Source organism: Oceanicaulis sp. (genome assembly GCF_965249665.1).
GTDB lineage: Bacteria > Pseudomonadota > Alphaproteobacteria > Caulobacterales > Maricaulaceae > Oceanicaulis.
Genome location: NZ_OZ252247.1, coordinates 2157061 through 2214254, shown reverse-complemented (window position 1 = coordinate 2214254; position 57194 = coordinate 2157061). Strand labels below are relative to the sequence as shown.

Sequence of the window (57194 nt, the reverse complement as noted above, 5' to 3'; positions counted from 1 at the left end):
CGCGCTCCGGCGCTAATCCGTCGCTGTAAAAGGAGTTAATCGCACCAAACTGCAAGGAAAGCCGGTCTGCGATGGGTGCAGTCACAGATATGTGAACCCGGTGACTTTCATAATCCGAGCCGCCGCTACGCTCTCCCCAGGCTGAATATGTCTGCGCCATCACCAGCCAGCGCTGCGCAGGACGAACGCCGAAGGTGAGATCCATACGCTGCTCTGCTCCGCCCTCAATGGAGCGGTTGCGATGCGCCAGTTGGGCGTCCGCAAACATGTTTCCGCCGAGGCTGCGCCCGACCAGAATGCGCACGTCAGATCCCCAGACCGGACGAGCGCGCAAACCGTTTTCAAGGTCGGCGGGTGATCGGATAGCGCTGACTTGCGTGCTCACAACCCAATCGCGATGCTCAAAAGCGCGCAGGCGCAACCCCGTTTCCAGCTCCCCCCATCCCTGACTGACGGTGTTTAAAGACAGAGTGTAGACCGAGCCCGCTTTGCTAATCTGTCGCGCTGAGCGGCGAAAGCGCGTTTCCCGCGCCACGCGTCCCACCACTGTCAGACGGTCAGTCAGCCCGTATTCGGCGTAAATGGCGGTCTCAATCTTTGAAAACGCCGTATCGGGGGTGCTGAGGGCGAAGGCATGGTGGCTGGCCGTGGTGATCGTCAGGCCGCTTCCTGCCGGACGCACCCAGGCGCCGGCTGAAGCGGGCGCAGCGGTCAACGCCCATAAACCGATCACGCCTCCGCACAACCACAGCGCAGCCGCTGGCATCCACTTATTTGCCTGGCCACCGCCGCCCATCGCCCAGCCCCTTTACAGGAAGCCAAACTCAGGCGCGGCGACTTGTCCAGAAAATTCCCCTCAAGCGGGAAATTTATACGTCATATCCCGGGCTTTCACGATCCACGCGGCCACGAAGGGCGTGCCAGGCGATCTCAAGGAAGAGCTCATTTGTGACCCCTTCTTCGCCTTGCTTGAAGACCCGGGTCTGCATGGCGTCATCCCATTCAATCAACTCTGCGCCCGCGCCCTGAGCGAGGGTCTGGATCGAACAGGCGCGCTCCAGCAAATACATGCGCAGATAGCAATTGAACGGGTGGTCTCCCACGGTCAGCGTGCCGTGATTACGCAAGATCATCAGATTATTCGCGCCCAGATCAGCGACCAGACGCTCCTTCTCGTCCGCATCCAGCGCGATGCCTTCATAGTCGTGATAGGTCACGTCCTTCATCACATTCATCGCCAGCTGAGAAATCGGCAGGAGGCCGCGTTTCTGAGCCGCCACCGCGACGCCCTGATCAGTGTGAAGGTGCATGGCGACCTTCACATCCGGGCGTGCATGGTGGATCGCGGAGTGAATGGTGAAACCCGCGGGATTGATGCCATAGCGCGATGGCGGCAGGACATTGCCCTCAATATCGACCTTCACCAGGTTGGACGCCGTCACATCTTCAAACAAAAGGCCGAACGGGTTGATCAGGAAATGCTCGTCGGGACCGGGAACGCGCATGGAGATATGGGTGAAAAACAGATCATCCCATTTGTGCATCCGCGCCAGACGGTAGAGCGCCGCGAGGTCGCACCGCGCTTTCCACTCGTCTTCGCTGACCTGGTCTTTCACCGAGATTTGGCTGGCGTCGTCCATAAGGCTCTCCTCCCTCTGACAGGCGTTGTCTGCGCTCTCCCGCTCTTTGGCGGTTCTGTGAACACTGTTTACCGCATTTTTATGGCTCTGCCCATGCCCGACGGGCAAGCACAGGCGCGACTAAAGGTCTTTGGCCAGGCGTAACCCGGTCATCTGCCATTGGGCGTCCGGCGGGAAGAAATTGCGATAGGTGGTCCGCGCATGGTCGGGGGCCGTCAGGCATGATCCGCCCCGCAATACGAACTGGCCGCACATGAATTTGCCATTGTACTCACCAATCGCACCCTCTGCAGGCGCAAAACCGGGATAGGCGCTATAGGCGGACCGGGTCCATTCCCAGACTTCACCGAACATGGCTTGCAGATGTGCAGCCGATGTCTGCGGCTGAGGGTGAAGCACGCTGTCGGCGCTCGCCCAGCGCCCTGTGTCCGCCCCAAATCCCTGCGCGGCGTGCTCCCATTCGCGCTCTTCCGGCAGACGGGCGCCCGCCCAGCTGGCAAAGGCGCTCGCCTCGAAATAGTCGAGATGGCTGACAGGCGCATCAGGGTGTAACGCCTGCTCGCCATGCAAGGTGAATTCAGTCCATCGACCCTCCGGGCGGCGCCAGTAAAACGGCTGAGTGCGCCCCTCATCCTGCATCCGCGCCCACCCCTCAGAGAGCCAGAATTCCGGCCGCTCATAGCCTCCATCCTCAATGAAAGCGAGATATTCAGCGTTGCTGACCGGACGAGACGCCAAAGCGAAGGGATCCAGCCATGCCTTGTGCCGCGGACCTTCATTATCAAAGGCGAACGCGTCTCCTTCATGACCGAACTCCGCAAGCCCGCCCTCAAAGCTCAGCCAGACCGGGTCCGGACGTGTTGCGATCAGATCCGGCGCCGCGTCCAGCGTCCGCGCGTAAGCCGTCTGGGGAAAGCTGTTGCGCGACAGCACATGCTTGATGTCTGTCAGGAAGAGTTCCTGATGCTGTTCTTCATGCGCAATGCCGGTCTCGATCACGGTGCGATAGCGTTCGATCGTCTCAGCGCTCGCCTGATCAAACCAGTCATTAACGGCGCGATCCACATGGGCGCGATAGCTCAGAACCTCTTCAAGGCCGGGCCGGGTCAGGAAGCCTCGCTCCGGGCGCGCATGGCGCTCGCCGATCGCTTCATAATAAGAATTGAACAGATAATTGAATCGCGGATCAAAGGGCTGATAGCCCGGTTGCGCTTCTGAGAGCAGAAACGTCTCCCAAAACCATGTCACATGAGCGAGATGCCATTTGCCCGGCGAGACATCCGGCATGGTCTGCGCGCATAAGTCTTCTGCAGAAAACACCGCAGAGAGGGACTCCGTCCGCGAGCGAACAGCGTTATAGCGGTCTCTTAGAGCACTAAAGGCAACTGCATTCATGTCTTTAGCCATCTCAAACTCCGCCGTTGATAATGATTCACTAACCAAGATTCAGTCAATTTGGGCTAATGTTTCTTTCGGTCAGGCCGATTTAGCATGAGGGGCAAATGCTGCGTTCGACCTCAGACCCTGTGACCACGTCTACGATTCCGCCTGACAAGGCGGGACGCAAAGCGCTCGCGTTAACTGATCTTTGCACGCTTCGGCCTTTGCCTGAACCGGTCCTGGATGAGATCGATGTTCATCTCACAGGTTTTTTACAAGCAGCCGAGGCGCGTGTGCGCATTCAGGCGGCGTTGAAACTCTCGCAATGTGAATGGGCGCCGCTGGAGGCGGTGCGGGTTCTGGCCTTTGACGCTTACGAAGTGTCAGCCCTCATTTTATCGCATTCGCCCTGCCTGAAAGAGCAGGACTTGCTGGCGCTCACGGCCTTGGGGGCGGACCAGAGACTGGCGCTGGCGAAGCGCCGGTGCATCAGCAAATCCCTGGCGGAGCGACTGAGCGGGTATCGCGAGCGCGACTGTCTGGCGCAGCTCTTTGCCAATCTCGGCGCCCAACTGAGCGCAGTCTGCGCTGAACAAACCGCAGATATCATCAAGGCTGACGCCTTATTGCAGAACGCCTTGTCTCAACGGGGATCGCTGGAGCTTGAGTTCGCGCAAGCGCTCTATGACGCGGCCGGAGACGCCGTCAGCGCGCTGCTGAAAGAGGTGTGTCCCGAAGCCCTTGTCCACCTAGGCGCAACTGACGCGGACCATGATGAGGACAGCCTTGATGATCTCGGCGCCAGCCTCAGCAACCAATTGCACGAAAGTGAAGCACTGAACGCTGAAGACGTCTTGCGCGCCACCCAGAACGGTCGCGCCGATATCTCCGACCACGCGGTTGCGCGCCTGACCGGTCTGGCGCCTGCGGATTGGCGGCAGGCGCTGCGCCGCTCCCCGGTCCGCGTGTCAATACTTGCGGCGCGCGCCATGGCTATGAATATTGATCACGCGCATCTCTTCTTTGAAGCCTTGTGCGACCAGGGCCGCGCGCATCATTTGCCCGCAGACGCCGCCAAAAAGGCTGTTGGGGAGTTATATCAGCAATACTCCCGAGACACCGCACGTCAGGCCTTGCACCGGATGAGCGCAGACGGTTCAATCCACTAAGCCTTTCTCTTCCCCGCCGCGCCTTCACGGCGAGCTGACAGGAGCCGTCATGCGCCTGGCCTACCACGTCTCTGATCGTGATGACGCCCAAGCGGCCAAGGCCGATCTTGTCGAACGCTATGGAGAAAGCGATCTGCTGGACGCAGATGTGCTGATTGCCTTGGGGGGCGATGGCGTGATGCTGGATGCGCTTCACTCCGTCATGGGCCGCAAAATCCCTGTGTTCGGCATGAATTTCGGGTCCGTGGGCTTTTTGATGAACGAGCCGTGCGTCGAGGATCTCATCGCCCGCCTGGAACAGGCCGAACGCGCCGAAATCCACCCCTTGCGCGCCATTGTCCGCGACACCCGCGGGCAAACCTTTGAAGCGCTCGCGATCAATGAAGTTTCATTGCTGCGCGAGACCCGGCAGACCGCTAAAATCCGCGTGAGCATTGATGGCAAAACCCGCCTGGAAGAATTAGCGGCGGATGGCGTGCTGGTGGCGACGCCAGCAGGTTCTACAGCCTATAACTTTTCCGCTCATGGGCCGATCCTGCCGCTGGACGCGACCTTGCTGGCCTTGACGCCGATCAGCGCCTTCCGACCCAGGCGATGGCGCGGGGCGCTGTTACGCCAGTCCTCCATGGTCCGCTTTGACGTGCTGGAACCGCGCAAGCGCCCGGTCGCCGTCGTTGCAGACAACAAGGAGTTCCGGGACGCCGAGACGGTTACCATCTGCCAGGCGCCCGGCCACACCCTGACCATGCTGTTTGATAAGGGGCGCGCGCTGGACGAGCGTATTCTGCTCGAGCAATTCGCCACCTAACCTCATGGCTTACCGGGCATTAAAGTCTGACTGCTACCCAAGGCCTACACTGGCAGGGAGCCCGGATTGAAACCGCAGGACGCCTATCTCGCACTGGATCGAATGACGGTGGCGATTGTCGATGACAACGCCGCCATGCGAGGCATCCTGCGCACCATCCTGAACGCGATGGGTGCTGGGCGGATTTACGAAGCCGGCGATGTGCGCGCAGCCATGGACATCTTGCAGCATGAGCATGTGGATTTGCTGATCTGCGACTGGAAGATGGAACCGGTGGACGGCATCTCATTGGTGCGCTGGGTGCGCGATCCGCGCAAAAGCCCGTGCGCAACGCTGCCGATCATCATGCTCACCTGTTATGCGGAGGTCGAGCGCGTGAAAATCGCCCGAGACGCCGGCGTCACAGAATTTATGGTCAAACCGTTCAGCCCGGAAAGCATTTACCAACACATTTCCGCGATATTCAGAAAACCGCGGCGGTTTGTCGATTCTGACAGCTTTTTTGGACCAGACCGACGCCGTAAGGTAGACTCGCCCACGGAAGAAGAACGTCGTGGTGCGTAGAGATCAAGACGAACACATGGGAAGCGGAGCCTTCTAAGCATGGCAAAACCTGACAAGTCGGTTGAGATCATCAATCCGCCGAACATGCTCAAGGCCAAGGTTGGCGGAAAACTTCCTCCAGCAGATCAAGCGGCTATCGAACGCGCTGAAATGGCTTTGGGGCAGATCAAGCACCAGTTCCAGGACTGGCTGGCTGAAGAAGTCACCAAAATGGAAGCCCTGATCGATTCTGTCAGCCAAGACGGTCTTCTGGGTGAAAGCGGCGAAATGCTGTTCACGTCCGCCCATGATCTGCGCGGTCTTGGCTCCACTTATGAGTTTCCGATCATCTCGCGCATTTCCGGCTCGCTCGCCAAACTGGTCGAGACCAAAGAGCGCCGGTCAATTGCGCCCTTGTCTCTGGTTCGCGCCCATGCCAGCTCGATCCGCGCGGCGCTCATCCAGAATATCCGTACTGAAGATGATCCTGTGGGCCGTCAGCTCGCAGAAGAGCTGGAAACGCAAGTTATCGCACTGGTCGGCGCGGATTAATCCCCGCCGACCACGCGACTTTTCAATTCAAAAAGATGTTTCGCTCGCCAGTGTCTAGCTGGCGGCGGACAGGCGCATCTGGCTCAGCTCCGCCTCATCGGCGTCGAGACGATCTAGAATGTAATCCAGCTCAGCCTGGGGCACGCCCTGGAACTGGGTGAGGATACGTTCGGCCAACAGGCGGCGGAACCTCACGATATCCGGCGTTCCATTCGGGCCAATCTCAAGCGAATGCCAGGCTGATACTGCCGAGCGCGCAACCGGCAGGATCCGCTCGGGCATGCCAGCGCGCTTGAACAGCGTCTCAAGCCCTAACGACCCCGCGTCATGAACGAGCAGCCACGCTTTTTCATGCGTGACGCCGCTCATTTCGGCCATGCAATGCTCAAAAAAGCTCATATGGCCTCTAAAGAGCGAGCGCAGGATCAAGGACGGCGTCAGACGTCCGTTCAATTGCAATTGCTGAACGAAACGGCGTGGTTCGTCAGACAGGCCAGCTTGTTCGACAAGGTCCACTGTTGCGCGTTCGCGGGCGCCTTCCGCCAATTCAACGGCCAGTTGGGCCGGCAGGGCGTGGCGGTTCACCAGGGTCTGCATCGCGCTATCAGAAATATGAGCGATCAGTTTCTCGGTGATCGCGACCGGCAGAGAGCTGCGCAACACGAACTGGTCCAGAACGTCTGCATCCCCGTCAAACCGGCTAAGCGCGGACGCATAGCCGCGCGCATCGAACCGGGCGCCATTATTGGAAGCGAGAATCTTGACCGCCTCGCGGTCGCCCACTTCCACAATTTCATGGACCACGACCTCGGACACGTCTGATCGGGCGGCGACCGCCGCCTGCCGACGCGATGGCGACGAGCGCACGATCTCCACCAGGTCCTCATCGCTGAGAACCGGCGAGCCGGCGATGACAGGCATGGCGATGGAGTCGATGTCGTGCGCCAGCTTGCGCGCCACATCCGGCGGCAGATGCGAGGAGCGTTGCAGAGTGACCGACAGCGAACGACGCACGAGCTCCGCCGCATCATCGGCGAGAAGCCGGACGACCTCCGATCCGATCTTGCGTTCGTCATCGCTCAGGTCCACGGACGCAAAGCGGGCGCAGAATTTGCGCGCAGCCAGCGCGCGGCCTTCTGCATCAGTGGCGTCTGACAAGCGCTGGATATCATCGCGGGTCAGGCGAGCACGAAGGGTCTGAACAGTCATGGCAATACGAGCCTCATAATTGGTCTGTTCGCGCCCTTAGGGTCTCAACAAGAAGTTAACGACCTGTTGCGCGAATTATCGCCGAATTTATCTTTCGGAAGACGAGCGCTCGGGAGCGCGCAGAGATGCAAGCAGTTCCACCACTGCCGGGGTCAACACGCCATCGCCCACTCGGGCCGATCCGTAAGCGCTCTGAGCATAGCGCGCCCAGGAGGCCGCCATCGCCGTCACAGGCGAGGAAGCGTCCGTCACTGAAGCGACTTCACGGGTCAGGGTCACAGCCTCTCCGGTCAGATTCTCCATGAGTTCGCTGGCCTTGAGTGGACGCCCGTTGTCATAAAATACAGGTCGGTTGGCCGCAGCGGCGTTAGGAAACAACTGATCCGCGCGCTGATTGGGATTGGCTTCAACCGCTTCGATCAGGCGGACCGCCCCGCCTGCGCCCAGGAAATGGGCCGCATAAAGCTCACCGCTCGTGGGTTTGCGTCCGATGGCGCTCTCGATCCGGTTCGCATTCTCCGCCGCCAGCTCGCCCGCCATGACAGACGCAGCCTGCGGATCAAGGCGCAGATTGAGCACTGCCTCACGCTGGGCCGGATCAGACACCCGAAACCGCCCGTCGGAATTTTGCTCGATGGACGCCGCCGCATCCCCAAGGCCGTGCTCGGCCCCATACCGCGACACCATGGCGAACCAGGTTTGCTCGATGAACTGGAACATGCCCGCCGCGCTGGACGTGGTCGCGCGCGCATTGGCGTCAAAGCCGCTTTCGCGCGCCGCAGTGCGCATCAGAAAATCAAAATCCGCGCCCGTGCTTTGCGCCGCTCGGGCGATCAGGCTCGAAGGCGACAGCGCATTTGCGCCTGAATTGCTGATTGGATCGGACATGACTGACACCACGAATCGTTATCTCTCAAGCGTGCCAGAGATGTGGTAAACATTCGTTAAGCCTTCAGCCCCGGCCGCTCAGGCGAGAACGCCTTGGCTAAGTCTGTACGAGGGTCAGCCCCAAGCGCCTGTAGCAGCAACTCCGCCATGCCTGGCGCCGTCAGAACCCCGTTGCGGTATGCGCCCAGCGCCAGATACAGCCCGGGTTCCGCCTCTCCCACAATCGGCATGGCGTCAGATGAAAACGGTCGCAGTCCGGCCCAGCTCTCCACCACCGGACGCCCCGCCAGCGCAGGCATCGCCGCGCACGCGGCCGTTTTCAAGCGCTCAAGTGTATCGGGATCCGTCTCCTGCGCCCTTTCCCCCGGTTCAGAGCTGGCGCCGGCGATCAGGCGCCCGCCCGATTTGGCCGCCAGATAGATCGACAGGCCGCGCACCACGCGCTTGGGCGCTGCAAGATCGGAGGACTCAAAGCGGATCATCTGGCCTTTGACCGGCGTCATTGTCGCGAAGGCAGGCATATCGGCGAAGCGCTCAGCGCCGGTCGCCAGGATCACAGCGTCTGCGGCCAGGCGCTCACCCGTCTCCAAAACAACGCCCCGGACCTGCCCGGCGCTCCGGTCAAGCCCCGTCACCCGGCGCTGTTGAACGACCTCCCCGCCCCGGCTTCGCACAGCGTCAGACAGAACACGCCCCAAGGCCCGGTTATCCAGTTGCCCGTCATGGGGAAACGTCAAAGCGCAGCGCGACTTAGCAAGGGCGGGTTCAAGATGAGCGAGCGCTTCACCGCTGACCCGCGTCGCCTGTATGCCGAACCTTTTGGCCAGAGCCTCGGCCTGATCAAGGCGATCCATTTCGGCGCGCGTGAAGGCCGGGGTGACAGAACCTTGACTATCATACCCTAACGCTTGCCCGCTCCGTGCCTGCAGCGTCGGCGCCCAATCGCCCCACAACCGCAAAGACCGGCCAAGAAAATCCGCATAGGACGCCGCCAGCGGGTGAGCGGGATCAAGCTCAAAGCAGGTTTCAAACCCCGCCGCCAGCATTCCCCCGGACGCCCAAAGCGCGCCCTCGCCCGCCTTGCCGGCCTCCAGAACTGTCACGCGCACGCCTTTTTCGCAAAGCGCCCAGGCGCTCGCTAGGCCGATCGCGCCTCCGCCCACGATGACGATGTGCTCGGCCAGGTTTTGGGATAGATTACGAACTGACATGGGGCGGGCGCATCCACGGGACGAAACAAGTATCGGCCCCAGTGATGTAATCTGAGACGAAAGGCATAGCCATGGGACTTGCTGCAACCGTGCTGGGCGCCGCCCTTTTCACGCCCCTTTTCTTGTCCGGCGCCGCGATGGCGCAGGCGGAATCCGTGCCTCAGGCCTCTGAGAATTCACCCTGCGTGCGTCTGGTCAATATCAACGGCTATAGCACGCTTGGTGACCAGCATTTGCTGCTGAGCGGCGGCGCGAACCGCCATTATCTCGTAACGACCCGTCGATCCTGTTACGGCTTGGGACGCGGCATGCAGATCGGCCTCAGCTTTCCTGACACAACCCGCATCTGTAATGCGCGATTTGAGTATCTCGTGGTTCCCGATGGCGGGCGCTGCCGGATACATTCCATAGAAGAGGTAGATGACGCCTCCATGGCCCGGCGGCTGATCGAAGCGCGCGCCATGCAGTCAGACGGTGAAAGCCAGTAAGTAGCCCGTGCCATCTCCAAAAGCGGCTTAAGCTCAGCCCGTCGCCTCTGCGGCGGCGATATCCAGCTCTTCACTGGAGGCGCCCTCTTCAAGGACGGACAGGCAATCACGGACAAAACGCTCGCCGTCATGCTCGGTGCCGGTGTCCATCCAGGTCCGCCCCAGCGTCAGGGTGTAGAACTCGATGATCGGGCTGCGCCAGCGATCAAGCGTCCGGGCGCGCTCTGGGGCGCCGCGCGCGCCGCGCGCCGCGCTTTCCAGCGCCAGTTCGTACACGTCTCGCAAATAGGACAAGGTCGAAGGCGCATCCGCCAGCAAGGCGAGACTGCTGGTCGCTGCGGCTTTGACCTGCCGATCCCCTTCACGCAAAGCCGCCGCATGCGCGGAATCAGCCCCGGTCTGCCCCGGCTCTCTGAGATCAGGCACCAGCTCGATCAGCTCGGTCAGAAGGCACAGACCCTTGCGCAAATCCTGACGCAGCCGGATCGTTTGGGTCGGACGGCCATTGAGCTGCATTTGATCGAGATAGACTTGCCCCGCCTCTTCCAGCACCCGCTTCAGCGAGCTGCGATGCGTTGACGCGATCTCATGGCGCGCGCAAATCCGGTCGAGTTCTGCATCCGAATAAATCGGATCACTCTCGATAATGACAAACTGTGTCGTCCCGCCTGAACTCAACCGTCCCATATCCGCCTCTTCGAGCTTAGGGATTCGCGTGAAGAATTAATGGTGTCGCAATTCGCCAGACTCGCAAGACCTCGCGTTAACGATTTAGGCGGAAGCTGTGGACCAATTGCCTTTCCGCTTTTTTAGCAGCCAGTTGGCGATCACATTTTCTCGGCTCCGGGGAATTTTTGGGGTGCGGGGCGGATGACAGCGGACGGCGGGAGGCCCTATCGTGACCCCTCTCGCGACCAGATCGGCTGGAGTCGCCTCTCATGACTGAGTCTGCAGTGTCCCGCCCCATCGCCCCGGAACAGGCGGAGCTTATCGCCTATCTGAGCACGTCGGAGGCGCATGATGGCGAAACGCCCCAGCGCATCGACACGCATTTGTCGCATGTGTTTGTCGGCCCGCAGACCGTTCTGAAACTCAAACGCGCCCTCACCCTCGACTTTGTGGATTATTCCACCCCTGAAAAGCGCCGCCGGTATTGTGAACGGGAGCTCGCCGCCAATACCGACTGGGCGCAATCCTTGTATCTGGACGTCGCGCCCGTCTGGAAAACCCCAGCGGGCTTCCAGATCGGCGGGGACCGGCCCCGCGCCGCTCCCGTGGACTGGCTGGTGCGGATGCACCGCTTTGACGATGAAGACCGGCTCGACAAGCGCCTGAAGGCTGGCAGGCTGACCATGTCGCAGGTCGAGCGCTTCGCCGACAATCTGGCCGCCAATCATGAGCGCGCACCGCAGAGCGCCCAATCAGGCGCCTCGGAAACCGTTTCAGGCCTGATTGATCAAATCGGCGGCGATCTGCAAATGGCGGAGACGGACCAAGAGGGGCGGGACCGGAGCGCACGCTGGCGTGCGCTGGCGCACTCAGCGCTCAAGACCCACGCTGGGTTGTGCGAAGACCGGGCGCGACAGGGCAAGGTGCGTCAGGTTCACGCCGACCTGCACCTGAAGAATATCTGTGTCTGGCGGGACCAGCTCATCGGCTATGACGCGCTGGAGTTTGACGATACCCTGAGCACGATCGATCTGCTTTATGACGCCGCCTTCCCGGTGATGGATTTTATGCACTTCAAGGCGGGATGGGCGTCGAACGCTTTGCTCAATCGTTATCTGGCGCGGACTCGCGATTATGACGGTCTGCCCCTGTTTGATCTCTATCTGTCGCTGCGCGCCGCCGTGCGCGCCATGGCGAACGGCCTGGCCGGTCGGCACGTAGAGGCCGAGGCCTATCTCGATCTGGCGCTTGAGTGTCTCGCCCCATCGCCGAAGCCCTTGCTGATCGCGCTGGGCGGCCGCTCGGGCACCGGTAAATCCACCCTCGCCAGCGCCATCGCGCCGACGACGCTCGGCAAGCGCCCCGGCGCGATCATTTTGCGCAGCGACGTCATTCGCAAGGTGATGGTCGGGCAGTCGCCGGAAGCCCCCTTGCCGCCCAGCGCCTACACGCCTGAAGCCTCGGCCCGTGTCTATGCGGACATGGCGCAGCAGGCGCGCGCCTGCCTCGGCGCAGGCTATGCCTGCATCCTCGACGCAACCTTCCTGTCAGAAAAGTCCGAGGCCAACCTCGCGGACATCACCCGAGAGTTCGACGGCGAGGTGAAAACGCTCTGGCTGGAGGCTCCGGCGGAGGAGCTGCGCGCCCGCGTCGCCGCGCGCCGCGGAGATGCGTCCGACGCCGGTGTGGAGGTGCTTGAAAAGCAATTCAAGGAGTCCGAACCCCAAGGCTGGACCCGCGTCGATGTGTCCGGTTCGAGAGAGAAGGCGCTTACGGCGCTCAGACGGGCGCTGGCGTAAGCCGCATCCGTGCGGTGTCGTGTGATCAAATGAATGAAAAATGGTACCGCCTTCTGGAATCGAACCAGAGACCTCTAGATCCACAATCTAGCGCTCTAACCAACTGAGCTAAGGCGGCACGCTATGCGCCCTGCCGGGGCTTGGAAGCCCGGTCGGCAGGGCGCGGAAACTAGCGCTGCGTGCGGCGGCGCGCAAGACCCGTGTCTGCGCTTTGCGCACACCCGGTTCAGTGCTCAGGCATAGCCCCGCTCGGCGATATGACGCTCGAGATTTTCAATGCGTGTGGCGTCCGAGGGGTGGGTGGACATCAACTCGATCGGACGACGCGCGTTTTGCGCGGCCTTGGTGCGCCAGAATTCCAGCGCTTCTGACGGACGGTAACCCGATCGCGCCATGTAATCGACGCCCAGAATATCCGCTTCCAGCTCATGCTGGCGCGAATAGGGCAAGAGCACGCCATAGGTGACGCCCGTCCCCAATATGCCGGCCCAGGTGTCGCTGTTCTCCACATTGGCCGCGCCGAGACCCGCGTTCACCACAGCCAGTCCCAGCCCCGCCGCGGCTTGTTGGCGGGCGCGCTGAGCAGCGTGATTGCGGCTGAGATGCGCCACTTCATGGCCCATCACCGTGGCCACCTGGTCATCATTGCTCATGGTCTCAAGGATGCCGCGATAGAAGGCGACCTTGCCGCCGGGCAGCACCCAGGCGTTTTGCTGGTCTGAGTCAAAGACTACGAATTCCCACTGGTATTGGGTCAGTCCGGACGCCGGAACAATCCGCTGGCCGACGCGGCGCACACGGTTATTGAGCGTACGATCCTGGCTGATGCGCTCTTGCTGGCGCGCCTGCTCCCAGGCGGCTTGGGAAGCCTGCATGATCTGGGCGTCAGACACCAAAGCCGCGCCAAAGCCGCCATCAGTCGCGCAGCCCGCCAGCGGAAACACCGTGCCCGCCGCCAGGCCGACCAGCAATTCACGGCGCCCCATGGTGACGCGCGGCAAGGCGTTCAGTTCGTCTTCGGTCATCATGCTCTCCCCTGTATATTCTTGCGGCCTGTTCGCCATCAAATCGCCGCTTCCAGCCCTTACCTGCTGTGGCCAGACTGAGCGATATGGTGAATCATTGTCGCTCATCGCGGGAAATCCGCAAGCGGGGGACGGGCTGCGCCCGCCCTTGAACGTACCAGTGTTGGAGCTGAGCTCATGCGCCGTCTGATTATCGCCCTGCTAGTCCTGTTCGTTCTGGTGATTGGCGTGGCTGTTCTGGCGCCCGCGCTTATCCCTACGGATCTTATTCGTGACCGCACCCAGACCGCCGCCAGCCAGACCCTGGGCCGCGAGGTGCGGTTGAGCGGCGATATCCGCCTGCAAATCCTGCCCCAGCTTCAGGTGCGCGCCCAAAACGCGGAGATCGCAAATGCGCCGGGCTTTGGCGAGGCGCCGTTCGCCGAAATGCAGGAAATGCGGGTGTCTGTGGCGTTGATCCCGCTCTTGTCGCGCCAGGTGGAGATCGAGGAGTTCGTGCTGGTCGAGCCGGTGATCCGGCTTCAGTCGAACGCGCGCGGCAACAACTGGACGTTCGGAACCGGTGCGGAGCAGACAGCCCAGACATCCTCGAGCGAGGGCTTCCGGCGTCAGCCCGGCGCCCTGCCCTTTGACGCCAGCTTTGGCGATGTGCGCATCCAGAACGGCGCCGTCTATTTTGAGGACGGATCGCAAAGCCGGCGGATCGAAGCGCTGGATCTGACTGTGGAGCTGCCCTCTGTCGACGATCCCGTGGGTTTGCGCGGATCGTTTGAGGCGGATGGCCGTCCGATGACGTTCACGATCGAGCTCGGCTCCCTGCGCGATTTCTTTGAGGGGCGGGAAACGCCGTTCTTGACCACGCTGAACGGCCCGTTGGCGGATCTGACGCTGGAGGGGCGCTTTCTGGAGAGCCCTGAACTGGCCTATGAGGGCGAGGTGGATGTGACGCTGCCCCTGCGGGCTTTGGCGCGCTATCTGGGGGCGGACCTGCCTGATGGCGACATCTTCCGCCAGTTCAGTGCGCGCTCGGACCTGTCCGGCGAACCCGGCATCGTGCGGCTGCGCGGCGCGAGGGTCCAGTTTGACGATGTGGCCGCCAATGGTGATCTGACGCTGAATTCTGCCGGCGCGCGGCCGCGCATTACGGGCAATCTGAGCACCGCCCTGCTCGATCTCACCCCTTATATACCCGCAGACAGTGCGCCACAGGCGGGACACAACGCCAATTCAGGGGTGTCGCAATGGAGCGATGAGCCGATTGATCTGGCGCCCCTGCGCACCATGGATTCCGAACTGACCATTCGCGCCGATGAGCTGAAAGCGCGCGATATCGAGATCAGCGACGTGACCGCCCTGATCACGGTGGACCAGGGCCGGATGACCGCGCGTCTGAACCGGTTCCAGCTTTATGGCGGTCTGGGCGAAGCCGTGGCAGTGATCAATGCGCGGTCCAACACGCCCAGCTTCTCTTTCAACGCCAGTCTGGACGGGCTGGAGGCCCAGCCCTTCTTGCTGGCGGCGGCGCAGTTTGACCGCCTGATCGGCGATGGCGGCATGAGCATGGACCTCACCGCCAGCGGCGCCAGCCCGGCGGCCATCATGAACTCGCTGTCTGGCACGGGGCGCTTTGATTTCACCGATGGCGCGCTGCGCGGCGTCAATCTGGCCCAGATGATCCGAACCATTCAGACCGCGCTGCAAAACCGGGCCCTGCCCACCGCCTTCGCCGATACCGAACAGACGGATTTCTCCAGCTTGGGCGGCAGTTTTACGATCACCAACGGCGTGGTGCGCAATACCGACACCACAATGCTGAGCCCGCTCTTGCGCGTGCTGGGCAATGGCGAAATCGATCTGGGCGGTCAAAGTATTGATTACCGCCTCACTACGCGGGCGGTGCAGTCCCTGGCCGGTCAGGGCGGCGAGCTCGACCTTCAGGGGCTGGAAGTGCCGGTGCGCTTACGGGGCGGTTTCAACTCGGTCTCCGCCGGGATCGACTTTGAAGCGGTCGCGCGCAATCTGCTGCGCCAGCAAGCCGGGCGTCTGATCGGCGGCCAGATCGGCGATAGCGGCGACGGTCAAGAGCCCGCCTCCCCCGAGGATGTGGTGCGCGGCCTGTTCGGTCAGCTCCTGAACAATGCCCGCAATGATGATGACGGCGCCGCAGACGAGCCGACAGACGGAGGCGATGATGACGGAGATACGCCGAACTAGGTCTTGATCCTTTGGGCGCGGGCTTATCTACTTGTTCCTAACGTGCAGGCCAGAAGCCTGCCGCACAGACGGGGAGCAAACAGATGAAAAAGATCGCCGCCGCGGGCGTCGTCGCCGCCATGGCCTTTAGTGAATTTGGAGCGTCAGCAGGCGCGCAGGACTTTTATCCCGGCGACCGGGTGAGCGGCGATCATTTCGCCACCCGCTCGCCCGTCACCGCGACGAACGGCATGGCCGCGACCGCCCACCCGCTCGCGACCCAGGTTGCGCTCGACATCTTGAAGGCTGGCGGCAATGCGGTGGACGCGGCCATCGCCGCCAATGCAGCGCTGGGTCTGATGGAGCCCACGGGCAACGGTATTGGCGGCGACATTTTTGTCATCGTCTATGACCCTGAAACGCGCCAGGTCTATGGCCTGAACGGCGCCGGTCGCTCGCCCATGGGGCTGAGCTATGACGAGGTTGTCGAGATCGTCGGCGAAGACGGCGCCATTCCCCCGCTCGGCGCCCTGCCCGTGTCCGTGCCCGGGACGGTGGATGGCTGGTACACCCTGCACGAGCGCTTTGGCGAAATGCCGATGTCGGACATCCTCGCCCCCACTATCCGCTACGCTGAAGCGGGTTTCCCTCTCACCCAGACCATCGCCTATTACTGGGATCGCAACATGACCATCCTCGAGAACCGGTTCTCACAGGACCAGTTCGAGGAGTTTGACAACGCCCGCGCCACCTATCTGACCGAAGACGGCGATGCGCCGCGTGAAGGCGAAATTTTCCGCAATCCGGATCTGGCGAACACCTTGCAGCAGATCGCTGAAGGCGGGCGAGACGCCTTTTACGAAGGCGAGATCGCCCGCACTATCGACGCCTATATGCAACGCATTGGCGGCTGGATCCGCTATGAGGATCTCGCCAATCACCGCTCGGAATGGGTGGACCCGGTCAGCGTCAATTATCGCGGCTATGATGTGTGGGAATTGCCGCCCCAGGGACAGGGCATCGCCGCTCTGCAAATGCTGCAAATCCTGGAAGACTATGACCTCGCCGGCATGGGCTATATGAGCGCTGACGCGCTGCATGTGCAGATCGAAGCCAAACGGCTCGCCTTTGAAGACCGGGCGCGCTTCTACGCCGATCCCGATTTCGCCCCGGCTCCGATCGAGGCGCTCCTGAGCGAGGCTTACGCCGATCAGCGTCGCGCCCTCATCTCCATGGAACAGGCCATGGAGAGCGTGACCCATGGCGATCCTGCCATTCTGGAAGACGGCGACACGACTTATCTGACAGTAGCGGACGGAAACGGCATGATGGTGTCGCTGATCCAGTCCAACTTCCGCGGCATGGGCACGGGTCTGGTGCCCGACGGGCTGGGCTTCATGCTGCAAGATCGCGGCGAGCTGTTCAGCCTTGATCCGAACCACCCCAATGTCTACGCGCCAGGCAAGCGGCCCTTCCACACCATCATTCCCGCCATGATCACGCAGGAAGGCGACGGCGTGATGAGTTTTGGTCTGATGGGCGGCGGCATGCAGCCCCAGGGGCATGTGCAGATCGTCTCCAACATCATCGATTTCGGGCTCAATGTTCAAGAAGCGGGCGATGCCGCGCGCTGGCGCCATGACGGCTCGACCTCTGAAACCGGCGATGCCGGTGAAACTGCAGGCGTTGGCGTTGTGCATCTGGAAAGCGGCGTGCCTGCAGAAGTCCGCGCCGCGCTGGAAGCGCGCGGCCATGTCATCGGCGACAGTGATGGCGGCTTTGGCGGTTATCAGGCCATATGGCGGGATCGCGACACCGGCGTTCTTTATGGCGCCAGCGAGATGCGCAAGGACGGAAACGCTCAAGGCTATTAAGGTCTTGAAGCGTAGATGAATGACGGGGCGAAATGGCTTTCAGTCCCGGTTCAGGTTGAGGGCTTCATAGACTGAGGCCTACTCTGATCTGGTTGTTAGGAGACTGAAATGCGTTTCGCCCCTGTAATGCTCGCCGCCTTGGCCGGACTGGTCGTCGTGGCGGACCTGGCTGAAGCCCAACGCAATGGCCGCGGAGATCGAGGCGACCGTCAGCGAGGCGCGACCATCACCCTGTATGACGCGCCGAATTATCAGGGCCGATCCGTGGTGATCGACTCTGACGCGGAAAACCTTGACTGGGTGAACTTCAACGACATGGCCAGCTCGATCCGTGTCAGCCGCGGTCAATGGGAGGTCTGCATTGACTCCGGATATCGCGGCTCCTGCCAGGTGATTGATTCCGATCTGCCGAACATGACTCAATGGGCGTTCAATGACCGCATCAGCTCAGTGCGCCCTGTCCATGACCAGGGACGACGCGGGCGCACGCGCGATAATGGCGTCACCTTGTGGTCCGGCACGAACTTCACCGGCCGCAGCGTCACTTTGATTGAACCGGTTGGAAATCTGAGCCGACTGGGCTTCAACGACGCCGCCCAGTCCATCGAGGTGCATTCGGGCGACTGGACCTTCTGCCAGCATGATGATTTTGGCGGTCGCTGCGTCCAGATTGATCGCGATGTGCGCAATCTGGGCACGTTCAACCTGAACCGCGAGATCACCTCCGCCACCAATCGGCGCGTTGTGCGTGATGATTACGATTACGGCGGTCGTCCCGGCTATGGCTCCAACCGGGTCGATGGCGGCGTGCGGGGCGTCGCGACGGTGTTCTTCGCCGAGCCCACCGTTAACGGCTATGCCGTTTCAGCGTGTGAAGGCGGCGGCTATGGCCGCTGCGGTCAAAGCGCGGCGAATGATCTGTGCCGGGTCAGCGGCATGAACCGCGCCGTCTATTACGGCACGGTGCGCGCTCGGGGGTCGGTCTGGTCGCTGGATGAACGCCGCACGGTCCAGGGTCGAGAAGCGCTGGCGGACGTGCTGTGCGTGCGCTAACCACGTATCAGGCCATCAAGAAAAACCCCGGCGCTGAGCGCCGGGGTTTTTTGTGTCCGCTCTCAGGCTGAAAGCCTCAGGCGCCCGCCCGCTGAAAGGGATAAAAGTCAGATCCCAGCCCCAGAATGCTGGTCAAAGCGTCCAGCGCCTCTCGGCTTTCCGTCACAAGCGCCGGATCGCCCAGATCCCCCGGCGCCAGTTCCTCGCGGTAATGGGTCTGCGCCCAAGCGGTCAGCGATGCATAAAGCGCATCATCCATCATTACCTTGGGATTGACCGACCTAAGCTCGGCCTCCGTCAGAACCACCCGTAAGCGCAAACAGGCAGGCCCGCCGCCATTGCGCATGGACTGGCGCACATGGGCGAACTTCACCGCGCCTATGGGGCCATTGCCCGCCACCATTCTTGCGCAATACACATTGGTGGACTCTGTCTCTTCGGTTTCGCTGGGCGCCAAAAGGACCTGACGGTCCACCCCCGGCATGATCAGAAGCTGGGAATTGAAAATATAAGAGGTGATCGCATCGCCAAGCGGCACGTCCGCATCGGGAACTTCCACAAATATCGGGTCGAACAGACCGTCCGCCGCACGGCGGATGGCGTCGAGCGCCGCGGCTTTGTCCTCAAAGGCGTGCTCGTGAAAGAACAGCACGGGGCCCGTGCCCACACACACCACGTCATTATGAAAGGCGCCGGCCTCAATGGCTTTGCGCGACTGGCGAATATGTACTGTGCGCTCAGGCTTCAGGCCATGACGGCGCTCAACGGCTTCACACGCTTGCAAGGTTTGCCGGGCCGGAAACTTGCCGTCCCAGGCTTCGAACGCATCGCGGCCATGCACAAAAATCTCGACGCCCTGCCCGCCATGCTCGGCGCACAGGCGCACATGATTGGCCGCGCCCTCATCGGCGAAGGCGGACTGATAAGGCAGCGCATCATGCACGGCGAAGCGCGAAGGGTCGGAGAAGATCGCCGACAGCGCCCGCCGGGTCTGCTCGCCCTCAATCGAGCGGTGCAACGCCGTCAGGAGGTTCGCCGGCGTGAAATGCAGACGTCCGTCTGATGTGTCAGCGCTGGGGCTGACCGTGGCCGCATTCGCCGCCCACATGGAGCTCGCCGACAACATGTTCAGCGCGAGCGCGGGCTGGGCCTTATAAGCGGCTTCCCAGATCGCGCCATCACTGGCGCCAGAAAACCCCAGCGCTTTCAGCTGGGGGATGTACGGCCGCTCCTGCGGCGGCAATACGCCCTGGACCAGGCCCGCATCGGCCAATGATTTCGCTTTTGCGAGGCCTTCCAGCACACCGGCGCGCGGCGCCGCGATAGAGCCTGAATTTTTCGCGCTGGCCAGATTGCCCGGCGCGAGCCCGCCATAATTATGGGTCGGACCAACCAGACCATCGAAATTGGCTTCCACCGCGCTCATGACTTACAGCCCTTTCACCGGCAGTTTTTCAACGGTCGACGCCGCCTGGGTCGCGACCGGATAGGCGACATAATCCGCCGCATAATACGCGCTCGGACGCAGATTGCCCGACTGGCCCGGCCCGCCGAACGGCATGGTGGACGCCGCGCCCGGCGTGGGGCGGTTGCGATTGACGATGCCGGCGCGGCTGCCCGCCCAGAACCGCTTCCACAGCGTTTCTGAATCAGACACCAGCCCCGCCGACAGGCCATAGGCGGTGTTGTTGGCTTCCGCGAGGGCCGCTTCAAAACTGTCCGCCCGGCGCACCTGCAAAAGCGGACCAAAAACTTCTTCATCCGGCGTGGTCACGCCATCCACATCCAGAAGGCCCGGGCTGACAAAGGCGTCCCCCAGCGCCATGGCTTCAGACTTGACGATGGGCCTGGCGCCGAGCGCAATCAAATCGTCTTGCGCCTTGAGCACATGGCGCGCCGCTTGCGCAGAGACCAGCGGCCCCATGAAGGGCTCAGGGTCAGCGTTCCAGACATTGACGCTCAGCTTTTTGATCATCTCCACCAGATGATCGACCACCTGATCCCCCGCCGCGCCTTCCGGAAGGATCAGGCGACGCGCGCACGAACAGCGCTGGCCGGCGGTGATATAGCTCGACAAGACAGCGATGCGTGCGGCGGCTTCCGCATCGGCAGCGTCCCACACGACGAGCGGATTATTGCCACCCATCTCCAGCGCCAGCTGGATACCGGTACGTCCGGCGAATTTCTTGTGTATGAAAGCGCCGGTATTCCAGCTGCCGGTGAACAGCACGCCATCGAGATCCGGATCGTCCAGCGCCGCCGCGCCGGTCTCCCGAGCGCCCTGCACAAGGTTCAGCACACCGGCGGGCAAACCCGCCTTTTCCCAGCACTGAACCATGAACTCGCCCACAGCCGGGGTCAGCTCGGAGGGCTTGAAGACGAGGGTGTTGCCCGCCAGGAGCGCCGGAATGATATGGCCGTTCGGCAAATGACCGGGGAAATTATACGGCCCCAACACGAACATCACGCCCAGGGGTTTATGGTCGAGCACGGCTTCACCGAATTCGGTTTCAGTGACTTTACGGCCCGCGCGTTCGTCATGGGCCTGAATTGACACGCCCACTTTCGCCGCCATGGCGCCGGCCTCGCCCTTGGTCTCCCAGAGCGGCTTGCCGGTTTCGCGGCTGATCAGCTGGGCAATATGATCAGCCTCCGCTTTGACGATATCGCCATAGGCCTGAACCACGGCGCGGCGCGTGTCATAAGAGGTCAGCGCCCAGTCTTCAAAGGCTAAGCGTGCGGCCGCGAAAGCCTGCCGGACGCTGTCGGGGGAGGCGCTGGAGCCGGTCCAGACGGTCTCGCCGTCCGCAGGGTTGATCGACACGATGCTGGCGCCGCCGCCAGACACCCACTGCCCTGAGATAAATGCGGAATGCGCCATTAGCTGAGCTCCTTCGTCCACAGACGTACGGTGTCCCCGGGGCTGGCTTTCAGCGCCCGGGCCGCGTCGGCATCCAGAGACACAGCGTCGCCTGTGACGCTGACTTCTGCATGCACGCATCGAAAATCAGGCATTTGATTGTTTGAGACCAGCGCCCGAACCCGCTCAGCCCCCGGAGCACGGCCCGCCACGGTCATCAGGTGGCTATCCTTGATGGTGCGCACATCATCCGTCTCGCAGCTGACCAGCGGCCCGCCGTCAAAAATGTCCACATAGCGATCATAGCGAAACCCTTCATCCTCCAGCAGACGCAAAGCGTTGGCGCCGTGGGGATGGGTCTTGCCGATCACAGCCTGAACTTCGCTGGGCAGCAGGTCGAGAAAGATGGGGCTGCGTGGCATCAGGTCGAGGATGAACTGGTTTTCCGTCGCCGCTGACAGGGAATCCGCCTCTTCAAAACTCATGCGGAAGAACGGCCGGGTGACATGCTCGTAAAAAACAGACTCCCCCGCCTCGTCCACCACCCCGCGCAATTCAGACAAGACGCGCGCGCCAAAGCGCGACCGGTCCGCAGCCACCAGCATATAGCGGCATTGAGAGGTGAGGCGCCCGGCGCCCGAGCCGCGCAAGGCGTCGCTGACAAACAAGGACCCCACTTCGGTGCAGCCCGCGAAATCATTCACCAGCAACATGGCGTCCATATCAAAGCGGCGCTCCGCTTCTTTTGACGACTGGGCGATGGTGAAAATCTTGAAGTCGAAATAGGGCTTCTTCACCCCCACTTGCGCCTTCACTGCGGCCGTTCCGTAAACCTGGCCCGTCACATCATCTTCCAGCATGAGCTGGTAGACGCAGTCTGACCGGTCCGGCAGCTTGCCTTCAAACGCCTGTTCAGACTTGAGCAGCTTGGCGTGAAGCGCTTCGTCATCAAGCGACAGGCTGGTGAAGCCAGGGCCGGCAGCCCTCGCCAGATCGACAAATGCGGCATGGTCCGCAGACCGTGCGGCGCGCACCACAAGCATGGCGCGTCCCCCTTTTTACTTTTTGTCAGCCCGTCTGGCTGAGCGCGCGGGCGTCTGATGCATTGAACCGTCCCCGGGCGAACTGCATCAACATCACCGCTGACAATTGCGCGCGCTCGACAAAGCTCGAAAGCTTGGCGATCTCGCGATCAGAGTGAATGTCGGCCCCGCGCACCCCCAGCGTGTCCACATTCGGACAGCCGGACGCCCACAGATTATTGCCTTCGCACACACCGCCCGTATCGGCCCATTTTATGTCTAGACCTATGGCCTGTCCGGCGGTGCGCGTCCAGTCGAACATGCGCTGATTGGCGGCGCTCATCGGCTTGGGCGGACGGGTGAAGCCGCCGTGAAGATCCGCCGTGATCCCGTCGCGGGCATCCGTTGCGCGCACGAGTTTCTCGATCTCGGCCTTGGCCCACAGGGCGTCATCTTCTGTTTTCACCCGCACATTGAAGCGGCAAATTCCCAGATCCGGCACTACATTCGGCGCCCCTCCGCCGTCGATGCGAGACACATTGAAGGTGATGTCCGGACGCTGGCCATTGAGAAGGTCCAGTCCGCGCGCGAAGTCCGCTGCGGCGACAATGGCATTGCGTCCCAGATGATGTTCACGACCCGCATGGGCGGCGCGACCGCGGCAGCGGAGCGAGAAATTGCCCGAGCCCTTGCGCGCGCCCGCCAAGGAGCCATCGGCCAAAGCCGGCTCATACGTCATGCCCACATGGGCCTTGGCGCCCAGATCCATCAGGACAGGGCCTGAACCCAGGGAACCGATCTCTTCATCCGGGCTGACCAGAATGTCGTAACCGACCTGACTGACCCAGGGGCTGCGCTCCAGCGCCAACAGCGCGTGCAGCATCACCAACAGACCGCCCTTCATGTCGGCGACGCCCGGCCCGTTGATCGTGTCCTCATCCAGAAGGCGCCAGTCTTCAAAGCCGCACCCCTTGGGGAACACCGTGTCATGGTGGCCCGTCAGGACGATACGAACCGGCGCTTCGGGACGCTTTGAGACCTTCATGGAGGGCGTATAGGGCACCTCCTTGATTTCGCCATCCAGCTCGACTGTCGTGGACGGCTCCAGCTCGACCGCGCTGACATCGCCCTCAAGCTCGGCAAACGCGTCAGACAACAAAGACCGCATGGTCTCGAGCCCGTCGAGATTGCGGCTGCCTGAATTGATCTGCGACCAGGCTTTAACCGTGTCGATCATATGATCGCCCCGGCCTTCAACCCAATCGAGAACCTTGCGTTCGTCCTGGTCGAGGGAGATGTCAGTCATGGCTGTCCTTCTGGTTTAGACTTCAGCGAGGGCCTGCTCGAAATCGGCGATCAGATCGTCCGGATTCTCCACCCCGATCGACACGCGCACCATGCCGGGGTCAAAGCCCAGACGTTCCTGAAGGTCCGGCGCCACAGCCGCGTGCGTGGTGCTGCCCGGATGACAGATCAGGGTTTCCGTCCCCCCGAGCGACACGGCGAGCTTTGCGACTTTCAGTGCGTTGAGCATGCGGAAAGACGCCGCCTGGCCGCCCTCCACGTCAAAAGCGAAGGTCGAACCGTGCATATCGCCTGACTGACGCTGGTGCACTTCATGATCGCGAGAGCCCTCCTCAAGGAAGCCCAGATAGCGTACGCGCTTCACCTTGGGATGGTCACGCAGATACTCAGCCACCCGACGGGCGCCTTCAAACGCAGCGCGCATGCGCAGGGTGACGGTCTCCAGCGAACGCGCCAGCATCCAGCAGGTGTGCGGGTCCAGATTGGTGCCCATACCCGAGCGCAACTTCCGAACCGGCAGCATCAGATCAGAGGCGCCCAGCGCCGCCCCGCCGATCAGGTCAGAATGGCCGCCAATATACTTGGTCAGCGAGTAAACGACGATATCGCCGCCCAGCTCCAGCGGTTTGTGACCGATCGGACCCAGAATGGTGTTGTCCACCACCACAGGCGGGCGATGGCCCTGACGTTCGCCGATCTCATCGGCGAGCTTGGCCATCAATTGCAGGTCGACCACTTCATTGGTCGGATTGGTCGGCGTCTCGCAATACAGAACTGAAATGCGGCCCTGTTTCAGGGCGGCGTCCACCACCTTGCGGATTTCATCCTCAGACGCACCCGCGAAGAAATCTGCGCTTGAAATACCGTACTGGGGCAGGATCGAACGGATCAGGGTCTCAGTGCCGCCATAGAGCGGCGTGGACTGCAAGATCACATCCCCGGCTTTGGAATGGCCCATCAGAACGGTGGAGATCGCGCCCATGCCCGATGAAAACACCAGGGCGTCCTCGGCGCCCTCAAAAACCGCCAGGCGATCTTCGAGCACTTCCATATTGGGATTGTTGAAACGCGAATACAAAAGGCCCGCCGTTTCCGGATCGCCTGCTTCTTTCTTGCCGCCCATGATGCGGAAGTAAGCCGCGCCCTCTTCCGCCGTCGCAAACGCGAACGTCGAGGTCAGAAACACCGGCGGCTTGATGGAGCCCTCTGACATTTTCGCGTCAAAGCCATAGCTCATCATCAGGGTTTCAGGGCTCAGCGCGCGGTCGCCCAGCGCGCGTTTGCGATAAGGGGTGTCCGGCTTGCTCATGGGCCAGTCCTTCTTCAAGACGCCCCGACGCGAACGAACGGGCGTGCAGATCGGATACGGTGATGGCAGGTTCTTGCGACGCGCGCTGCGTGGGGTCAACCCGCCGCCGTCGACCAGGTCCAGTCCGGGCGTTCACAGGCGCGCTATGTTGCAGCGCAGTGATCGTAACCCCATCACGGATGGCCTTGCAGTCCTGACGCTTTGTTCAAAAGAAAACGGCCCGGCGCTTGGAGCGCCGGGCCGCAATCTTTCGCCAGTGCGATAGACCTAGTTGAGGTCGATCATCACTTCGGCGCGACGGTTCAGCGGCTCACGCACGCCATCCGGGGTCTCAACAGCCGGGCGGCTTTCGCCGAAAGCGTCGAGAGAGATGGCGGACGCAGGCACGCCCAGGCGCACCATTTCGTCGCGAACCGCACGAGCGCGGCGTTCGGACAGGCCGACATTGTAGGAGGCTGCGCCCGAACGGTCGGCGTGACCGTCGATGTTCACAGACGCCACACCACATTCGCGGGCCTGGTTGACAGCTTGGTTGATCACCGCAGCAGCCTGGCTGGAGATCTCGGAGCGATCCCAAGCGAAGTAGACCACGAAGCCAGCATCGTCACACACCGGCGCCGGAGGCGGCGGGGGCGGCGGAGGCGGCGGGGGCGGCGGGGGAGGAGGCGGCGGGGGCGGCGGCGCTGCAGGCTCCGGAGCGGAGAACAGATAGCGCAGGCCGATCCAGGCCTCGTGACCGCCAACGCGATCGAGCTCCAGGTTCGGCGCGTAATCCGTCTCGCCGTAACCGAAGTAGCGATACTCGGTGTCCAGCGTCAGATTGCGCGACAATTCCCAACCGATGCCGGCGATCAGCTGATAGCCGAGAGCAGCGTCAGAATCGTCAACCGTAACAAAGTTGGATGACGCATTGAACGTGCCGGTGTCCCACCCCATCGCGGAGATGTCAGACTGAACCCAGCCCAGACCACCACCGATGTAAGGGGTCCAGAACGAACCGGTGTCGAAATCATAGATGAGGTTGAGCATGCCGGACCAAACCTGGAAGTCCGAGCTGCTGTTCTCAAAATTGCCGACGGCGCCGGTGTCGTTGAAACGGTGAGCCAGCTCACCTTCCAGACGCCAGTTGCTGTTCCACTGGTAACCCAGGGCCAGCTTTTCGCGAATGTCGCCAGCACCCTGAATTTCACCATTCAGACTGCCAGTGACGTCAACGTCGCCCGGTGCACCGTAACCCAGTGCACCACTGACGTACCAACCTTCGTCCGCAACCGCCATGGACGGCGCGGCGAGGATGGCCCCAACGGCGACTGCCGAAAGAAGCTTTGTTTTCATCCTATCCCCCTCCGGGCGGAGAACGCCCTTCGTGTGAGCATTAAGTTTAACATAGCCCCCAACGCACAAAGATGCGCTCCAGTTCCATGTTATATGCATCGATACCTGATTTAATTGCACAACACCACTGGCGTTGTTGTGGAATCGGGCCTGTCAGCACACGATAGAGCGCTCCTGGAGGCGCTGTATTTCATTTTCAGTCAATCCGAGGCGTTCTTGCAACACCTCAGACGTGTGTTCCGCGAACCGAGGCGGCGCTTTGCGGTATTGCGGCCCGGTCTCTGAAAGCCTCATGGGATTGGCGATCATGGGGGCCTCCCCCACCCCTGTCATGGGCAAGCTGAAGACCAGCTCTCGAGCTTGCGCCTGCTCATGGCCAAACACCTGATCAAGCGCCAGAATCGGCCCGCACGGCACGCCTGCGGCGTGGAGCCGCTCAGTCCAGCAGGCGGTCGTCTCAGCATTCAGAGTGAGCGTGATGTCCGCCACAAGGACCTCACGATTGGCGACACGGTCAGCATTGCGCATAAAACGCGAATCAGTCGCCCAGTCAGGCCGCCCCAGCGCCTGGGCAAACGCCTGAAACTGTCCGTCATTGCCGACAGCGACCGCTATGCGGCCATCAGAGGTCGGGAAGTCCTGGTATGGAACAATGTTCGGATGCGCATTGCCCTGACGCCCCGGTGTTTTGCCTGAAACGAAGTAATTGGCCGCCTGATTGGCCAGCATCGCCGCCTGCACATCAAACAGCGCCATATCAATATGCTGTCCGCCCTGCCCCTTTGTGCGAGCCAGCAAGGCGGCCATGACAGCGCCGGCGGCGTAGACGCCCGTGAACAAATCGACCGCCGGAACGCCCACTTTCATCGGCGCATCTTCGCCCGTGACGCTCATCAACCCGCCCATGGCCTGGATTAGAAAATCATAGCCAGGCTGGGTCTTCCAAGGACCGGTTTGTCCGAACCCGGTCACCGAACAATAGACCAGATCAGGGTTAATCGCCTTGAGGCTGTCATAATCCAGGCCGTACTTCTTCAGACCGCCCGTCTTGTAGTTCTCGATCACGACATCGCTGTCAGCGGCCAGCTTTTTCAAGATCTCCTGGCCTTCAGCATCCGCAATATTCACCGCGATCGAGCGCTTGTTGCGGTTCGCGCAGAGATAATAGGCCGCGTCTGCAGCCTCTCCTTGCTCATCTGTGAGAAAGGGCGGTCCCCAGCGCCGGGTGTCGTCGCCGGATTTCGGGTTTTCAACCTTGATCACATCCGCGCCGAGATCGCCCAGGATCTGGGCGCACCATGGTCCGGCCAGGACACGTGACAAATCCAGAACCCGAATGTGAGACAATGGCGCAATGCTCATGGACAAACCTCTGTCAGCGCGTGGAAACCCCTCGCGTTCTGGGCTACCCTCGTGTCTGCGCCAGCGCAAGCAGCCCTTGCGTATTGCTCCGGGCTTCCCGCCGCCTAGCCTGCACCCATGGCGCACAGCGATTCGACTCTCTCCCCTCAGCTCGACCAGGCCCGTCAAACCATGGCGGAAGTGTTCGGGTATCGCGATTTCCGGCCCGGCCAGGCCGAGATTATCGACAGCGTCCTCAAGGGCCGCGACGTGCTGGCCGTGATGCCCACAGGGCGCGGCAAATCCATGTGCTTTCAACTGCCCGCCCTGCTCCGAGACGGGCTGACAGTGGTGATCTCCCCGCTCATCGCCCTGATGCGCGACCAGGTCAGCGCCTTGCAAGCCGTAGGCGTGAACGCCGCCGCCCTGACTTCGACCGATGAAGCGCAAGACCGTGAAGCGGCGTGGCGCGCACTCGATGAGGGCAGCTTGCGCCTGCTATACATGGCGCCGGAACGCATGGCGGTTCCCGGGCTGGCGGAGCGGCTGGGCCGGGCGGGCCTGTCGATGATTGCTGTGGATGAAGCCCATTGCGTCTCTCAATGGGGCCATGACTTTCGTCCAGATTATCTCAGAATTGCCGACTTCGCCCAGGCCGCAGGCCGACCCCAAATCGCCGCCTTCACCGCCACCGCTGACGCAGCCGCACGGCGCGACATTGCGGGGCGGTTGTTTGAGCAGGCCCCCGACGAATTCGTGTCCGGCTTTGATCGCCCCAATCTTCATTTGGCCGTCGGCGCGCGGCGATCCGGCGCCGCCCAGATCATCGACTTCGTGAAAGCGCGACCCGATCGGGCCGGCATCATCTATTGCTCCAGCCGGAAAGCGTGCGACGACATCGCCGCCAAGCTGCAAGCAGAGGATGTTTACGCCCTGTCATATCATGCAGGTCTGGACGCCCAGACTCGCAGCTTCCGCCAAGACGAATTCGTCAAGGGCGACGGCGTGGTGATGTGCGCCACCATCGCCTTCGGAATGGGCGTGGACAAACCTGATGTCCGCTATGTGCTGCACGCCGCCCTGCCCAGTTCGATGGAAGCCTATTATCAGGAGATCGGGCGCGCCGGGCGCGATGGCGACCCGGCCGACACGCTGATGCTGTGGTCCCTGTCAGACGCTGCGTTGCGTCGCCGCCAGATCAATGAGGGGGATTCAGACGAAGAGCGCAAACGCATGGAGTTGCGGCGCCTGTCGGCTCTGATCGCCTATTGCGAAGCCCCCCAGTGCCGCCGCCAGACCCTGCTTGGGTATTTCGGCGACGAGATCGAACCATGCGGACATTGCGATCTCTGTGACGATCCGCCCAAACTGATTGATGGCCAAGTTCTGGCGCAAAAGGCCATGTCGGCGATCGCCCGCACAGGGCAGCGTTTCGGGCTGGAGCATCTGATCAGCGTTTTGCGCGGTCTGAAAACCGACAAGGTCATGTCGCGCGGTCATGACGCCCTGCCCACCTTCGGCGTTGGTGAAGACTTGTCCAAGGACCAATGGATGAGCGTGTTTCGCCAGCTCTTCGCCTCTGGCGCCATTGACCAGCCCATCGATGGTCATGGCGAGTGGATCATCACCCCCAAGGGCAAAGACATCTTGTTCGGCAAGCTCCCGATCCGGCTGCGTCCGCCTGAAGAGCAACGCGGTGTGCGCTCCGCACGGGCGCGGCCCAGCGACGCCGCCGACCAATTGCTGTCCGAGACAGACCGGGCGCTTTATACTGCACTGCGCAAAAAGCGGCTCGAGCTTGCCAAGGAGTCCGGCAAACCCGCTTATACTATCTTTGCAGACCGCACCTTGATTGAAATGGCGGCCAGCAAACCTCGCACTCAGGAAGACTTGTCGCGTGTTTTCGGCGTGGGCGCCCGCAAGCTGGAGCGGTACGGCATGGACTTTCTCTCTGTAATTGAATCCGAGCTTTAACACCCCCAAGGCGAGATAATTGACGTTCTGAGCGCCTCTGACGCACAATGATAGAGAATAAGCGCTCGCCTAACGAGCGCAGCCTATTCATATGTCCGCATATTTTTTATAACCTTTGACTAAAGTCCTAATCTCCTGAGACCGTCCTATTGCGGCCTCGGGGTCGTCTCTAAAACTAGAAGGCGGGCCGGTCCCGCCTTTTTTTCTCTCTCCGAAATCCAGACATGTATTCACGCCAACTGTGGCACCACCGCCATGGACATGCGGAGGATGACAAAATTTTTTCATTTTTCTGTTGCGGTGCAGCAATCGCTCTGCAAAGGTTTTGTTAACGACAGACGCAGCCCAAGCTGCGCGCCCGTTTAGAGACGCACCGCCGGCCGCCGCAAACCGCGACGGAGGCAGATATGAGACAGGACCAGACCGGCGCAGCCCGGCCCTTCGGCACACGATCGTGCCGCATCCTTCGTCGTATTCATTCGACCCGACTGGACGAGGCCGGCCTTGCTCCGTCCCGTCAGAGTGCGACCGAGGACATCAACATGACCGATTATACTGGCGCGCAGCCTAGTCTGCGCGCGCGCGCCACGCGTCTGGGTGCGCTAGCGCTGGCCGCTTTGAGTTTCACCGCTTTGGCGTCAGAGAGCGCCTTTGCTCAGGTAAGCGATGAAACCGCTTATATTTTCAACACGCTTCTCTTTCTGATTGGCGGCTTTCTGGTGATGTGGATGGCGGCTGGCTTCGCCATGCTGGAAGCCGGCTTTGTGCGCACCAAGCACGCCGCTGTCATCTGCCTCAAAAATATCGGTTTGTACTCTGTGGCCGGCCTGATGTTCTTCGTCATCGGCTATAATCTGATGTATTCCGGCGTTGGCGATCATGGCGGCCTTCTGGGCACGCCTTCCATGTGGTCGCCTTCCGAGACCGCCGCCGATGAAGCGATCGACGTGACGGCAGCGGGTTATTCCAGCGCCTCAGACTGGTTCTTCCAGATGGTGTTTGTGGCCACAACCGCATCCATCGTCTCCGGCGCCGTGGCCGAGCGTGTGCGGATTGGATCGTTCTTCATCTTCACGGCGGTGCTCGCCGGGGTGATTTATCCCATCCAGGGCTCCTGGGAATGGGGTGCGGGCTGGCTGGATACCCAGTTCGGCTTCTCAGACTTTGCCGGCTCAACCCTTGTGCACTCAACCGGCGGCTGGGCGGCCCTGGCGGGCGTCATCTTGCTGGGCGCACGCCGCGGCCGTTTTGTCGATGGCAAGCCGGTGACCATGCACGGCTCATCCCTGCCTCTGGCGACGCTGGGCACCTTCATCCTGTGGTTTGGCTGGTTCGGCTTTAACGGCGCGTCTCAGCTGGCTTTGGGCAGCGCGGCGGACGCCACGGCTGTCTCGCAAATTTTCGCCAACACCAACATGGCCGCCGCTTCCGGTGTCGTGACCGCCTACATCGTCTCGATGCTGCTCGGTCGGGGCAAAGCCAATCTGGGCTCGGTTCTGAATGGCGCGCTGGCCGGTCTGGTCGCCATTACGGCGGAACCGCTCACCCCGACCATTCTCGAAGCCATCCTGATTGGCAGCGTGGGGGCCGTGATCGCCACTTTCGGAGCCGTGCTGATGGAAGCTGTACGTCTGGATGACGTGGTTGGCGCGATCCCGGTTCACCTCATGGCGGGGATCTGGGGCACCATGGCCGTACCGCTGACCAATTCAGACGCGAGTTTCATTGGACAGGCTGTCGGCGTTGGCGCCATCGGGGCGTTTGTCTTCGCAACCAGCTTTGTTTTGTGGCTGGCCCTTAAAGTCACGCTCGGCATCCGCCTGAACCCCGATGAGGAAGATGTTGGGGGCGATCTGTCTGAGCTGGGTCACAGCGCCTATCCCGAGTTCACCCCGAAAAGCACGCCCAAACCGGCTGAGTAACCGGGTCGGCGGGGCGGCCGGAGCCGTCCCGCCTCCCCCGGCGAGCCTTGCGATCAAACTCACAACTTTAAATGGAGATAAGCTATGAAAACTACAGTTTTACTCACAGCATGCGCCCTCCCTCTCGCCATGGCGGCCGCAGCGAGCCTTCCTGCCGGGGCAGCACAGGCCCAGGAAGTCTCGGCGAATGTAGCGATGACCACAGATTACCGCTTCCGCGGCGCCTCGCTCAGCGATGAAGCCATCGCCATCCAGGGCGGCTTTGATGTGGGGTTTGAGTCCGGCTTCTATGTCGGGACCTGGGGGTCTAGCATCGAGCCTGTCGGCAATTCAGAAATCGAGCTGGACCTCTACGCCGGATACGGCGGCACGGTCGGCGCGCTCGGCTATGATGTAGGCGTCATCGGGTATTTCTATCCCGGTGCAGAGGATGTCGCCTACGCTGAAGTCTATGGCAGCCTGACAGGCATGATCGGCCTTGTGGAGACCACAGGAACGATCGCTTACGCCCCCGAGCAGGACAATCTGGGCGATGATGACAATCTGTATCTCAACCTTTCAGGCTCTGCGCCTTTAGGAGAATCCGGCCTCAGCCTGACAGCGGGCATCGGCTATGAAACCGGCGCTTTTGGCGATCTTGATGGCGATGGCGACGACAAGGTCGACTGGACGATCGGTATCGGGGGTTCAGCCTATGGCGTGGACTGGTCGCTGGCCTATATCGACACCAGCGAAGATACGGACGGATCGGATGAAACCGCCGTCTTCACAATCTCCAAAGCCTTCTAAGACACAGGCCTTTGAACTGTGCGGTCTGAAGCGGCGATCCCGTTTCAGACCGCTTGTCCGTTGACCGCCAGATGCCAGAGGCGTCGCCATGCGTTCCCCATTCCGCACCCTCTCTGACGATATGTTCAAGCACGCGTCCGATACGGACCTGCGTCTGTTTGTGGCGCATCAGAAATACAATGTGCGCTCAAAACGCCTCGCCTTGAGAGAATTGCGCCAGAGACCCGCCGCCTCAGGCCTTTCAGCCTCACAGACCAGCGCACACCCCCCGGTGACAGCCCCTCCTGCACCCGCGCCAGATTTCAGGCCCAAGGGCGGCCTGGCGGATATCGCCTGGCTCGGCGTCTTGCTGGGCGCCGGCGCCCTGACGCTGCATGTCATCAGCTGGTGGGGCGGGGTTTAAGCCGTACGAATGGATGTGAGGAAGGCGGTGACTTGCGTTTGCAATTGTTCCGCCTGCTCACTGAGCTGGCTGGACGCACTCAACACCTGACTGGAAGAGGTGCTCGATTCCGTCGCTGCAGCATTCACCGACGAAATGGACTCCGTCACATTGCGCGTTCCCTTGGCAGCTTCTTGAACATTGATGGCAATCTCGGAGGTGGCGCCCGATTGCTCTTCAACGGCGGCTGAAATCGAGTTCGAGGTGGCGCGCATGGCTTCGATTACCCGCGAAACCTCATTGATTGAGGCGGCGGATTCTGACGTGGCGGACTGGATTGCATTGATCTGATCTGCGATCTCAGACGTGGCGGACGCTGTTTGCGAAGCCAGGGTTTTTACTTCCTGAGCTACGATCGCGAAGCCTTTTCCCGCCTCGCCAGCCCGGGCAGCCTCAATCGTGGCGTTCAGCGCCAGCAAATTGGTTTGCTCGGCAATCTCTTCAATCAAGGTCACGACATCGCCAATCCGTTTGGCGGCTTCCGACAGCGCTTCCACCTTACCCACACTGTTATGGGTTTCTTCCGAAGCCGTCTGAGCGTTGTGTGCGGATTCTTCTGCCTGGCGGCGGATTTCCGCCACGGAAGCTGACATTTCCTCAGCCGCGCTCGCTACAGTCTCCACATTGACAGTGGCTTCTTCGGCTGCGGCCGCGACGGTGACAGATTGAGATGCCGTTTCTTCTGATGCTGCTGAAAGAGAGCGCGCCGCCATGTTCAGCTGTTCAGCAGCGCTGGAAACCGACGACACGATACCGCCCACCGATTGCTCGAACTGATCAGCCAAGTTCAGTCTTTCCTGACGCAAGGCTGCAGATGTTTGCGCTTCGCGTTCGGCTTGCTCAGCTTCCAGAGCTTTCTGGGCGATAGCGGATTGCCTGAAACCTTCCAAAGCTCGGGCCACATCCCCAACCTCATCGGAGCGGGACTGATAAGACACATCCAAGTCCAGATTCCCGGCGCCGATGGCGGTCGTCAATTCTGCAATGCGAGCAATTGGACGAGCCGAGCGCTGCGCCATGACGAAGCCCATCAGGCTTACAAGAGCCGTCACACCCAGTGTCAGAAGCAACACTTCCACAATGGTGCGACGCGCAGCAGCCAAGGCCTCCGCTTCCGTCAACGTCACAACGACCCCCCATTGCACACCGTGAAAGGTCATGGACTCACCGACGGCCAGAACCATTTCGCCCCGCCAGTCCTCAGCGTGAATCACAGTCATGTCACCGCTTTGTGCGAAGGCATGAAACGCATTGGGCGCCTGCACGGACAAGATTGATTCCCCGTCGCCAAAGCGCGGCTCAGTCCTCATGACGCCATCCAGGCCGATCAGATAAGCTTCACCGGTCTCCCCCAGCCCCCTCGAAGACCCCATGACCGCATTCATTCGATCAATGGGCATTTGAAAGGCCAGAACGCCTACAGTTGCGCCTTGAGCGTCAATGACAGGGGTTGCGATAAAACTGGCGGGGGCGTCAAAGCTGGGGGCGTAGGGACGGAAGTCGAAAAACACCACCTCACCGGCCTGTGCACTCAAGGCGTCGCGATAAGCCAGCGCCAAATCCGTATCCGCATAGATCCCCGACACCATGTTTGTGGCGTAATCGGACTCTTTAAAGACGGAGTAGACCAGATCCCCGCTGGTGTTGAACAGGAACACATCATAATACCCCCGCGACTGTTGCAGTGCGCGAAACCAAGGGTGACGCGCCGCGTGAACGGCGCTGTAAGCGGAGCCGTCCGACGCATCATCCAGACGCTCGCGCTCTCCGACCGGATAAGGATTATCGTCGACATATAACGACTGCAGACGGCTTTCCGGGTCTGGCAGAGCCGTCCAGCCTGAATCAAAATCGTTCAAAGCCCCCACGGTCATAGGATTGGAAGCGACCAATAGCAGGTCTTCCTCAATCGACTGGAGATATGTCATGACGGCGTCTAAACGCCCGTCTGCAATCGCTGAGAGTTTCGCCCGGGCTGCATTTTCAGCCGCAGTCGTACTTCGCCAGATTGAGACACCGCCCAAGGCCAAGCCTAAAACTATACTACCCGCCAGGCCGATCAGTGCGAAACGGATTGCTATAGAAAGACGCATGTCACTCTCCAAGATTGATGGGAGAGACATCACCTAAGGACGTAAACGAAAGCCGAACATAACCGACGAAAATCAAATTTTCGTAATTATACTATAGTCTTATACATATAATTTGTATATTCGTAATAAAATTTTAGGTTGATTTGCCTCCGCGTCCTTGGTCCGGGCGCTCATGACGGCAAAAAGAGAACGCATCGCTTTGAAAAATTTTTATCAGTTAAAACATGAAGTTCGCGCATTATGAATGAATCATTATGCATCTGCACCAGTATAAATCTCGCCCCTTAAATGAAAGCGCGCCATGAATTCTCGTCAGTAGTGTATTCATGACTATGGCGGCTCATATCCTAATCATGTCTGTTGTTTCATCAGGCCGATTCGTTCGGCTTCCCGTCTCAATTATTCAGCCGCCGACGTATGATCATGCACCACGCGCCAGCCGGCCTCTTCTTTGCGCAGGATCAGCGTGAACAGCCCGGTCGGCTCATCCGTTTCGCGGTAAAGCGTCCAGCGCCCGAACACATAGGCGGCGTCCTCTGACAGCTGGGTGACGTCAAGGTCCGTGAAGGCGAGCCAGCCCATGGCGTCCGGCGTGTCATAGCGCGCCTGATAGCGCTCCAGGGTCTCCGCCCAGCCCGTAGTCACCGACCCGCCAGAAGCGAAGCGCAGCGTTTCACTTTCAAGATAGCCCGCCATGAAGCCAGGAATGTCACCCGCATTCCAGGCCTCCTGTTGGGCGGTCAGCACCTCACAGATCGACTGAACCTCAGCGCCCGTTCCGGTACACTCAAGATCAGAGGGCTGGGTCAGCGACAGCGCCAGAATAACGACAGACGGGATAAACATGGTCAGGCCTTATGGTGTTGAAGATCGCGTTCGAGGACGCACACATCCTGACCGACCGTACGCCCAATCACCAGCCCGAAAGGGCCTTACGCCCTGGCGCGAGCGGCATCGAGGATGGCTTGCGCCTCTGAAACCGTCTCTCGGACGCGCTGACGAACGCCGCCCATAACCACAACGGCATGGGTTGTCGGAGAGACCTCGGTGGGCCGGGGCGGCTCGGCGTTTTTGGCCTTGCTGGCCTGACACCAGATGCTCTGACCATTGGGGGCGTGAAGAAGCGTGAAACTGGGCGCGGTCTTTTGCAGCTCAGGGCCCACAAGGTCGATGGGTTCAAGCACCAGGCGTTTCGGGGCGAACAAGGCTGTGCCCTCATGGCCCGGCTTGCCATAAATCTCATTGCGCAATGTAGGCCGAGCGCGCGCAATGCCGGTGGCGTCAATCTCGATTTTGGACCCGTCCGGCAAGGTGAATAGAGCCACAGCGACCTCCCAAGCTTCGTCCCTTAACCTTGAGGCACATTCGCTCAAAAGGCTAGCCTGACGCCGCGCCGTCGCCAATTGGGCGAAGTCTTGCTGCGCCCAAGCGGCTCTCAGTCATTTGACGAAAACCGGAAGCCCGAGTGCGGACGCCAGACAGGAAGGCGTGCGCCTGACGACACCGTGGAGGCTTGATGAAAGAGAGATGTCAGAAAGACAAAAGCGCAATCGCGCAGACAGACATTCACCACCACCCACAAAAGTCATGTTTTCAGGGAGAAGTGGTGAGCCGACAGGGATTCGAACCCTGGACCTACTGATTAAAAGTCAGTTGCTCTACCAGCTGAGCTATCGGCTCTCCGTCTCGAGAGGCGCGGAACCTATATCCGGCGCCCCATACGGTCAACCCGGCTATATGCGGGAAATCCCCTCTTTTACAGTTATGCGGACATGGTAGGACATAAGGATGAAGAACGCCTTGTCCAGTTTGCTGACCTCCGGCGCAGTCGCGCTTGTCCTGACCGCATGCTCCAGCCTGCCCGACCTGCCAAAAACGCCCTTGGGGCGCACGGAATCGGTCGCCTCTGACACGGTGGGCCTGCCCCGGGCGCGCCCCGGCCAGATCGTCATTGATAATGGCGATGAAACCGTACCCACCCCGTATGGCGGTTCTGGCGCGGCGATCAGCTGCCCGGCCCTCGCCCGCGACATTGCCCGACTCACCTCTCTGCTGGGTCCTGATATCGAGGCGCACCGTCCCGAGGTCCAGGTCGAAGCGGACGCAGACTCTGACGGCATGCTGGACCGGTCACGGGGGTTCGCCTCTTCCATCGCCGAGGATGCGCCGGATATCGCCGCCGATACGGCGCGCGACACGATTGTGGGCCTGAACCCGACGCGTCCGGTTGTGCGTTTTCTGGGGCGGGCGGGCGAGATTGAAGCCGCCGCCGCCCAGGAACGCGAATTGGCGCTCAAGCGCCGCGCCTGGCTGCGCGGCGGGTTTGATGCGCTCAATTGTGAGCGGGCGACGCTGATCGAGGCGATGGACGCCTATGGCCTGCTCAGTGAAGCCGCTGCCGAAGACGGGGACTAGATCGCGTCGGTCCCTTCGGCCATGCGCGCATGAAACTGAGCGCGAAACGCCTCAAATTCGCCTGCGGCGATGGCTGCGCGCATGCGCGCGGTGAGGTTCTCGAAATAGGCGATATTGTGCCAGGACAGCAGCATTGAGCCCAGATACTCACCCGCCCGGATCAGATGGTGCAGATAGGCGCGCGAATAATCGCGGCTGGCCGGACAATCGAGCGTGGCGTCCATAGGACGCGTGTCTTCTGCAAAGCGGGCGTTCTTGACATTCACCGGCCCCCAATCGGTCCAGGCCTGACCATGACGGCCTGAACGCGTGGGCAGCACGCAGTCAAACATATCCACCCCGCGCGCCACCGCTTCCACAAGATCAATCGGCTTGCCCACACCCATCAGATAACGCGGACGCTCGTGAGGCAGATGCGGCGTGGTGACGTCGAGCACCTGACACATCATCTCGAACCCCTCGCCCACGGCGAGGCCGCCAATGGCGTAGCCGTCAAAGCCGATCTCGATCAGCCCTTCCGCGCTTTCGCGGCGCAGATCCTCATAGGTGCTGCCCTGGACAATGCCGAACAGCGCCTGGTTCGAGCGCTCGCCGAACGCCTCTTTTGAGCGCCTCCCCCAGCGCCGCGACAGCTGCATGGAGCTCGCCGCCGCATCGCGCTCGCATGGATAGGGCGTGCATTCATCGAGCTGCATGGAGATGTCCGCGCCCAGAAGATCCGCCTGGATCTCAATGGAGCGCTCGGGCGTCAGCATATGCTTGGAGCCATCCAGATGGCTTTTGAAAGCGACGCCCTCTTCCGTCATCTCGCGCAGATCGGACAGGGACCAGACCTGAAACCCGCCAGAATCGGTCAGGATCGGGCCATCCCAGCGCATGAAATGATGCAGCCCGCCCAGACGCTTCACCCGCTCGGCGCCGGGCCGCAGCATTAGGTGATAGGTATTTCCCAGTATGATATCCGCGCCGGCTTCCTTAACCTGTTCAGGATAGAGCGCCTTCACCGTCGCCGCCGTGCCCACGGGCATGAAAGCGGGGGTGCGAATATCCCCGCGCGGGGTTCTGAGCACGCCGGTGCGGGCGGCGCCATCGGTGGCATGAAGATCAAAATCAAAGCTGGGCATGAGAACCTGGCGAGACTGCGGGAGAGAGTTGAGTGAGTTGGAAAGACGAAATCGCCCATTTGCGCAAGCGTCAGGCGCTGGCCCATAACATGGGCGGAGCAGAAAAGCTCGCTCGTCAGAAAGCGGCAGGTCGGCTCAACGTCCGGGAAAGGCTGGATCTTTTGCTTGATCCGGGCAGTTTCCGTGAAATTGGCTCGCTTACCGGTAAAGCGCGCACAAATGCAGAGGGCGGTTTTGAGGGCTTCTCCCCGGCCAATTGCATTTTCGGGCGCGGCACGGTTCGCGGGCGCCCGGTCGCCGTGGTCGCAGATGATTTCACCGTTCGCGGCGGCGCGGCGGATGCCGCCATTGTCGAAAAACAGATCGAGGCGGAAAAGATGGCGGGCGAGCTGGGCCTGCCGCTGATCCGGCTGATCGAGGGGACGGGCGGCGGCGGATCGGTCAAATCCATTCTCGACATGGGCGCGAGCTATGTGCCGTTTAATCCGGCCTGGGACCAGGTGGTCGCCAATCTCGAGCGGGTGCCGGTGGTGTCGCTCGCGCTAGGTCCCGTGGCGGGTCTAGGCGCAGCGCGGGCCGTGTCGTCGCATTATTGCGTCATGGTCAAAGGCCAGTCGCAAATGTTCATCGCCGGCCCGCCCGTGGTGGCGGGCGTGGGCGAGCATGTGACCAAGGAAGAGCTTGGAGGGGCTGACCTGCAGCTCGCCGCGGGCGCCGCGGACGACGCCTATGCCAGCGAAGCGGACGCCATGGAGGCGGCGCGCTGGTTCCTCTCCTATCTGCCGGACATGGCGGGCGACGCCGCCGACCGCATTCAATCTTCAGATGATCCCGCCCGCATTGATGACAGCCTTCGCGAGATTGTGCCGCGCGACAAGCGCTTCGGCTATGACATGCGCGCCATCCTTAACACGACGCTCGATCGCGGCAGCGTGTTCGAGATGGGTCGTCATTTTGGCAGCTCGGTGATCACGGCGCTGGCACGCCTCGACGGCTGGCCGGTCGCGGTGCTCGCCAGCAATCCCAATGTCTATGGCGGCGGTTGGACGGCGGAAGCCGCGCAGAAGATCGTCCGGTTTGTGGATCTGGCGGAAACCTTCCGCCTGCCGGTGGTGCATTTCGTGGACGTGCCGGGCTTTGTGATCGGAACCCGCGCCGAGCGCGCTGGCACGATCCGCCATGGCGCCCGCGCCCTGTCGGCGATTTACCAGGCCAGCGTGCCCTGGTGCACCATGCTGATCCGCAAGGCCTATGGCGTGGCGGGGGCCGCGATGATGGACCATACCCGCTTTCGCTACCGCTATGCCTGGCCGTCGGGCGACTGGGGCTCCCTGCCGCTTGAAGGCGGGGTGGAGGCCGCGTTCAAATCCGTGCTGGAAAAAGCTGAAGATCCCGAAGCGCTTAAAGAAGAGCTGCGTAGCCGCATGCGTGATCTATCCGACCCGTTCAAAACCGCCGAGCGGTTCTGGATCGAGGAGATCATTGATCCCGCCGAAACCCGGCCCTTGCTGACGGAGTTCGCGAATCTCACCGCCAAGCTGCGGACGCGGGACAAGCCGGGCACACGTTACCGGCCATAGGCCAGCTCACTACAAACTACACAAACTATCGATTGGACCGTGATCGCAGGGCGGGCGCAGGATGGGCTCAGCACAAAGGAGCGCGCCATGATGAAAGACGAGTACGAATATCTGTGCCTGATGGTGCTGGATGACGAGGAAACTGTGAAAGCCGACCCCGATCTTGCCTGCGGCTGCGCGATGTATCTTAGCCGCCAGGGCTATGACGAGGTGGATAACGGCGTCTATTGCCCGGCGGAGTAGCGGAATTATTCGCAGTCCGCACCGCCAGGCTGATTGCCTCTGGCAACAGCGCATCCCATGTTTGCACCGCTCCCGGGCTCCCTGATCGCAGCCGCCATCAGTCCCGGTCGAGCTGGCGGGCGCAGTCATGGAACTGGTCTATCTCGGGCTCGGTCTTGCCGGATTGGTGTTCGGCGGCGACATGCTGGTACGCGGCGCGTCTGATCTCGCCCGTCGTGCAGGACTGCCGCCGCTGGTGATCGGCCTGACGCTGGTGGGCTTTGGCACGTCCATGCCGGAGCTCGTCACCAGCCTACAGGCGGCGTCTCTGGGCTCGCCCGGCATCGCCATCGGCAATGTGGTCGGCAGCAATATCGCCAACATCTTGCTGATCCTGGGCGCAGCGGCCATTCTGGCGCCCATCGCCATCGACAAGACTGCTTTCCGCCGCGACGGACTGGTGCTGGCGCTCTCCACTCTCCTGTGCGCCGTAATGATCGCCTATGGCCAGCTGACATCGCTGTTTGGCGCCGTCTTCATTCTCGCCTTGCTGGCTTATCTGGTGTTCACGGTCTGGAGCGGGCTGAGGGCGCCGCAAACGGCAGGCGACGTCTCTGTGAGCGCCCCGCTGGATCCCGTCCGCATCCCTGTCTGGCGCGCCATCGCCTTCTTCATCGGCGGTCTTGCGCTGACGATTTTGGGCGCACGCTTCTTCGTAACGGGCGCGATCAGCGTGGCGCAAATGCTGGGCGTGTCCGAAGCCGTGATCGGCCTGACCGTTGTGGCCGTAGGCACCTCTCTGCCAGAACTGGTCACCACCCTTGCCGCCGCCCGCCGCAAGCAGGTCGATATTGCGTTTGGCAATATCGTGGGGAGCAACATCTTCAACGTGCTGTTCATTCTGGGCGCAACGGCGCTTGTGACGCCCATTGAGGTCCCACGCAGCATTCAGAGCTTTGATGTCTGGGTGATGTGTGCCGTCACGGCGCTCTTGCTGATTGTCTCCGTCACGCGCTGGCGCATCAGCCGGCTTGAAGGCGGCCTCTTCTTGCTGGCCTATGCCGCCTATATCGGATGGCTGGCGATAAACGCCTAGGTCTTGCGCCAGAGCAGGCTGGAATCGCCATACGAGAAAAACCGGTATTCCTGCTTGATCGCATGCGCGTAGGCCGCGTGCATTTCCTCAAAGCCCGCCAGCGCGCTGACCAGCATGAACAGCGTGGATTTGGGCAAATGGAAATTGGTCATCAGCGCGTCGATCACCTTGAACCGGTAGCCTGGCGTGATGAAGATCGCTGTGTCACGCGCCTCGGCGCGGACCGTGCCATCCGCCTCCGCCGCGCTTTCCAGCGTCCGGATCGAGGTGGTGCCCACCGCGATAATGCGTCCGCCCGCCTTGCGGGTCTCATTGATCAGCGCGGCGGTCTCTTCGCTGATCTCGTAGTATTCCGCATGCATCTGGTGCTCGGACAGATCTTCGGTCTTCACCGGCAGGAAGGTTCCCGCCCCCACATGCAGCGTTACATGCGTGCGTTTGACCCCGCGTGCGTCGAGCGCCTCAAACAGGCGATCGGTGAAGTGAAGTCCCGCCGTTGGCGCCGCTACGGATCCCGCCTTGTCCGGGGCGGCGTAGACCGTCTGGTAATCCTCAAGATCGGCGGCGTCGGCGGCGCGTTTTGAGGCGATATAGGGCGGCAGCGGCGGGGCGCCCGCCTCGACAATGGCCTTGTCGAGCGCGACGCCAGCGCGATCAAACGTCAGCACGACCTCGCCGCCCTCGCGCTTGTCTGTCACCTGAGCGGTCAGCCCGCCTTTGAAGTGCAGCGTATCGTTTTCTTTCAGACGCTTGGCCGGGCGTACAAAGGCGCGCCAGACGGTCTCGTCATCACGCTTGTGCAGATTGATCTCGATCTCCACATCGCCGCCTCCGCCATGGGCGCGCGCCGGGCGCACGCCCGTCAGCGCCGCCGGAATGACGCGGGTGTCGTTGAACACCAGGAGATCACCCGGTTCGAGCAGGTCCGGAAGGTCAAGAACGCCCAAATCCGACAACCCGCTATTCTTCACCAGCAACAGGCGCGCACTGTCGCGCGGCCGCGCCGGGCGCAAGGCGATCCGGTCCTCGGGCAAGTGAAAATCAAAATCGGTCAGTCGCAATTGAGTCATAACATTCCTTCAAGCTGGCGGTGATATACGCATAGCAACGCCAGCCCGCCAGACACCCGGACATAAATCTCCCATGCTTCAACCGCCCCCCTCACTGACTGCGGTTCTGCGCCTTGCCGCATACACGGCGTGTCTGGGCGCCTGTATCTGCCTCGCGCTGACCTATGGCGTGTTGATCTCGGGCCGTTATTTTCCCAAAGCCGACGTCTTCAACATGATCTGGCCCGTGCCTGCCGCAGCTGGCGCGCTGGCGGGAACGGCTCTCTTCGTCCTGCGCCCCAAAGGGCTGACGCTGCTGCGCCGCGTAGGCCTCGCCGCCAGTGCGGTCCTGATCATTCTGGCTTTTCCCTACGCCCAGCTTCGCCCGCATCCGGACAGACTGCCGCCGCGCAGTGAAACCGGAGAGGCCTTGCGGCTCGTCACATTCAATCTGTGGAACCTCAATCGCGATCCGGACGCGGCCGTCACCTATCTGCGCGACGGCGATTTTGATCTGGTCTTCCTTCAGGAAACCGGCGGCGCCCTGCAATACGTCCCTGCAAGCCTTCAGGATGATTATCCCCATCAGGTGCGCTGTCCCTGGGGGGCGACCCTGATCTCCCGCCTGCCGGTGCTGGATCAAGGGTGTGATGAATACCGGACCGTGCCTGCCGCCTTCATGCAGATCGACTTCCAGGGCGCCCCCTTGCGGCTGACCAGCACCCATTTCGCCCGCCCGACACGTCCTGATCTCTATCAGTATCATCGCGAACGCCTGTCCGCGCTGATCGCAGCGCAATCTGAGCAGTCCCAGATTCTGGCGGGGGATTTCAACACCGCGGAGAAAGGGTTTTCGATGCGGGCGCTGACACACGCGCTGGCCCCGCTCAGACGCGTCACCCATGGTTTGCGCACCTGGCCGTCCAAACGTCTGATCCCTTTGCCCATGCTCGGGATTGATCATATCTGGATCAGTGACGGGCTCTGCGCCTCCCAGACCGGCGCAGCGCCTGACGCGGGGTCAGATCATCGCCCCGTGTTCACGCTTGTAGAGCGATGCGAAACCTGAGCGAGCGCTGCAACGAAAACGGGCGGCCCTGAGAGCCGCCCGTTTCACAGACCTTTGCAGAAATCAGATCTAGCGCACAGTCGCCTTGACGATCTTGCCCGGCTCGGCGGGCGGTTCGCCCTTGGGCAGCGCGTCCACGTGTTCCATGCCGGAGATCACTTCGCCCCAGACGGTGTACTGGTTGTCGAGATAGGGCACAGCGTCCAGGCAGATGAAGAACTGGCTGTCGGCGGAATTGGGGTCCATGGCGCGGGCCATGGACATGGTGCCGCGCACATGCGGTTCCGCGTTGAACTCAGCCTCGATATTCTGGCCCGATCCGCCCATGCCATTGCCGTTCGGGCAACCGCCCTGCGCGACAAAGCCGTCAATCACACGGTGAAAGGTCAGACCGTCGTAAAAGCCGTCAGCGGCCAGCTCAGTGATCCGGGCGACATGCTTGGGCGCCAGATCGGGGCGCAGGCGAATGACGACATCGCCGCCTTCCAGGGTGAACACGAGTTCTTGCTTGGCGTCGGACACGACGGTCTCCTTTGGAGGATGGGTTCTTAATCGAGGACGCGCACAGGCACGTCAATGGCGCAAATATCTGGCAGGCGGCCGTTATCACGGCTGGCGGCCAAGGCTTCAAGATAGGCGGTGAAGCTGGCCGACCGCGTGTCCATGACCTGCACCGTCGGCGCATCGGTCATGTCGCGAGCCAGTTCAAACTCTTCAATGATGTCGGGGCGAAAGCCCAGGGTCTGCCCCTGGGTGCCGACATTCAGGCTCTCCACCACATCCTGTCCGACGCGCACTTTGCCCCAGACCGTGTACCGAGTGTTCAGATGCTCGGCGTCGCCCCGCACGATATAAAACTGGGCGTTCGCGGAGTTTGGATCATTGGTGCGCGCCATGGCGGCGGCGCCGTTACAATGAAGCAGCCAGCTCTCCACACGCCCATCGGCGACAATACCGGCCAGCGCTGACGGTTGTGTGCCGACGGGAAAACCGTCCCAGAAACCGGCCTGCGCCATCGGGCCGTCACGTGTGGCGCGGCGCTCTTGAATCTCATCAACGATGATGGCGTTGGGATCGCGGCGAATGCCGAACTCCGCCTGGATCGGATCAAACGGCGCCTGAACGCTGGGATTATCCACAGCCCCGCCGCCCTGGGCCATGAAGCCGTCGATGACGCGGTGGAAGACTTTCCAGTCCAGCCAATCGGTTTCGGCCATCTGCCGCACACGGGCGGCGTGAACAGGCGTGAATTCGTCCTGAAGCTCGATCCAAACCTCGCCCTTGCTGGTGACCATATGGATGAGGTCTTCCCCATCTACAGTCCGCCAGTCGCTGTCAGGCGCATTGGCGATGATATCGGCGCCCGGCGCCGCAACCGGCGTTTGTACTCCAGCTTCAGCCGCTGCGTTTTCTGGCGCCGCGTCCTGGGTTTGGCTGTCGGTTTCAGCTTCAGCGCACGCGGTCAGCATCAAGGCGGACAGGCAAGCGGTGGCAAGCAAGCGAACGTTCAGGCGGGTGCGCCCTTCCAGGTTCTGGGCCATTAGACGAACTTCTCCAACAAACGCGCTTTGACCAATTCGGGAACAAAAGGCGTGATGTCCCCGTCGAGCTTGGCGATTTCCTTGACCAGACGCGAGGCGATCGCCTGATGGCGTGGATCAGCCATCAAGAACACGGTTTCAATATCCGCATTCAGGCGCTGGTTCATCCCCACCATCTGAAATTCGTACTCAAAGTCCGACACCGCGCGCAGACCGCGAATGATCGAGCTGGCGCCGACCTTCTCGGCGAAATGCATTAAAAGGCCTTCGAACGGCAACACTTCGATCTCGGTGTCGCCCGCCACGGATTCCGCCAGCTCGCGCGCCATTTCGACCCGTTCATCGAAGCTGAAGAGCGGCCCCTTGGCGTCATTGCGCGCCACCCCGATCACCAGCTTGTCATAGAGCTTCACAGCCCGGCCGATAATATCGAGATGGCCGTTGGTGATGGGATCAAACGTGCCCGGATAGAGCGCGACGCGCTTTTTCATATGCTGTCCTCGTCAGTTCGCTCGCTGGGTCGCGAGCCAACCTGCAACACCGAGCAGAGTGAAGCCGGAAGTGCGACTTACCCGTGCGCGCCAGACTGGCCGCGAGAGAACGGGCTTAAGCGCCCCGGCAAGAAGCGCATATCCTCCGTCCACGATCAAGGCGATCAAAAGATATAACGCTCCAAGCAATGCCAGCTGTGGGCCTCCGGGCGCAGCCGGATTGACGAAGAGCGGCAGGAATGCAGCGTGAAAGGCTAGAGTTTTCGGGTTGCCGAGCGCCGTGGCCGCGCCCCGAAGCCAGAGCCGCGTCGGCGCCAAAGCAGCGCCATCCAGCGGCTCGGATTTGGCCAGCACCGCCTTGAGCCCCAGCCAGACCAGATACGCGACCCCGGCCCACTTCAATACGGCGTGCGCCCAGGTATAGGTCGCCAACAAGGCCGCAAGGCCCAGCACAACAAGCGCGATCTGCAACCCCTGAGCCGCGGTGGCGCCCAGCACGACCTGAAGCGCAGCGCGGCGCCCGTGAACCGCGCCGGTCGCGGCGATGACCGCCACATTCGGCCCCGGCGCGAGCATCAGCATGCTCACAGCCACGATGAACGCCGCCAGGGTCCCCAAATCAGGCATTACGCCTCACCATTATCCTATTCCGGCGCGTCCGGGGCATTCGGGGCGTCGCCCGCTTCACCGCCGTCCTCTTCCGCACTGGCGTCATCACTTTCCGCGATGCGCACAACAGACACGACTTTTTCGCCTTCGCCAAGACGGATGAGCCGCACGCCCTTGGTGGCGCGGGCGGCGATGCGCACAGTGTCCACCGGGAAGCGGATCAGCTGACCGCCATCGGTGACCGCCATCACGGTGTCGCCGTCAATGACCGGGAAACACGCCGCCAGCTCCTTGACCTTGCTCATGTCATGCGCAGCCACGCCCTGATTGCCGCGTCCCATGACACGGTAATCATACGCGCTGGAACGCTTGCCCAGGCCGTCCTGAGCGACCGTGAGAACAAACTCTTCCGCAGCGCCCAGCTCGGCGATGCGTTCAGGGCTCAGCGCCACTTCTGCAGCCGCTTCGCCGTCCTCCGGTGCGCTGACGACGGCGTCGTCCTCGTCCAGCCCCGCCGCACGCCGCATGGCGTTGGCGTGCTTCATATAGGCGCGCGCCTCATCGGTCGTGACGTCGATATGGTTCAGGATCGCCATGGAGATCAGGCGATCACCGTCTTTGAGGCGAATGCCGCGCACGCCGGTGGAATTGCGCGAGGCGAAGACGCGCACATCTTCCACCGAGAAGCGGATCGCCCGCCCGGCCGCCGACACCAGAAGCACGTCCTGATCCTTGTTGCACAGGCGCACATCCAGGATTTCGGAGCCGTCTTCATCCAGCTTCATGGCGATCTTGCCATTGCGGTTGACCTGAACGAAGTCCGACAACTTGTTGCGTCGCACGGTGCCCGCCGTGGTGGCGAACATCACGTCATACTCGCTCCACTGATCCTCATCTTCGGGCAGCGCCATCACCGAGGTGATCCACGCGCCGTCATTGAGGCTGGGCAGCAGGTTTGTGAGGAATTTGCCCTTGGTGTTGGGCGCGCCCAGCGGCAAGCGCCAGGTCTTGGTCTTGTAGACCATGCCGTCCGAGCTGAAGAACAGGAGCGGGGCATGGGTGGAGGCGACAAACAGCGTCGCCACGAAATCCTCATCCTTCATCGCCATGCCAGCGCGGCCCTTGCCGCCGCGGTTTTGGGCGCGATAGGTGGAGAGCGGGGTGCGTTTGACATAGCCGCCATGGGTCAGGGTGACGACCATGTCCTCACGCGGGATCAGGTCTTCATCCTCAATCCCCAGATCACCCTCAATGATCGCCGAGCGGCGCTCCACACCGAACTTGGCCTTGGAGTCCAGAAGCTCGTTGCGGATAATGTCGCGGATCAGGGTCGGGCTACGCAGGATGTCCAGCAGCTCGGCGATGGTCTCGGCCAGCTTGTTGGCTTCATCGCCGATCTCGTCGCGGCCCAGCGCCGTCAGGCGATGCAGGCGCAGATCGAGGATCGCCTTGGCTTGCTCTTCGGTCAGCCGGATCTCGCCGTTCTTGATGCGAGAGCGCGGATCCGCCACCAGCTCCACCAGCGGCGCGATGTCCTTGGCCGGCCAGGCCTTGTCTCGCAATTGCTGACGGGCGGTCTGCGGGTCGGGCGCTTTGCGGATCAGGGCGATGATCTCGTCGATATTGGCGACGGCCACGCCCAGACCAATCAAGACGTGCGCCCGATCACGCGCTTTCTTGAGGTCGAACTTGGTGCGGCGGACGACCACTTCCTTGCGGTGACCGATGAAGGTCTCAAGGAAGGTGCGCATCCCCGCCTGTTGCGGGCGGCCTCCTATCAGCGCCAGCATGTTCACGCCGAACGAGGTTTGCAGCGGGCTCCAGCGATACAGCTGGTTGAGGATCACCTCGGCGTTGGCGTCCTTCTTCAGCTCGATCACGACGCGCACGCCCGAACGATCAGACTCGTCGCGCAGATCGGAAATGCCCTCGACGCGCTTTTCGCGCACCAGCTCGGCGATCTTCTCGATCATGGACGCCTTGTTCACTTGATAGGGAATCTCGTGAACAATGATGGCTTCGCGGCCCTGACGAATATCCTCGATCGAGGTCTTGCCGCGCAGGATGACCGAGCCACGCCCCTCCAGAAGCGCTTTACGCGCGCCGGAGCGGCCGATGATCTCGCCGCCCGTGGGGAAATCCGGCGCCGGAACGAATTCCAGCAAGTCAACATCGGAGATGTCAGGCTGGTCGAGCAGAGCGATCGTGGCGTCCACCACCTCATTGAGGTTATGGGGCGGAATATTGGTCGCCATGCCCACAGCGATGCCGCCGGCGCCATTGACCAGAAGGTTGGGATAGCGTGCGGGCAGGACGATCGGCTCCTGCTTGGAGCCGTCATAGTTGTCCTGAAACTCGACCGTATCCTTGTCGATATCGGCCAGCAGCGCTTCAGCGGGATGGTCCATGCGGATTTCGGTGTAACGCATGGCGGCGGGCGGATCGCCGTCCATGGAGCCGAAATTGCCCTGACCGTCCATCAGCGGCAGCCCCATGGAGAAGGGCTGCGCCATACGCGCGAGGGCGTCATAGATCGCGCTGTCGCCGTGCGGGTGATAGCGACCCATCACATCGCCGACCACATTGGCGGATTTCTTGTACGCCTTGTCCTTGGTGTAGCCGCCCTCGTGCATGGCCCACAGGATGCGCCGGTGCACGGGCTTCAGCCCGTCTCGCGCATCTGGGATGGCGCGGCTGACGATCACGCTCATCGCGTAATCAAGATAGCTGCGCTTCATCTCGTCTTCGATGGACACCATCGGGCCGCTCGGCGCGGCGGGCAGGTCTTCATCCATGGGCGTTTCAGGGGGCAAATCGCTCAAAGTCGTTTCGTCCTGGCTGGCGCGCGCCTGTCTTCGCCAAGCGGGACAGCGCGCGTAAAAAGGCGTCGGTCGGGCGCAGCTCACCCCAATGGGCGTGAATCACCTGCGCACGGATAAAGACTATGTCTAGCAAGGCCAGAGACGGGCGGCAAACACGGTGCGCGGCTGCCTCCGCCGATTACGGACAGATTTGCGACCGGGCCTGTTTTTTGTTGTAAATCAGCACAGACTGCCTCTCAAAGGGTCGCATCGCGCCCGACGCCGCCTACGTTGATAGGCAAGCTTTTAAAGGAGACGCCTCATGACCCGCGCCCTTCGCACCCTCGCCCTGACGACAGCCCTGGCCGCCACCGCTTTCAGCGCCCCGGCCTTGGCTACGGATCAGCATGGCGCGCACGCCCATACCCCTAGCGAGGCGCACGCCACCCTGATCGACCGCGCGCGCAACGAGATCGGCCAGGTCCACTTCCAGCAAGGTCCGACCGGCGTTCTGATCACCATTGAAATGGACGGTTTGCCCGAAAGCGCTGTCGGCTGGCATGGCGTGCACCTGCATGAGATCGGCGATTGCTCCAATGAGGACTTCACTAGCTCCGGCGGCCACATCAATCCATCAGGCCGCAGCCATGGCCTTCTGAACCCGGACGGCCCGGACAATGCCGACCTGCCCAATATCTATGTGCATGAGAACGGCGCCCTGCGCGCCCAGCTGTTCACCACCCAGGTCAGCCTGAACGGCGAGACTGACGCTCCGGCCCTTCTGGACGACAATGGCTCTGCGCTCGTCATGCACGAGAATCAGGACGATCATATGAGCCAGCCGATTGGCGGCGCAGGCGCGCGCCATGTGTGCGGCGTCATCGAGGCGGCGCACTAATGCTGTCGCGACGAGACACCCTGGTCGGACTGGGCGCCGCCGGCGCCGCCCTGTCGCTTGAGGGTCGCGCGCTGGCGCAGAACGGGGCTGACGCACGCTGGCGCGCGGGTCCCGACCTGCCGTTACGCGTGCAGGAGATCTATCCGGCAGTGCTTGATGGCGTGCTCTATGTGGCGGGCGGCCTGAGCCCGGATGTCGGGCGCAGTCGGATCGGCGTTTCCGATCGCGTTTTTTCTCTGGCGCCCAGCGCAGATCGCTGGCGTGAGCGGGCGCGCCTGCCCGTGCCGCTGCATCATCCCAACCTGGTCGGGCTTGAGGGCCTGATTTACGCCGTCGGCGGCTTCACCGCACAGACCGGCGGGATGTGGGCCATGAGCAATGGCGTGCGCGTTTTTGATCCCGACCGCAATGCATGGCGCAATGGCGCGGCCATGGCCGAGCCCTATGCGGAGACGGTCTGCGTCACGCTGAACGGACGACTGCATGTGGCCACCGGCCGCCGCCCGGCGGGGCTGTCCAATAAAGCCTGGTCAGACCATGCTGACACCAACGCGCATATCGTTCTGGATCCCGCCGCCCAGACCTGGTCGGTCGCAGCCCCCGCCCCCACCGCACGCAATTCCGCAGCGGGCGCCGCGTTGGACGGACGCCTGCATGTGGTGGGCGGCCGTACGGTGACCGGCGGCAACACGCCCGTCCACGAGGCCTATGATCCGCAAAGCGACAGCTGGGAGACCCGCGCGCCCCTGCCTGAACCCGAAGCCGGACCGCGCGGCGCCGGCGGCCTCGCCGCCGCCAGCCTCGATGGCGCGCTCTATGTCTTTGGCGGCGAGTGGTTTGATAATTCCGGCGGCGGCGTCTACGCCCAGGTCTGGCGCTATGACCCGATATCTGACAGCTGGGCCGAGATCGGACGCATGCCCACGCCCCGTCATGGGCTGGGCGCGGTGACCGTCGGCTCAGAGATCGCCACCATCGGCGGCGCCGCCCAGCCCAGCGGCAGTCAGACCACCGCAATGCTGAGCTGGTTCACGCCCTGAGGCCAGAGCCACGCTGAACAGTAAAAAGCCCGGCGCGCTGCGCCGGGCTTTTTCAATTCGCTTAAGCGTGACGCAAACCATACCCGCCACCATTATCAGTAACTGGCTTCACACCGCCCCTCACTATGGGCTTGCCGCAGGGTGTCATCCAGAAAGATCGCGGCGTCCGCTATGGCGTCCGGGTATGACAAGACATAATGATCCACTGGATACTGCTTCAACACCAATCCATGGTCGGGATTGAGCGCCTCGGCCCGGCGAAAAGCTGCATCCGCCATCTCCGCTGACGGCCAGAGATGATCGTCCAAAGCCCCTTGAAGCAAGACAGGAGCCTCGATCCGCTCGACCGGGATCAAGGCTCTTTCAACGGCAGCATCGTTACGCAAAGCCTGCTCAGAAGACGCCGTCGAACTGGCGCGCCTCAACAAGACCCTCGGTGTGTGGATTGAGAGCCAAGGAAACGGTACGAAATCCAAAGGCTCACCTCCCAGCGCCCAACTCGACCGTATTCTCAATGTACGGTGCGGCCCTTGCCAGACTACATGACTAGGCACGGCGGCGACGGCGGCATCAAACAGGCGCGTCTCCGAACTATTCAGGTCCGCCTCATAAGCGGCCAGCAACAAGGTCAGTTCGCCACCCCTTGAGACGCCAACAAACCCCACGCACCGGTTCGTGGCGCCCCGGGTCTGACGCGCATCGTTCAGAACTTCAGCGAAGGGTTCTAGATTTCGGTCAAACAGACGCGGCGGACGAAGATCCTCACCCCAAGAATCGCCCAGGCGCTCCAAGCCGAAATGGTTAAGATTGCGAATGCTGTAGCCCATATCGGCGAGCAACTGGCCCAAATATCCAGCAGGGCTTAGACCTGAGCTTCTCCCTAACCACCCGCCCTCGGATCCGCCAACCATGATGATCAAGGGCGGCAGGCTGCCAGCCTCCTGGAGCTCCAGATCCATGACGGCGATATCACCGATGAAGCCGCGCTTGTGGACCTCATAGCTCATTCGCCCATCAAGGTGGGCATTCTCCTCAAGTCGCTCTGCTATCTCAGGAGAAAGCGGGGCCTGCAAATGCATCTCTTGAGCCCTGAGTGAACGGGCTGACGAGAAGAGTCCCGCCATCAAAAGACCAGCGATCAAAAGACGAGCAAGCAGCATCATTCCACACATGAAAACCCGGCGCCAGGCACCGGGTTGATCCTTACACACCCAAGAGGCGAGTCAATAACACCCTAGAACGGGATGTCGTCGTCGAGGGTGTCGGAGGTGAAGTCCTCGCGCGGGGCGTTGCTGCGCTGACCGCCGCCCTGGTTATAGCCGCCCTGGCCGCCGCCGGAGCGATCATCCATCTGGTTATTGTTATAGCCGCCGCCCATGCGGTCGCCGCCGCCTTCGCCGCGGCCGTCCAGCATGGTCAGCTCGCCGCGATAGCGCTGAAGCACCACTTCGGTGGTGTATTTGTCGTTGCCGTCGCGATCTTGCCATTTGCGGGTCTGAAGCTGACCTTCGATGTAAACCTTCGAGCCCTTCTTCAGATAGTTCTCCGCGACCTTGGCGAGGTTGTCGTTAAAGATCACGACATTATGCCATTCGGTCTTCTCGCGGCGTTCGCCGGTGGACTTGTCGCGCCAGTTTTCAGACGTGGCGATCCGCAGATTGACCACCGGGTCGCCGGAATTCAGGCGCCGCACTTCGGGGTCTGCGCCCAGATTGCCCACCAGGATCACCTTGTTTACAGAACCAGCCATACCGCGTCTCCCGCTTGTCTTTCGCGTCGTATTTGTTCACATTCCGTTCCGCGCGTCAATCAAGGCGCGAGTCGGATGTTAACGAAGCCTATCCCGCAGCCCGAGTCCATCGCCGGGCGCCGCTGTCGGCGCCTACACGGTGGATAGAACCCTGCCAGAGCCCTAAGTAACGCCCGATACGCCTGCCCGACCGCCAATCAAGGACTTTGCGTCATCCATGGCTGACAAACTCAAAACCATCTCCGTGCGCGGCGCGCGCGAGCACAATCTCAAGGGCGTGTCGGTGGACCTGCCGCGTGACGAGCTGATCGTGTTTACGGGCCTTTCGGGCTCGGGCAAGTCCTCGCTCGCCTTTGACACCATCTACGCCGAGGGCCAGCGCCGCTATGTGGAGAGCTTGTCCGCTTATGCGCGCCAGTTCCTGGAGCTGATGAGCAAGCCGGATGTGGACTCTATCGAGGGCCTCTCGCCCGCCATCTCGATCGAGCAGAAGACCACCTCTAAAAACCCGCGCTCCACCGTGGGCACGGTGACCGAGATCTATGACTATATGCGCCTTCTCTGGGCGCGGGTGGGCGTGCCCTATTCGCCCGCCACCGGCGAGCCGATCTCGGCGCAGACTGTCTCGCAGATGGTGGACAAGATCACCGCGCTGGGCGACGGCGCGCGGCTCTATCTGCTGGCGCCCATCGTGCGCGGCCGCAAGGGCGAGTACCGCAAGGAGTTCGCCGAGCTGCTCAAACAGGGCTTCCAGCGCGTGAAGGTGGATGGCGAGTTCTACGCCCTCGAAGACGCGCCCGAGCTCGACAAGAAGTTCAAGCACGATATCGACGTGGTCGTGGACCGGGTGGTCACCAAGGAAGGGCTGGAACAGCGCCTCGCCGACAGCCTGGAGACCGCGCTGCGACTGGCGGACGGCATCGCCATGGCCGAGTTTGCGTCAGATCATGGCGAGCACAAGACGGGCGAGCGGATCATCTTCTCGCAGAAGTTCGCTTGCCCGGTCAGCGGCTTCACCATTGAAGAGATCGAACCGCGCCTGTTCTCGTTCAACAATCCGTTCGGCGCCTGCCCGGCCTGTGACGGTCTGGGGCAAAGCCTTGAGTTTGACGAGGACATGGTGGTCCCCGACCGCGACAAGTCGCTGTATGACGGCGCCATCGCGCCCTGGAGCCGGGCGACGTCCAAGCTCTATCAGCAGACCCTTCAGGCCATCGCCGACCATTATGGCGCCAGCATGTACACGCCCTGGCGCGATCTCGATGCGAGCTTTCGCAAGATCGTGCTGCATGGCACCAAGGACAAGATCAAGTTCACTTACGAAGACGGGCTGCGCCAGTTCACCACCTCCAAGGCGTTTGAAGGGGTGATGCCGAACCTTCAGCGGCGCTGGCGCGAGACGGACTCTACTTGGGTGCGCGAGGATCTGGCGCGGTTCCAATCCGCCCAGCCCTGTGAGGTATGCGACGGCAAACGCCTGAAGCCCGAAGCGCTGGCGGTGAAGATCGACGGCGCGGACATCTCCATCGCCGGTGAGAAATCCATCAAGGCGGCGCTGCGCTGGTTTGAAGCCGTGGAAGACACGCTCTCGGCCAAAGATCAGGAGATCGCCCGGCGCATCCTCAAGGAAATCCGCGACCGTTTGAAGTTCCTCGTCGATGTGGGGCTCGATTATCTCACACTCAGCCGCGCCTCCGGCACATTGTCGGGCGGGGAAAGCCAGCGTATTCGCCTCGCCAGCCAGATCGGCTCAGGCCTGACGGGCGTTCTGTATGTGCTCGACGAGCCCTCCATCGGCCTGCACCAGCGGGACAATACGCGGCTCCTCGATTCCCTGCGGGGCTTGCGCGATCTCGGCAATACCGTGCTGGTGGTCGAACATGACGAAGAAGCCATCGAAACGGCGGACTATGTGGTCGATCTGGGCCCGGCCGCTGGCGTTCATGGCGGCGAGGTGATTGCGGCGGGCACGCCCAAGGAGATCGCCGCCAATCCCAAATCCCTGACCGGTCAGTACATGTCCGGCCAACGCATGGTGCCCGTGCCTGAACAGCGCCGCCCGGTCGACCTCAAGCGTGCGGTCACCGTGAAGGGCGCCACCGGCAACAATCTTCAAAACGTGGACGCCGCCTATCCGCTGGGCGTGATGACGTGCGTGACCGGCGTGTCGGGCGGGGGCAAATCCACCCTGACGATCGAGACGCTGTACAAGGCGGCGGCGCGGCGGCTGAACAAGGCTTCGGCCGTGCCCCTGCCCCACGACACCGTGGAAGGGCTCGATCAGGTCGACAAGATCATTGATATCGACCAGAGCCCGATCGGGCGCACCCCGCGTTCCAACCCGGCTACCTATACCGGCGCCTTCACCCCGATCCGCGACTGGTTCGCCTCCCTGCCCGAGGCCAAGACCCGCGGCTACAAGCCGGGGCGCTTCTCCTTCAACGTCAAAGGCGGGCGCTGCGAGGCGTGCCAGGGCGATGGCGTGGTGAAGATCGAGATGCACTTCCTGCCCGACGTCTATGTCGAGTGCGATGTCTGCCATGGCAAACGCTTCAATCGCGAGACGCTGGAAGTGACCTTCAAGGGCAAATCCATCGCCGATGTGCTGGACATGACCGTCGAGGAGGCCGCCGAGTTCTTCAAGGCCGTCCCGTCGGTGCGCGACAAGATGGAGACGCTCAAACAGGTGGGGCTGAGCTATCTCAAGGTCGGCCAGCCCGCGACCCAGCTCTCAGGCGGCGAAGCGCAGCGCGTGAAACTGTCCAAGGAACTCGCCAAGCGCTCCACCGGCAAGACGCTCTACATCCTCGACGAGCCCACCACCGGCCTGCACTTTGAAGATGTTCGTAAGCTCCTCGAAGTGCTGCACGAGCTAGTCGATCAAGGCAATACGGTCATCGTCATCGAGCACAATCTCGACGTTATCAAGACGGCGGACTGGCTGCTGGATCTGGGCCCAGAAGGCGGTTCGGGCGGCGGCCAGATCGTCGCCTGTGGCACCCCTGAACAGGTGGCCGAGGTCGAGGCGAGCTGGACCGGCCGCTATCTCAAACCCCTTTTGGAGCGCGATGTGGCGCGTCAGAAGAAACTGGCGGGGTAGCGGCTTAGTCTTTCCGCCCCCGCAGCACCAAACCCGCCAGTATCAGAGCGCTCAGCCCGCCCATGGCGATCAGCTGGGCGTAGGTTTCCGGGCCGAGACTGACGGCGTCCGCGCCGGCCATGCCGGTGGCCGAGCTGAACACCTGGGCGACGGCGCTGTTGATCGTCTGATCAGGGTCTGACGCCAGCAGCGCGAAACTGGGCGCGATGACAGCGACGGCGTTAAACGCGCCATGGGCGGCGGCGGCTTCGACGATGGAGCGCCGCCAGAGCGCGGTCAGCGAGAAAACAAGTCCAGTCAGACCGATGCCCGACAGCGCTAGCACGCCGAACATCAGCCCCGAGATGAAGACATGGGCGTGCAAGAGCGCAAAAGCGAAGCTGGCGACGAAGACGCCCCAGCGCTTGCCCCAGCGCGCAGTCAGTGCGCTCATCAGCCAGCCGCGAAAGATCAGCTCCTCCACCCCGCCCTGGATGAGAAAGCCCAGAAACAAACCGGCATAGCCAATCAGGGCGGCCTGGGTTATCGCGCGGCTGACCTCCATCGCGCCCAGGGTGTCGGCGTCAGCAGCGCTCGCTCCCACGCTCAGAAGAGCGGCGACAGCGCTGACCAGCACCACCAGACAGACGCCCAGCGGCAGGCCCAGCATATAGCGCCCGAAAAAGCCCCGCCCCTCTAGGCCGATTGTGGAAAACGGGCGGCGCTCAAACAGCTTCAGCCACATCAAGGTCATCGCCGCCCAGGAGATGAACTGCAACAGCATGAGCGGCAGCAGGACGGTCAGCGTATTCTCGTTCAACGCCTGCTGGGCCGCCAGCGGATCGGTCTCGCCCGATGAGACTGTCAGAACGAGGGTGTAGATGATCGTCCCGATCAGAACGGGAATGGACGAGACAAGATACCCCGCCGCCATTAATCCGATCGCGCCCCACCCCCAGGTGCGCCGCGCAGTTTCAGGCCATGGCGCGTAAAGAGCTTGGGTCATCTCAAGGGGCTTTCTGATCGGGTTCAGGCATGGAGAGCGCGAGTTTAGCGCTGATCCCGCGTCCGATCATCATCACGACGCCCATACTGAACATCACCGGTGTCAGTACGAGCGCAGTCATCCATGCCTGGTCCACGCCAGGCATCAACAGCGCATATAAACGCATGGTGATCAGCGGGTCTTCAGGGTTCTGAAGCAGCATGTCAAACGTATTCGCAACGCGCTCTCCGACGCTGAAGCCTATGGCGCCATAACTGACGACCATCACCAGCATGTAGAGAATCAAGAACAGGACCCAGGCTAATGTTAGGCCGAGCACATGCCGCCAACCGGCGCGGATCGCGCCTCCGATATCAAACCGCCCGGACAAGGCATGCGCCGGAAGACCGGAGAAGACTGACAAGATAGCGACCAGGCCCAGACCGCCAATGAGACACAGCGCGATCACAACCCCGAAGGCGGCGACTGCGCTGTCGCCGGTCCCGCTCTCTGCGGCCAGTATCGCAAACACAACACCGATCATCATGACGA

50 protein-coding genes and 2 tRNA genes (2 of these 52 only partly in view) are annotated in these 57194 nt (G+C 61.8%); 21 read left to right on the top strand and 31 right to left on the bottom strand.

The features are described from left to right. The 3 genes from ACP154_RS10650 to egtB all read right to left on the bottom strand — a co-directional run. Positions 1-766, bottom strand: the 5' portion of a protein-coding gene (locus ACP154_RS10650; protein ID WP_421859335.1) for a hypothetical protein. The gene continues 32 nt to the left of window position 1, outside the view; 766 of the gene's 798 nt are visible here — the first part of the coding sequence; it begins with the start codon at positions 764-766; its stop codon lies beyond the left edge, outside the window. A 103-nt stretch (positions 767-869) separates the two neighbouring features. Then, positions 870-1640, bottom strand: coding sequence for a class II aldolase/adducin family protein (locus tag ACP154_RS10645; protein WP_107712955.1), 771 nt, complete (start codon positions 1638-1640; stop codon positions 870-872). Positions 1641-1760: 120 nt separating this feature from the next. Next, complete coding sequence (egtB, locus tag ACP154_RS10640; RefSeq protein WP_421859338.1) at positions 1761-3047, bottom strand: ergothioneine biosynthesis protein EgtB; 1287 nt, start codon at positions 3045-3047, stop codon at positions 1761-1763. Between the two features lie 95 nt (positions 3048-3142). On the opposite strand from egtB, the gene ACP154_RS10635 reads away from it, so the two are divergent. The 4 genes from ACP154_RS10635 (at position 3143) to ACP154_RS10620 (ending at position 6092) form a co-directional block, all read left to right on the top strand. Further along, positions 3143-4189, top strand: coding sequence for a DUF2336 domain-containing protein (locus tag ACP154_RS10635; protein WP_421859341.1), 1047 nt, complete (start codon positions 3143-3145; stop codon positions 4187-4189). Between the two features lie 49 nt (positions 4190-4238). Next, positions 4239-4997, top strand: a complete 759-nt coding sequence (locus ACP154_RS10630) for an NAD kinase (RefSeq protein WP_107712952.1) — start codon at positions 4239-4241, stop codon at positions 4995-4997. A 66-nt stretch (positions 4998-5063) separates the two neighbouring features. Continuing rightward, on the top strand, positions 5064-5561 hold the full coding sequence (locus tag ACP154_RS10625) for a response regulator (protein ID WP_421859343.1): 498 nt from the start codon (positions 5064-5066) through the stop codon (positions 5559-5561). A 39-nt stretch (positions 5562-5600) separates the two neighbouring features. Next, complete coding sequence (locus ACP154_RS10620) at positions 5601-6092, top strand: Hpt domain-containing protein (protein WP_107712950.1); 492 nt, start codon at positions 5601-5603, stop codon at positions 6090-6092. Positions 6093-6146: 54 nt separating this feature from the next. Here the strand turns inward: ACP154_RS10620 and ACP154_RS10615 are convergent, their stop codons facing one another. The 3 genes from ACP154_RS10615 to ACP154_RS10605 all read right to left on the bottom strand — a co-directional run bounded on the left by ACP154_RS10615 (position 6147) and on the right by ACP154_RS10605 (position 9400). Next, complete coding sequence (locus ACP154_RS10615; RefSeq protein WP_107712949.1) at positions 6147-7301, bottom strand: DUF2336 domain-containing protein; 1155 nt, start codon at positions 7299-7301, stop codon at positions 6147-6149. Between the two features lie 87 nt (positions 7302-7388). Further along, positions 7389-8189 carry a hypothetical protein gene (locus ACP154_RS10610; protein ID WP_421859346.1) on the bottom strand — a complete coding sequence of 267 codons (801 nt, stop codon included), beginning with the start codon at positions 8187-8189 and terminating at the stop codon, positions 7389-7391. Between the two features lie 56 nt (positions 8190-8245). Then, positions 8246-9400, bottom strand: coding sequence for an NAD(P)/FAD-dependent oxidoreductase (locus ACP154_RS10605; RefSeq protein WP_421859349.1), 1155 nt, complete (start codon positions 9398-9400; stop codon positions 8246-8248). A 71-nt stretch (positions 9401-9471) separates the two neighbouring features. Here ACP154_RS10605 and ACP154_RS10600 point away from each other — a divergent pair, with 71 nt between their 5' ends. Then, the gene (locus tag ACP154_RS10600; RefSeq protein WP_421859352.1) at positions 9472-9888 is read left to right on the top strand and encodes a DUF6491 family protein; all 417 of its coding nucleotides are present in this window, start codon (positions 9472-9474) and stop codon (positions 9886-9888) included. Between the two features lie 33 nt (positions 9889-9921). Here ACP154_RS10600 and ACP154_RS10595 read toward each other — a convergent pair whose 3' ends face one another. Then, positions 9922-10575 (bottom strand): hypothetical protein, encoded by a 654-nt coding sequence (locus ACP154_RS10595; RefSeq protein ID WP_421859356.1) that lies wholly within the window; start codon positions 10573-10575, stop codon positions 9922-9924. Positions 10576-10826: 251 nt separating this feature from the next. Between ACP154_RS10595 and ACP154_RS10590 the strand changes: the two genes are divergently transcribed. Further along, positions 10827-12356 carry an AAA family ATPase gene (locus ACP154_RS10590; RefSeq protein WP_421859358.1) on the top strand — a complete coding sequence of 510 codons (1530 nt, stop codon included), beginning with the start codon at positions 10827-10829 and terminating at the stop codon, positions 12354-12356. 41 nt (positions 12357-12397) lie between these two features. Here ACP154_RS10590 and ACP154_RS10585 read toward each other — a convergent pair. After that, positions 12398-12474, bottom strand: a tRNA-His gene (locus tag ACP154_RS10585). Between the two features lie 115 nt (positions 12475-12589). Then, entirely contained in the window at positions 12590-13381 is a 792-nt protein-coding gene (locus ACP154_RS10580) for a M48 family metallopeptidase (protein WP_421859360.1), read from the bottom strand. A 177-nt stretch (positions 13382-13558) separates the two neighbouring features. Here ACP154_RS10580 and ACP154_RS10575 point away from each other — a divergent pair, with 177 nt between their 5' ends. From ACP154_RS10575 to ACP154_RS10565, 3 genes are all read left to right on the top strand, one after another. Continuing rightward, positions 13559-15595 carry an AsmA family protein gene (locus ACP154_RS10575; protein WP_421859363.1) on the top strand — a complete coding sequence of 679 codons (2037 nt, stop codon included), beginning with the start codon at positions 13559-13561 and terminating at the stop codon, positions 15593-15595. A gap of 119 nt (positions 15596-15714) precedes the next feature. After that, positions 15715-17448 (top strand): gamma-glutamyltransferase, encoded by a 1734-nt coding sequence (gene ggt / locus ACP154_RS10570; protein WP_421861476.1) that lies wholly within the window; start codon positions 15715-15717, stop codon positions 17446-17448. Between the two features lie 108 nt (positions 17449-17556). Continuing rightward, positions 17557-18501 (top strand): beta/gamma crystallin-related protein, encoded by a 945-nt coding sequence (locus tag ACP154_RS10565; protein WP_421859366.1) that lies wholly within the window; start codon positions 17557-17559, stop codon positions 18499-18501. 76 nt (positions 18502-18577) lie between these two features. On the opposite strand, the gene astB is transcribed toward ACP154_RS10565, so the two are convergent. The 7 genes from astB to ACP154_RS10530 form a co-directional block, all read right to left on the bottom strand. Then, positions 18578-19927 (bottom strand): N-succinylarginine dihydrolase, encoded by a 1350-nt coding sequence (astB, locus tag ACP154_RS10560; RefSeq protein WP_421859369.1) that lies wholly within the window; start codon positions 19925-19927, stop codon positions 18578-18580. Positions 19928-19930: 3 nt separating this feature from the next. Further along, positions 19931-21382: a succinylglutamate-semialdehyde dehydrogenase gene (astD, locus tag ACP154_RS10555; RefSeq protein ID WP_421859372.1), complete on the bottom strand. Its 1452-nt coding sequence runs from the start codon at positions 21380-21382 to the stop codon at positions 19931-19933. Then, positions 21382-22404 carry an arginine N-succinyltransferase gene (locus ACP154_RS10550; RefSeq protein ID WP_421859375.1) on the bottom strand — a complete coding sequence of 341 codons (1023 nt, stop codon included), beginning with the start codon at positions 22402-22404 and terminating at the stop codon, positions 21382-21384. The genes astD and ACP154_RS10550 overlap by 1 nt, the downstream gene beginning before the upstream one ends. A gap of 25 nt (positions 22405-22429) precedes the next feature. Beyond that, positions 22430-23689 carry a hydrolase gene (locus ACP154_RS10545; protein ID WP_421859378.1) on the bottom strand — a complete coding sequence of 420 codons (1260 nt, stop codon included), beginning with the start codon at positions 23687-23689 and terminating at the stop codon, positions 22430-22432. 15 nt (positions 23690-23704) lie between these two features. Next, complete coding sequence (locus tag ACP154_RS10540) at positions 23705-24997, bottom strand: cystathionine gamma-synthase family protein (protein WP_107712935.1); 1293 nt, start codon at positions 24995-24997, stop codon at positions 23705-23707. A gap of 267 nt (positions 24998-25264) precedes the next feature. Continuing rightward, positions 25265-26332, bottom strand: coding sequence for an OmpA family protein (locus tag ACP154_RS10535; RefSeq protein ID WP_107712934.1), 1068 nt, complete (start codon positions 26330-26332; stop codon positions 25265-25267). 153 nt (positions 26333-26485) lie between these two features. Next, the gene (locus tag ACP154_RS10530) at positions 26486-27688 is read right to left on the bottom strand and encodes a CaiB/BaiF CoA transferase family protein (protein ID WP_421861479.1); all 1203 of its coding nucleotides are present in this window, start codon (positions 27686-27688) and stop codon (positions 26486-26488) included. Between the two features lie 123 nt (positions 27689-27811). Between ACP154_RS10530 and recQ the strand changes: the two genes are divergently transcribed. The 4 genes from recQ to ACP154_RS10510 all read left to right on the top strand — a co-directional run bounded on the left by recQ (position 27812) and on the right by ACP154_RS10510 (position 32761). Next, entirely contained in the window at positions 27812-29647 is a 1836-nt protein-coding gene (gene recQ / locus ACP154_RS10525; protein ID WP_421859381.1) for a DNA helicase RecQ, read from the top strand. A 542-nt stretch (positions 29648-30189) separates the two neighbouring features. Beyond that, complete coding sequence (locus tag ACP154_RS10520; protein WP_199235585.1) at positions 30190-31569, top strand: ammonium transporter; 1380 nt, start codon at positions 30190-30192, stop codon at positions 31567-31569. Between the two features lie 84 nt (positions 31570-31653). Beyond that, entirely contained in the window at positions 31654-32358 is a 705-nt protein-coding gene (locus tag ACP154_RS10515; protein ID WP_421859383.1) for a TorF family putative porin, read from the top strand. A gap of 88 nt (positions 32359-32446) precedes the next feature. Then, positions 32447-32761: a hypothetical protein gene (locus ACP154_RS10510; protein ID WP_421859386.1), complete on the top strand. Its 315-nt coding sequence runs from the start codon at positions 32447-32449 to the stop codon at positions 32759-32761. On the opposite strand, the gene ACP154_RS10505 is transcribed toward ACP154_RS10510, so the two are convergent. From ACP154_RS10505 to ACP154_RS10490, 4 genes are all read right to left on the bottom strand, one after another. Further along, positions 32758-34728 carry a methyl-accepting chemotaxis protein gene (locus ACP154_RS10505; RefSeq protein ID WP_421859389.1) on the bottom strand — a complete coding sequence of 657 codons (1971 nt, stop codon included), beginning with the start codon at positions 34726-34728 and terminating at the stop codon, positions 32758-32760. The two genes, ACP154_RS10510 and ACP154_RS10505, sit on opposite strands and share 4 nt — an antisense overlap. A 564-nt stretch (positions 34729-35292) precedes the next feature. Beyond that, positions 35293-35739: a YybH family protein gene (locus ACP154_RS10500; RefSeq protein WP_421859392.1), complete on the bottom strand. Its 447-nt coding sequence runs from the start codon at positions 35737-35739 to the stop codon at positions 35293-35295. Between the two features lie 86 nt (positions 35740-35825). Further along, positions 35826-36218 carry a hypothetical protein gene (locus tag ACP154_RS10495; protein WP_421859395.1) on the bottom strand — a complete coding sequence of 131 codons (393 nt, stop codon included), beginning with the start codon at positions 36216-36218 and terminating at the stop codon, positions 35826-35828. 279 nt (positions 36219-36497) lie between these two features. Next, positions 36498-36573: transfer RNA gene (locus ACP154_RS10490), tRNA-Lys, on the bottom strand. A gap of 108 nt (positions 36574-36681) precedes the next feature. On the opposite strand from ACP154_RS10490, the gene ACP154_RS10485 reads away from it, so the two are divergent. Further along, a complete protein-coding gene (locus ACP154_RS10485) occupies positions 36682-37308 on the top strand; it encodes a hypothetical protein (RefSeq protein WP_421859397.1) in 627 nt (208 codons plus the stop codon). On the opposite strand, the gene tgt is transcribed toward ACP154_RS10485, so the two are convergent. Beyond that, the gene (gene tgt, locus ACP154_RS10480; RefSeq protein ID WP_421859399.1) at positions 37305-38432 is read right to left on the bottom strand and encodes a tRNA guanosine(34) transglycosylase Tgt; all 1128 of its coding nucleotides are present in this window, start codon (positions 38430-38432) and stop codon (positions 37305-37307) included. The genes ACP154_RS10485 and tgt overlap by 4 nt on opposite strands. 32 nt (positions 38433-38464) lie before the next feature. Between tgt and ACP154_RS10475 the strand changes: the two genes are divergently transcribed. From ACP154_RS10475 to ACP154_RS10465, 3 genes are all read left to right on the top strand, one after another. Continuing rightward, positions 38465-40012: an acyl-CoA carboxylase subunit beta gene (locus ACP154_RS10475; protein ID WP_421859402.1), complete on the top strand. Its 1548-nt coding sequence runs from the start codon at positions 38465-38467 to the stop codon at positions 40010-40012. Between the two features lie 87 nt (positions 40013-40099). Further along, the gene (locus tag ACP154_RS10470; RefSeq protein ID WP_421859404.1) at positions 40100-40255 is read left to right on the top strand and encodes a hypothetical protein; all 156 of its coding nucleotides are present in this window, start codon (positions 40100-40102) and stop codon (positions 40253-40255) included. Positions 40256-40382: 127 nt separating this feature from the next. Continuing rightward, positions 40383-41330, top strand: a complete 948-nt coding sequence (locus ACP154_RS10465; protein WP_421859407.1) for a calcium/sodium antiporter — start codon at positions 40383-40385, stop codon at positions 41328-41330. Here the strand turns inward: ACP154_RS10465 and queA are convergent. Then, the gene (queA, locus tag ACP154_RS10460; RefSeq protein WP_421861482.1) at positions 41327-42391 is read right to left on the bottom strand and encodes a tRNA preQ1(34) S-adenosylmethionine ribosyltransferase-isomerase QueA; all 1065 of its coding nucleotides are present in this window, start codon (positions 42389-42391) and stop codon (positions 41327-41329) included. The genes ACP154_RS10465 and queA overlap by 4 nt on opposite strands. 82 nt (positions 42392-42473) lie before the next feature. Between queA and ACP154_RS10455 the strand changes: the two genes are divergently transcribed. Next, complete coding sequence (locus ACP154_RS10455; RefSeq protein ID WP_421859410.1) at positions 42474-43448, top strand: endonuclease/exonuclease/phosphatase family protein; 975 nt, start codon at positions 42474-42476, stop codon at positions 43446-43448. A gap of 69 nt (positions 43449-43517) precedes the next feature. Here the strand turns inward: ACP154_RS10455 and ACP154_RS10450 are convergent, their stop codons facing one another. The 5 genes from ACP154_RS10450 to gyrA are packed head-to-tail and all read right to left on the bottom strand — an operon-like array spanning position 43518 to position 48884. After that, positions 43518-43970 (bottom strand): peptidylprolyl isomerase, encoded by a 453-nt coding sequence (locus tag ACP154_RS10450; RefSeq protein ID WP_107712921.1) that lies wholly within the window; start codon positions 43968-43970, stop codon positions 43518-43520. Between the two features lie 26 nt (positions 43971-43996). Further along, positions 43997-44989 carry a peptidylprolyl isomerase gene (locus tag ACP154_RS10445; RefSeq protein ID WP_421859413.1) on the bottom strand — a complete coding sequence of 331 codons (993 nt, stop codon included), beginning with the start codon at positions 44987-44989 and terminating at the stop codon, positions 43997-43999. After that, entirely contained in the window at positions 44989-45480 is a 492-nt protein-coding gene (gene coaD, locus ACP154_RS10440; protein ID WP_133722980.1) for a pantetheine-phosphate adenylyltransferase, read from the bottom strand. The genes ACP154_RS10445 and coaD overlap by 1 nt, the downstream gene beginning before the upstream one ends. A gap of 12 nt (positions 45481-45492) precedes the next feature. After that, the gene (locus ACP154_RS10435) at positions 45493-46107 is read right to left on the bottom strand and encodes a LysE family translocator (RefSeq protein WP_421859416.1); all 615 of its coding nucleotides are present in this window, start codon (positions 46105-46107) and stop codon (positions 45493-45495) included. A gap of 17 nt (positions 46108-46124) precedes the next feature. Further along, positions 46125-48884, bottom strand: coding sequence for a DNA gyrase subunit A (gene gyrA / locus ACP154_RS10430; protein WP_421861485.1), 2760 nt, complete (start codon positions 48882-48884; stop codon positions 46125-46127). Positions 48885-49212: 328 nt separating this feature from the next. Between gyrA and ACP154_RS10425 the strand changes: the two genes are divergently transcribed. Further along, positions 49213-49788, top strand: a complete 576-nt coding sequence (locus tag ACP154_RS10425; RefSeq protein ID WP_421859418.1) for a superoxide dismutase family protein — start codon at positions 49213-49215, stop codon at positions 49786-49788. Beyond that, positions 49788-50828 (top strand): Kelch repeat-containing protein, encoded by a 1041-nt coding sequence (locus ACP154_RS10420; protein ID WP_421859420.1) that lies wholly within the window; start codon positions 49788-49790, stop codon positions 50826-50828. Before ACP154_RS10425 ends, ACP154_RS10420 begins: the two co-directional genes overlap by 1 nt. Positions 50829-50923: 95 nt before the next feature. On the opposite strand, the gene ACP154_RS10415 is transcribed toward ACP154_RS10420, so the two are convergent. Beyond that, positions 50924-51835 carry an acyl-CoA thioester hydrolase/BAAT C-terminal domain-containing protein gene (locus ACP154_RS10415; RefSeq protein ID WP_421859423.1) on the bottom strand — a complete coding sequence of 304 codons (912 nt, stop codon included), beginning with the start codon at positions 51833-51835 and terminating at the stop codon, positions 50924-50926. Between the two features lie 227 nt (positions 51836-52062). Then, a complete protein-coding gene (gene ssb / locus ACP154_RS10410) occupies positions 52063-52578 on the bottom strand; it encodes a single-stranded DNA-binding protein (protein WP_421859426.1) in 516 nt (171 codons plus the stop codon). A gap of 217 nt (positions 52579-52795) precedes the next feature. On the opposite strand from ssb, the gene uvrA reads away from it, so the two are divergent. After that, complete coding sequence (uvrA, locus tag ACP154_RS10405; RefSeq protein WP_107712914.1) at positions 52796-55678, top strand: excinuclease ABC subunit UvrA; 2883 nt, start codon at positions 52796-52798, stop codon at positions 55676-55678. A gap of 4 nt (positions 55679-55682) precedes the next feature. Here the strand turns inward: uvrA and ACP154_RS10400 are convergent, their stop codons facing one another. Both ACP154_RS10400 and ACP154_RS10395 read right to left on the bottom strand, forming a co-directional pair. Beyond that, the gene (locus ACP154_RS10400; RefSeq protein ID WP_421859429.1) at positions 55683-56663 is read right to left on the bottom strand and encodes a CPBP family intramembrane glutamic endopeptidase; all 981 of its coding nucleotides are present in this window, start codon (positions 56661-56663) and stop codon (positions 55683-55685) included. A 1-nt stretch (position 56664) separates the two neighbouring features. Beyond that, a protein-coding gene (locus ACP154_RS10395; RefSeq protein WP_421859432.1) for a hypothetical protein crosses the window boundary here: on the bottom strand, positions 56665-57194 show its 3' portion. Its footprint extends 427 nt past the window's final position; 530 of the gene's 957 nt are visible here — the last part of the coding sequence; its start codon lies beyond the right edge, outside the window; the stop codon is at positions 56665-56667.

Bases quoted from the DNA above. Each gene is read 5' to 3' on its own strand.
- ACP154_RS10645 (WP_107712955.1), bottom strand. From the start codon at position 1,640: ATGGACGACGCCAGCCAAATCTCGGTGAAAGACCAGGTCAGCGAAGAC.
- egtB (WP_421859338.1), bottom strand. From the start codon at position 3,047: ATGGCTAAAGACATGAATGCAGTTGCCTTTAGTGCTCTAAGAGACCGC.
- ACP154_RS10635 (WP_421859341.1), top strand. From the start codon at position 3,143: ATGCTGCGTTCGACCTCAGACCCTGTGACCACGTCTACGATTCCGCCT.
- ACP154_RS10630 (WP_107712952.1), top strand. From the start codon at position 4,239: ATGCGCCTGGCCTACCACGTCTCTGATCGTGATGACGCCCAAGCGGCC.
- ACP154_RS10620 (WP_107712950.1), top strand. From the start codon at position 5,601: ATGGCAAAACCTGACAAGTCGGTTGAGATCATCAATCCGCCGAACATG.
- ACP154_RS10615 (WP_107712949.1), bottom strand. From the start codon at position 7,301: ATGACTGTTCAGACCCTTCGTGCTCGCCTGACCCGCGATGATATCCAG.
- ACP154_RS10610 (WP_421859346.1), bottom strand. From the start codon at position 8,189: ATGTCCGATCCAATCAGCAATTCAGGCGCAAATGCGCTGTCGCCTTCG.
- ACP154_RS10605 (WP_421859349.1), bottom strand. From the start codon at position 9,400: ATGTCAGTTCGTAATCTATCCCAAAACCTGGCCGAGCACATCGTCATC.
- ACP154_RS10600 (WP_421859352.1), top strand. From the start codon at position 9,472: ATGGGACTTGCTGCAACCGTGCTGGGCGCCGCCCTTTTCACGCCCCTT.
- ACP154_RS10595 (WP_421859356.1), bottom strand. From the start codon at position 10,575: ATGGGACGGTTGAGTTCAGGCGGGACGACACAGTTTGTCATTATCGAG.
- ACP154_RS10590 (WP_421859358.1), top strand. From the start codon at position 10,827: ATGACTGAGTCTGCAGTGTCCCGCCCCATCGCCCCGGAACAGGCGGAG.
- ACP154_RS10580 (WP_421859360.1), bottom strand. From the start codon at position 13,381: ATGACCGAAGACGAACTGAACGCCTTGCCGCGCGTCACCATGGGGCGC.
- ACP154_RS10575 (WP_421859363.1), top strand. From the start codon at position 13,559: ATGCGCCGTCTGATTATCGCCCTGCTAGTCCTGTTCGTTCTGGTGATT.
- ggt (WP_421861476.1), top strand. From the start codon at position 15,715: ATGGCCTTTAGTGAATTTGGAGCGTCAGCAGGCGCGCAGGACTTTTAT.
- ACP154_RS10565 (WP_421859366.1), top strand. From the start codon at position 17,557: ATGCGTTTCGCCCCTGTAATGCTCGCCGCCTTGGCCGGACTGGTCGTC.
- astB (WP_421859369.1), bottom strand. From the start codon at position 19,927: ATGAGCGCGGTGGAAGCCAATTTCGATGGTCTGGTTGGTCCGACCCAT.
- astD (WP_421859372.1), bottom strand. From the start codon at position 21,382: ATGGCGCATTCCGCATTTATCTCAGGGCAGTGGGTGTCTGGCGGCGGC.
- ACP154_RS10550 (WP_421859375.1), bottom strand. From the start codon at position 22,404: ATGCTTGTGGTGCGCGCCGCACGGTCTGCGGACCATGCCGCATTTGTC.
- ACP154_RS10545 (WP_421859378.1), bottom strand. From the start codon at position 23,689: ATGACTGACATCTCCCTCGACCAGGACGAACGCAAGGTTCTCGATTGG.
- ACP154_RS10540 (WP_107712935.1), bottom strand. From the start codon at position 24,997: ATGAGCAAGCCGGACACCCCTTATCGCAAACGCGCGCTGGGCGACCGC.
- ACP154_RS10535 (WP_107712934.1), bottom strand. From the start codon at position 26,332: ATGAAAACAAAGCTTCTTTCGGCAGTCGCCGTTGGGGCCATCCTCGCC.
- recQ (WP_421859381.1), top strand. From the start codon at position 27,812: ATGGCGCACAGCGATTCGACTCTCTCCCCTCAGCTCGACCAGGCCCGT.
- ACP154_RS10520 (WP_199235585.1), top strand. From the start codon at position 30,190: ATGACCGATTATACTGGCGCGCAGCCTAGTCTGCGCGCGCGCGCCACG.
- ACP154_RS10515 (WP_421859383.1), top strand. From the start codon at position 31,654: ATGAAAACTACAGTTTTACTCACAGCATGCGCCCTCCCTCTCGCCATG.
- ACP154_RS10510 (WP_421859386.1), top strand. From the start codon at position 32,447: ATGCGTTCCCCATTCCGCACCCTCTCTGACGATATGTTCAAGCACGCG.
- ACP154_RS10505 (WP_421859389.1), bottom strand. From the start codon at position 34,728: ATGACATATCTCCAGTCGATTGAGGAAGACCTGCTATTGGTCGCTTCC.
- ACP154_RS10500 (WP_421859392.1), bottom strand. From the start codon at position 35,739: ATGTTTATCCCGTCTGTCGTTATTCTGGCGCTGTCGCTGACCCAGCCC.
- ACP154_RS10485 (WP_421859397.1), top strand. From the start codon at position 36,682: ATGAAGAACGCCTTGTCCAGTTTGCTGACCTCCGGCGCAGTCGCGCTT.
- tgt (WP_421859399.1), bottom strand. From the start codon at position 38,432: ATGCCCAGCTTTGATTTTGATCTTCATGCCACCGATGGCGCCGCCCGC.
- ACP154_RS10470 (WP_421859404.1), top strand. From the start codon at position 40,100: ATGATGAAAGACGAGTACGAATATCTGTGCCTGATGGTGCTGGATGAC.
- ACP154_RS10465 (WP_421859407.1), top strand. From the start codon at position 40,383: ATGGAACTGGTCTATCTCGGGCTCGGTCTTGCCGGATTGGTGTTCGGC.
- ACP154_RS10455 (WP_421859410.1), top strand. From the start codon at position 42,474: ATGCTTCAACCGCCCCCCTCACTGACTGCGGTTCTGCGCCTTGCCGCA.
- ACP154_RS10445 (WP_421859413.1), bottom strand. From the start codon at position 44,989: ATGGCCCAGAACCTGGAAGGGCGCACCCGCCTGAACGTTCGCTTGCTT.
- coaD (WP_133722980.1), bottom strand. From the start codon at position 45,480: ATGAAAAAGCGCGTCGCGCTCTATCCGGGCACGTTTGATCCCATCACC.
- ACP154_RS10435 (WP_421859416.1), bottom strand. From the start codon at position 46,107: ATGCCTGATTTGGGGACCCTGGCGGCGTTCATCGTGGCTGTGAGCATG.
- gyrA (WP_421861485.1), bottom strand. From the start codon at position 48,884: ATGGATGAAGACCTGCCCGCCGCGCCGAGCGGCCCGATGGTGTCCATC.
- ACP154_RS10425 (WP_421859418.1), top strand. From the start codon at position 49,213: ATGACCCGCGCCCTTCGCACCCTCGCCCTGACGACAGCCCTGGCCGCC.
- ACP154_RS10420 (WP_421859420.1), top strand. From the start codon at position 49,788: ATGCTGTCGCGACGAGACACCCTGGTCGGACTGGGCGCCGCCGGCGCC.
- ACP154_RS10415 (WP_421859423.1), bottom strand. From the start codon at position 51,835: ATGAGCTATGAGGTCCACAAGCGCGGCTTCATCGGTGATATCGCCGTC.
- ssb (WP_421859426.1), bottom strand. From the start codon at position 52,578: ATGGCTGGTTCTGTAAACAAGGTGATCCTGGTGGGCAATCTGGGCGCA.
- uvrA (WP_107712914.1), top strand. From the start codon at position 52,796: ATGGCTGACAAACTCAAAACCATCTCCGTGCGCGGCGCGCGCGAGCAC.
- ACP154_RS10400 (WP_421859429.1), bottom strand. From the start codon at position 56,663: ATGACCCAAGCTCTTTACGCGCCATGGCCTGAAACTGCGCGGCGCACC.